This window comes from Halomarina oriensis (genome assembly GCF_009791395.1).
Classification (GTDB): Archaea; Halobacteriota; Halobacteria; order Halobacteriales; family Haloarculaceae; genus Halomarina; species Halomarina oriensis.
This window is the reverse complement of the sequence record NZ_WSZK01000006.1, coordinates 52,249-107,563: the sequence shown is the minus strand read 5'-3', so window position 1 is coordinate 107,563 and position 55,315 is coordinate 52,249. Positions and strand designations below refer to the sequence as shown.

Below are 55,315 nucleotides of genomic sequence, written 5' to 3'. Positions count from 1 at the left end.
ATGGGTGCACAACTGCACACCATCAACCCGCTGCTCCCGGCCGAACACATCCGCTACATCGTCGAGAACGCCGAGGACAAGGTGCTGTTCGTCGACCCGTCGCTGCTTCCGGCGCTCGAACCCGCCGTCCAGTCGCCGGAGTTCGACCAGGTGAAACAGTTCGTCGTGATGGCCTCGGAGGTGCCCGACACGGACCTCGACGCCGTCGCCTACGAGGAGTTCGTCGCGGGCCACGACACCGACTACGACTGGCCGGACGTCAGCGAGGACCAGCCGGCCGGGATGTGTTACACCTCGGGCACGACGGGTCGCCCGAAGGGCGTCGAGTACACCCAGAAGATGCTCTGGGCGCACACGATGGAGTCGATGAGTCCACAGGGCATCCCGATGGCCGACGACGACGTCGTCATGCCCGTCGTGCCGATGTTCCACGTCAACGCGTGGGGGATGCCGTTCACCGCCACTGCGGCGGGCGCGAAACAGGTGTTCCCCGGTCCCTCGCCGGAACCTGCCGACCTCGCGAGCCTCATCGAGGAGGAGGGCGTCACCATCACGGCCGGCGTCCCGACGGTGTGGCTGGGGCTGATGGACTACTGTGAGGACAACGACGTCGACCTCTCGACGCTCGACACCGTCATCGTCGGTGGCTCCGCCGCGCCGAAGTCGATGATCCAGTGGTTCGACGAGCGCGACATCGAACTGCTCCACGCCTGGGGGATGACCGAGATGGCTCCCATCGGGTCGGTCGCTCACCTCAAGAGCGACCTGGAGGACGCCGACTACGAGACGCAGGTGAACCACCGCGTCAAACAGGGTCTCATCGTTCCCGGACTGGAGTTCAAGGTGCTCGACGACGACGGCGAGGAGATCGCGTGGGACGGCGAGGAGTTCGGCGAACTGCTCGTGCGCGGCCCGTCGGTGACGACGGAGTACTTCGAGCGCCCCGAGGCCAACGAGGAGGACTTCGAGGACGGCTGGCTCCGCACCGGCGACGTGGTGACGGTCGACCCCGAGGGCTACCTGAAGATCGTCGACCGGGCGAAGGACGTCATCAAGTCGGGCGGCGAGTGGATCTCCAGCGTCGAACTGGAGAACGCCATCATGGCCCACGAGGACGTCGCCGAGGCGACGGTCATCGGCGTCCCCCACGAGAAGTGGCAAGAGCGCCCCGTGGCGTTCGTCGTCCCCACCGAGGGCGCGGACCGCGACGCCATCCCGGAGGGTGTTCTGGACCTCCTGCGCGAGGAGTACCCCAAGTGGTGGCTCCCCGACGACGTCGTCTTCATCGACGAGGTGCCCAAGACGGCGACGGGCAAGTTCTCGAAGAAGGACCTCCGCGACCAGTACACCGACATGGACGCGTTCGAGGGACAGGCCCCGGACGACGCCGCGCCCGAACAGGACGACTGACTCTCGAACCGACGGGGGTTCCTCCTGCCGTCGCGGGCACCGACGGCGCGTGTCGGACAGCTTAACACGGTATTATCGGTGTATCGAACGTTCTATCTACGAATTACGACGGGTGAAATATTCCCTGTTAGAGAGTATTGAACTAAGCCTGATACTCTCGAATCAGTGAATATGGGACACAGCCCAGCCCGGTCAGTCAGTTCCGAACCGTACCGCGTGAGCGCCGAACGACGGAGGGTGTGCCGATGAGTCGACGGACGACGTCCCTCCGACTCTCGTTCGTGCTCGTACTCGTCGTGAGTCTCGCCGCGACGGGCCTCGGGGCGGGCGTGGCCGCCGCCGACGTCGACGACCGGTACAAGACGAGTCTCGTCGTCGACGACGCCACCGCGAACGCGAGCACCGACGCTGTCACCTACACGTACAACAACTCGACGGACACGGCGACCATCGACGCCAGCGGTGACGACGTCGTCTACCGGACGTCCGTGAAGGTCGACGACCGTGTCTTCGAGACCAGGAACGCGCCGGAGAGCCAGCTCCGTGAGGCGGGCCTGTCGGCCGTCGAGACGCCGCTGCTCGGCGCCGAAGCCGACACCGACGTGCTCGACGTCCAGTACGACGACGGTGTCGTGACCGTCACGAACGCCTCCTCGGCGATGGACGTCGTCGTCTCCGCCGTCGACAGCACGCAGGTCGCCCCCGGCCTCGACGCCACCGTCCTCTGTGCCGACACGGCCGACGACGTCGCCCGGTTCCAGGTCAGCAACGACAACACCGAGAACGTCTCGGTCGAGTACTTCGTCGAAGAGACGGGTGCCTCGGGGACGGTGAACCTCAGCGCCGAGGACTCGACGACGCTCGACCTCGCAACGACCTACCGCGGCGACGCGACCCTCGAACTGTCCGCCGACGGGATGGTCGTCGAGACGGCCGACGCCGCCACGGCGACCGAGACGTGTGACCTCGACGAGGAGTTCAACTACATGAACACCTACCAGTACGACCTGGTGTTCGGCGAACCGATCGAGGACATCGGTGCGAACGACTCGGCGTTCTACAACGCGGACGGTCGCCTCGTGCAGGCGACGTCCATCATGGCGAACGGAGACGTCTTCGCCTCGTACGAGGTGCCGAGCGACGGTAACGCGACGGCGACGTACGACGGCGCGACCATCACCTACGACGCCATCGAGTACGACGCTCGCAACGACACGGCGACGGTCACGGTGACGCTCGACGCGGACGCGACGAACGACACCACCGTCTCGCTCGTGAGCTACCAGCTGCCCGACGACACGACGTCGTTCGAGCGTCCAGTCGCCGACGAACAGATGTACGTCGACGGCCAGACGGTGACTATCTCCCCCGGTGAGACCGTCACCCTCGAACTCACCGTCCCGCAGTAACGCGGGTCGCTCGTTCGACGCTCGCTGCTTTTCTATCGCCGTGCCACGACGCGCCCAGTCGCCACGACGACCGACCAGCGACGACTCGACGGGAGTCCCCGTCGGAACCGTGCGGCGAGAAAACGGCTTTCCTCACGTCTCCAGTTCCGGGAGCTACTTGACGACACCACCCCTACTCGGTGTATGGACCTTTTGGACGAGTCCGTGGTCCCGGAACACGCCCACGATATCAAGGCCGAAGCCCGCGCCTTCGCCGAAGAGCACATCGCCCCCGCCGCACAGGAGTACCACGACTCCGGCGAGTATCCGTGGGAGATTCTGGAGGCAGGGATGGACGCCGGTCTCGTCGCACAGGACATCTCCAAGGAGTACGGCGGCCGCGGTCTGGACCTCTACGAGGTCTTCGCCATCGCCGAGGAGTTCTACCGCGCCGACGCCGGCATCGGCCTGACGATGATGCTCGCGTCGTTCGGGGCCGAAATCGTCGAGGAGTACGGCTCCGAGGAGCAGAAAGCGGAGTTCCTCCGACCGGTCGCCGAGAACGACCAGATAACGGGTCTCGCCGTCTCCGAACCCGACACGGGGAGCGACCTCGCCGGGATGACGACCAGCGCCGAGCGTGACGAAGAGGCCGACGAGTGGGTGCTCAACGGCGAGAAGTACTGGGTCGGTAACGCCGTCGAGGCCGACTGGCTCACCCTCTACGCGAAGACCGGCGACGCCGACGACCGGTACGGCAACTACTCGATGTTCATCGTCCCGACGGACGCGCCCGGCTACGAGGCCGAACACATCCCGGAGAAGATCGGCATGCGCGCCTCGAAGCAGGGCCACATCGTCCTCGACGACTGTCGCATCCCCGAGGAGCACCTCGTGGGCGTCGAGGGTGCGGGCTTCTACATGCTCGCGGAGTTCTTCAACCACGGCCGCATCGTCGTCGGCGGGCACGGCCTCGGTCTCGCCGCCGCCGCCGTCGAGGAGGCGTGGGAGTTCGTCCACGGCCGCGAGGCGTTCGGGCGTGACATCTCGGAGTTCCAGGCCGTCCAGCACATCCTCGCGGACATCCGCATGGAGTTCGAGGCCGCCCGCGCGCTGAACTGGCGGGCCGCCGAGAAGGTGGCCAACCAGGAGAACGCCGGGTTCTGGGCCGCCTGTGCGAAGACGAAGTCCACCGAGGTAGCGAACTTCGCCGCCGAACGCGCGATGCAACTACACGGTGGGCGCTCCATCCTCCAGGAACGGCGTATCTCGCGTGTCTACCGCGACGTCCGCATCCCGGTCGTCTACGAGGGCGCGAACGAGATCCAGCGCAACCTCATCTACCGGCAGGCGAAGTACTGAGCGGTCACGATTCACCGGCCGCCACGACGCAGGTTTCCGCAGCCACAACGCTTTCTCCCCTGGCGCGACTCCAGCCAGCCATGCGAACCTCGACACTCGTCATGGTCGTCGGTCTCGTCCTGCTCGTGTTCCCCGAACCCGCGACGACGCTGCTCGGTCTCGTCGTGTTGCTGGCGGGCGTAGCGATGCGACTGCTCTGAGTTTCCGCGACCACCGCGGCGGGCGGGGAGCGTCGGTCCGGACGGCTCAGAACCCCTCGTGGAGCACCACCTCTTCGGTCGGGAACAGCGCGTCGAGTCGCTCGACGACGTCCTCGGAACCGTCGAGTTTGCCGACCGTCTGGAGCCTCGACGCCGACCGGTAGCCGACGGCCAACTGTGACAGCGGGCCGACGGCGAGACTCGCGTCGGCGGCTCCGGGGTCGCCTCCGGTCTCCACTCGTTCGCACGTCGCCCGACCGTTCGCCACGTCGAGTCGGAACGTCCCGTCGTTCCACTCGGCGAGGCCGTCCGCGACGGCGAGCGTCACCGTCCCGGACGCGTTCTCGGGGTAATCGAGCGCACGCAGTGCTTCTCGGACGTCGACGAGTCGAATCATCGGGCCGGGCTTCAGTTCGACCGTCGGGTCGCGCGGGTCGCCGACGACGTCGAACAGCACCGCGTCGGGGCGGTCGTAGAACCGGACCTCCGAGACCTGCGAGTCGTGGTGCCGGAGGTATCGCAGGAGTTCGACGGAGGCGTCGAAGTCGACTGCACACGTCTCGACGGTGGTGAGCGTCCGGTCGCCACCGTCCTCATCGAACCGGTAGGCGACGTACCCCGCCAGCGTCCGCCCGTCGCCGGCCTCGCGTTCGAGACCCGCGACGTATCGCTCTCCCTGCCATCCCTCGAAGATCCGGTGTCGCCACCACTCCTCGGTGCGGTACATCGAGAGGGTGTGGTCGTTCACCTCCCGGTAGACCGCCTCCAACTCCTCCCACCGGTCGGCGTCGAGTTCGACGAACCGACCGGACGCCTCGATATCGTCGACGAAGTCGAGGTCCGTCGGCGCGGCCGACACCTCGGCGTAGGTCGACGTCGTCGCCCACCCGAACTTCGCGTAGAACGGGTGTTCGAACGGCCAGAGCGCGGAGAACCACTGCTCACGCTCGCGGTACTCGTCGAGCGATTCGACGAGGAGTCGACGGACGAGACCACGGCGTCGGTTCCACGGCGGTGTCGACACCGCCGAGAGACCGGGGACGCCGTGTTTCGAGCCACGGACGTCGAGCGTGAACCAGTGGTGCCGACCGGTACAGAGCAACTCGTCGCCGTCGTAGATGCCCCGTCGAGCACCGAGCTGTGCGGACGCGGGCGGGTCCTCGTCCTCGTCGAGCGGTTCGTGTTCGTCGGTCGGACGGAACGCGTAGGTGAGCAACCGGCTGAACTCGTCGTAGTCCTCGTCGGGGACCGGACGGTACTGAAGGGACATACCGGCGATGGACGGCCGGGAGGCATAAACGCACCTCGACGGTGTCACCGCGTCCCACGAGGCGACCGTCGAGGGCGCTCAGACGGGGACCGGGCCGAACGCCGCCCGGAGGGCGTCGCTCGGGTCGAGGGCGTCGAGTTCCGTGCCGACGTCGACGGCGTCGAGAGGGCCCAGCGACTCGCCGCGTCTCGTCGCCCGTCGCTTCTGGCTGGCGACGTGGTGGAGATAGGAGAGTCGAAGCAGACGGAGTGCGCCGCGCTCGCTCCCCTCGTCGAGGTAGTAGCTCACCCACCCGGAGTCCGGAAACAGGTGGTGAGCGTCCGTCGTTCCCTCCACGACGAGGACGTCACGGACCCGGCGGGTGAGCGGCAGGTCGACGTGACGCTCACCGTGGACGTGACCGAACTCGCGGCCGCCGACCGTGAACTCACGGCCGCCGAACCGGTGTGGCGCGACGCTCACGCCGGGCCACCCACCGACTGTCTTGACGATAGCTGTCATGGTACGGTTCCCGGTGAGACGCGGGGCTCACCGGTCGTCGACTGGAGAGAGGCGCTCCGAGAGCATCAACCGAGCGCCGGTGCCGGTGACCGGTCAGGACTCGCTCTCGCCGGCGACGATTCGGTAGTCCGCGAGCGTATCGCGCATCGTCCCCCCACCCTCGCTCTCCTTTCGCTCCTCGCCGAACGTGACCCAGCGCGTCGCCGTCTCGTAGTGGGTGTAGCTGTACATCTCGAAGGCGTCCTCGGTCTCGAGGACCACGTCGACGACGGCGTCGTCCGGCGGGTCGGGGCCGACCAGTGCCGACAGCGTCGTCTCGTCGTGGTCCATCACCCACACCGCCACGACGTCCTCGCGGTCGAACAGCAGGTCGCGGGCGGCGCGCTCGGAGAGCGGGCCGTCGGGCCAGCCGTCGGCCGGTTCGGGTCGCATCGGCGGGTCGGTCGAGTCGTCGCTCATACCGCCGTGACTCGCGGGGAGAACTTAGGCGTGGTCGCTGCCGGGTGCGGAGTGGCGGCCGACGTCGTCACTCGCCGGGGAGAGAGTCGGAGGAGCGTCGACGCGTTATCGCTGTTCGACGGTCTCGAGGACCTCGCCCTCGATGGCGGCGTTGCCGCCGGTCGGGCGGACGAGGACGTGGCCACAGACGGCGCAGGCGACTTCGGTCGACGCCTTGCCGAAGACGGTCTGTTCGTTCTCGCAGTCCGGGCACTGGACGGAGTAGAAGTTCCCTGCCATGGTCTACTCCTGGAACTCCAGACGGCCTGCGCGCCATCCCTCGCGGATGTGGGCCTTGCCACAGTCGCTACAGCGGTAGATGAGGTTCGTCTTCTTCGTCGGCTTGTCGCCACCGGGAACCTTCGAGAACTTACCGCTGTTACCGATACCGGAGCCGCGGCGGGCAGCCTGGCGGTCGTTGACCTTCTTCATCCCGGAAGAGCGGCCGCGTCGGACCTTCTCTACCTCGTGCTCGTGGTGAGCCTTACAGTACGGGCAGTACGTGTTGAACCGGCGTGGCATCTGCATGGTTGGTTGAGAGGAGGTTCTTCCCCGTGGCTTAAAACCCGTTTGGTCTGTGCTCGTCGCCACCGCCCCGCCACGTCACCGATACCCACTGAACCGGACCGGAGCCGACGGTATCCGAACACGGTCAACTGTAATTAATTTTATAACAATACGGTTGGAGATGTAGTCGCGCGTGGTTCGTGGACGGTCCACGGACGACGCGGAGAGACATCCATGCGAGAGTCATCCATCTCACGACGGAGTTTCGTTCGACGAACCGGTACGGTCGCAGTCGGTGTCGGCCTCCTCGGTGCGACGAACGGGACGGCGAGCGCACAGACGGTACCCCCGTACGTCAGCACGCGCGGGCACTTCGACGACGACGCGACGCTCACGAGCGGCCACGGGACGTTCGACTACGACACCGTCGGGACGGTACCGGGTGTCGACGGGGCGTGTGCGGACGACCTGCTCGTGTTCGTCCACGGCTGGAAGAAGAAAGGCGGCGACTCGGAGGCCGCACAGGCGGCCCGCGACAAGTTCGCTCACGCGAAGGCGACGCTCGAAGCCGACGGGTACGACGGCACCGTCGTCGGCTACTCGTGGGACAACAACAAGGGCGGTGGCTGGGACTACGGCTGGGGAACCTCGAAGGACATCGCCACGCAGAACGGGTCGAAACTCGCGCAGTTCCTCCTCGATTGCAAGTACGACTGCGGCGGGACGGTACGCGTCGCGTGTCACTCGCTCGGTGCCGAGGTGATGTTCAGTGCGCTCCAGGCGCTCGACGGGTCGTCCTACTGGAACGACCGTGGGTGGCAGGTCGAGTCGGCCCACGTCCTCGGCGGTGCGGTGAACAACGAGCGACCGACGCTCGAACACGGCGCGGGCTACGACGCCGTCGCCGACCAGACACGCGCGACGTTCAACTACTACTCCAACGACGACAGCGTCCTCTCGTGGGTGTACAACACCATCGAGTTCGACCAGGCGCTCGGCGAGACGGGCACGGAGTCGGGCAACACCGCCCCCGGCAACTACACCGACTACGACGGCACCGCACAGGTCGGCACCGACCACTCGGGCTACCTCGACAGTCTGACCGACGAGATGGTCTACCACATGGATTACGTCTCGTACTTCGACTGAGCCGACTCGACCACCGACACCGTCCGTGCGGGAACCGATTTCGAGTCCGAGAACTCGAAGCGCTTAACCGGTCCACAGGCAGAGAACACCACATGAAGAACCTCATCATCCACGGCGACCCCGGCATCCGCAAGGACGCCGTCATCGAAGTCGACGGCGAGGAACTCCAGTGTTTCTCCGTCAAGCGGCAGGGCGACTGGCACGGCCCCGACGAGGTCCAGCTCTGGTGTACGGTCGGGACCGACGACGAACGCGAGACCTACGAGACCCGAGAGTACGTCCCGATGCATCTCGACACCGAGGCCGTCGACGCCGACGTCGTCACCGTCATCAAGGCGAAAGGCGACATGGCAGTCTGAGGCGCCAGCAGTGCCGTAACGGTGTCGTGTGGGTAATCCCATGCGGTAGCGGTACGGAGACACCGGCGAGCGTACCGCGAGCCACGCCGGGCACGGCTCGCAGCCTTCTTACTCGGGGGTGTTCGAGGAGCGGTGCGCCGGAGGCGCACCCGACGAAGAAAAAGTCGAAGGATTGAGTTAGCTCCCCTGCCAAGTCCGGCTATGACCGACGAGACGGGCATGAAACGTCGTGACTTCCTCCGCGCGGCGGGTGTCGGCGGTGCCGTCGCCGCGGGCGCGGCGGGGACCGCGGCGGGCCAGGAAGGGAACGGAAGCGGGACCGAGAGTGGTGGCGGTGGTGGCGGTGGCAGCGGCCCCATCGACTACGGCATCGAGGGAGCGAACGGCTACGACGGCCCCGGTAGCGGAACCGACGCCACCGGCCAGTCCGAGGTGTCGATCGCGGTGGGTGTCGGCGGCGGCGGGTACGCGTTCGGCCCCGCGGCGGTCAACGTCGACCCCGGAACGACCATCACCTGGGAGTGGGAGTCGGCGGGCCACAACGTCAACGCGCAGTCCGGTGCGGAGTTCGAGAGCCCCCTCCAGAGCGAGGGCACCTTCGAGTGGACGGTCCCCGACGACGCCTCGGGTATCGTCGAGTACCAGTGTGACCCTCACGTCGGCCAGGGCATGATCGGTGCGCTCGCCATCGGCTCCGACGTGCCGCGGGCGGCACCGGCAGGCCCCGTCGAACCGGTCGTCGCGGACTCGGCGAAGACGCTCGGCATCGCCACGCTCATCGCTATGTTCTCGACGCTGGGGCTGGCGTTCTTCTTCCTGAAGTACGGGGGAGACTACGAGTAGCTCCGCGGACGGAGAGAGATAGCAACGCCTATTCGGGCGGAGTCGAAGTGACACGCGCACTGGTGGCCGTCACGGCTCCAGTGGGGTTGAGACATGGGAGCGAAGCCTGACGGCGCGTCGGTGGGCGCTTCGCCCGCACTTCGTTCTGGGGACCAGTACGCGGGTCACCGTCCGGTACGTGAGTTTCGCGTATACCGTTGATGCCAGGATAGTTTGAGGCGGTGTCACACGTGCGTCAGACGAAACGAGGAGAGCCGTGTGTCGCGGGGACGGGGCCGCAGTGTCACACGCCACCCGTGAGCCCCTTCACTGACTCACAGGTACTCGATATCCCGGTACGCGAACAACGGTTCGCACTACGTGTGTAGCCGTGGCCGGGGCGTTCGACGTCGACGGTGGGTGCAGGCCGTGAGTGCGGTCCCTCGACCCCGGTATCGGCACGCGTCGAGCGAGGCGCGTCGTCACTCCGCAGGCGAGCGGCCCGTGTGAGGTGTCAGACCGAGTCCGGCGTGTCGTGGACGACGAGTTCCACCGGGCGGTCCTCGCCTTCGATGTCCGCGACGATGCGACGGACGACGCGCTCTGCCTCCTGTTTTATCTTCGGTGTCACCTTGTCGACGACCCAGCCGAACGAGACGAACGACGGGAGGTCGAGGGCACTCTTGTCTGCGGAGTCCGGGTTGAACTCGACGTAGATGCTGACGCGGCAGGCGTCGTCTCTCCCTTCGGGAGCTTTCTCGGGGACGTGGTCGACGATCCACGCGCCGCGAGCGTCGATGTCCTTGACGATGGCCCAGTCGATGCGCTCGGGTGGGGTGACGTCGGTCACCCGCGAGCGGGTGGTGTAGTTCAGCTTCCACCACGAGAAGGTGAGTTCGTACTCCGTCCCCGGCGAACCGTCACCGTACGCCCGAACGTCGGTGAGGTACTCCGAGTACTTGGCGTAGCCCGGAAAGTCCACGAGGAAGTCGTACACCTCCTCGGGGGGCAGGTAGACCAGCGTGCTGACCTTGACGGTGTCCACACCGCAGATTCTTCGGGTGTCGGTGTAAGTGTTCTCCCGTGTGCCGGCCACAGACGGCAGTGAACCGGTCGGTTTGTAACCCGTCTCCACCGAGGGTCGGGTATGCACGACTCCGACCACAGCGACGTCCTCGTCGTCGGTGGCGGTATCGCGGGACTGACCGCTGGGCTGTTCACCGCTCGGGCGGGCCTCGATACGCTCCTCGTCCGTGCCGGCGAGTCCATCCTCCGACGGAACGCCCACGTCGAGAACTTCCCGGGGTTCCCCGCGGGCGTCAACCCGCGGACGCTGCTCGACGCGACCGAACGGCAGGCCCGTGAAGCCGGCTGTACCATCCGCGAGGGTCTCGTCACCGACGTGAACGAGACGCCCACGGAGAGCGAGGAGCGGACGGGGACGCCGCGGTTCGAGGTGGCCGTCGACGGCGACCGACTCACCGCCGCGTTCGTCGTCGTCGCCACGAAAAACGACGTGGGGTTCGTCGAGGACCTCGACGTCGGCATCGTTACGCGCGGGTCGAAGACGTACCTCGACTGCGACACGACCGGTCGAACCGACCTCGACGGCCTCTACGCGGCCGGCCGGGTCGCGGAGCGACCACACCAGGCCGTCGTCGCCGCGGGTCACGGCGCGGAGACGGCACTGTCGCTGGTCGACGACTCCGACGTGCCGTTCTACCACGACTGGGTGGTCCCGGAGGGGTACTTCTCCGACCGCGACCGGGAGGTGCCGCCGGGGTGTGAGGAGATCGACGACGCCGAGCGCGAACGGCGCGAACGGGACTCGATGGCGGCGATGCAGGCGTTGTTCGCCGACCCGCACGCCGACGCGCCGACCCCACACCCGAGTCTCGCCGACGAGGAGTAGCCGGGAGCGACGATTCCCGAGCGTTCAAGGCGGATACCGGGAGCAGTCTCGGCCATGCGATAGCGACCGCCCGTGGTCGGGTTCGAGAGGCATCGTGACCTCACCCCGGAAGGGAGTTCGACGCGACCGGTCGCGGGCCAGGCGGGGCGTCGACTGCTCGCCCACGACGAGACGCATCGGTGGTCGTTTTTACCGTTCGCCCGCGAACGTCCGGTATGAGCATGCTGGACGGAGTGAACGTCGCACTCGGCGTCACGGGGTCCATCGCGGCGGTGAAGACCGTCGAACTGGCCCACGAGTTGCGACGGCAGGGAGCGTCGGTGAAGGCAGTCGTGACGAACAGCGCCCGGAGCATCCTCCACCCGTGGTCGCTCCAGTACGCGACGGACAACGACGTCGTGACCGAGATAACCGGCCGCGTCGAGCACGTCGAGTTCTGCGGCCGTGAGGGCTGGGCGGACGTGCTGCTCGTCGCGCCGGCCACCGCGAACACCGTCGGGAAGGTGGCCGCCGCCATCGACGACACGCCCGTGACGACCTGTGTGACGACGGCGATGGGTGCGGGCGTCCCCGTCGTCGTCGCCCCGGCGATGCACGAACCGATGTACGACCACCCCGGCGTGCTGGAGGCCATCGAGCGTGTGAAGGGGTGGGGCGTGACGTTCGTCGACCCGCGTATCGAGGAGGGGAAGGCGAAGATAGCGACGGAGGAGGCCATCGTCCTCGCCGCCGCCCGCGCGGTCGGTGAGCGACCGCTCGACGGCCGCCACGTCGTCGTCACGAGCGGCGCGACCAGCGAGCGCATCGACCCGGTCCGAACGCTGACCAACCGCGCGTCGGGGCGGACCGGACGCGCCGTCGCCAGCGCCTGCTACGTCCGTGGTGCGGACGTGACGCTCGTCCACGACGGGCCGGACGTCCCGTACGCGTCGGTCGTCCACGTCGAGAGCGCCGCGGAGATGACCGCCGCCGTGCTCGACGCCATCGAGACGGGTGCGGACGCCGTCGTCTCGGCCGCGGCCATCTCGGATTACACCGTCGACGCCAGCGACTCGAAACTCCGCTCTGGACGGGACCTCACGCTCGACCTCGAACCGACGCCGAAACTCATCAACAGCGTCCGCGAGGCGCATCCGAGCCTCCCCATCGTCGGCTTCAAACTGGAGACCGGCGGTGACGACGACGACCTGACGCGAATCGCCCGCGAGACACTGGCCCGTGCAGGACTGTCGTTCGTCGTCGCCAACGACGCGAGCGTCCTCGGAAGCGACGAGACACGGGCACTGTTCGTCCGGAACGACTCCGTCTCGGAGTTCGGTGGCGACAAACTCGGACTGGGACTCAGACTCGCCGACGAACTCGCGGCGGACCTGGAGGCGTGAGGAGGGGAGACCGGGAGCGTCAGTCGTCGCTCGGGTCGGCGTCGGCGTCGGCCGGTTCGTCCGGTCGGGACTCGCCACCGGGCCACGTCGCGCCGTCGGCGAACTCGACGCCCATCTTCTGGGCCGACCGCGAGATCATGTGCGCGCCGGTCGGCGCGGTCAGGAAGAGGAAGACGATACCGACCAGCGCCGTCAGGCCCTCGCCGAGGACGCCGAAGTACGCGACGTTGGCGAGGAACATGCTGGCCGCGCCGAGCGTCGTCGCCTTCGAGGTGGCGTGCATCCGGTTGTAGACGTCCGGTAGGCGGAGCAGACCGACGGTCCCGACGAGCAGGAAGAACGCCCCGACGAGAACGAACACCGCGACGAACGCGGTGCGAACGGGACCGATAGCGAGCGGCGTGACCGCCGCCGTCGATGCGAGCGTGTCGAGCGTCTGACTGGTGAGCGTCATTCGATGATGTCCCCCTCGGTGATGTAGCGAGCGACGGCGACGGTGCTGATGAACCCGATGATGGTGAGGACGAGACTCACGTCGACGAACAGCGCCTGTCCGGTGACGAGCGCGAACAGCAACGCGATGGCGACGACGTTCGTGCCGATGACGTCGAGCGCGACGACGCGGTCGGGCGTCGTCGGCCCGCGGACGACGCGGTAGCCCGCGACGAGCGTCACGAGGCTGGCGAGCAGGAGACCGCCGAGGACGACCATCCCGAGCGCTCCCGAGACCGGTTCACTGACCACTGGCGTCACCTCCGGGGTCCGCGGGTGGCGCGTCGTCGGGCGACCGTTGCTCGTCGAAGATGACGAGCGCGAGGTCCTCCCACGCGCGGATGGGGTCGACGACGGACTCGTAGTTGCTCTTGCCGGTGATGGCGTGTACATACAGCGTGTTCGTGGCTTCGTCGTAGTCCATGGTGAGCGTCCCCGGTGTCAGTGTGATGGAGTTGGCGATGGTCGTGATGGCGATGTCGCCCTCGACGCGGAGGGGGACGGCGACCACGTCGGGGTCGATGGGGAGCGACGGCGAGAGGACGCGGTAGGCCACGTCGAAGTTCGCCGTCAGCAGTTCACGGAGGAACAGCACGACGTAGAGCAGTGCCGACGGAACGACGCTGAGCGTCCGTGCGACGTTCGTCTGGTCCGTGTAGATGTCGCGGGTCGCGTACGCGATGGGGAACGCGACGACGACGCCGACGAGCACCGCGCCGACGAACGCGTCGAGTATCTCCCGGGGGGCCCCGGAGAAACTGACGCCCGTGACGAACAGCCACAGGACGGTGAGCACTCCCCCGACGACCGGCCACTTCTTCATTGGCTACCTCCGAGCACGGCGTCGACGTACCCCTGTGTTTCGGTCGCCGCCTGCGCCCCGGCGTACGAGAGGTCGTACAGTGGGCCAAAGCCCACGCCGAGCACGACGATGCTGACCGCGAGGACGGCCGCGACGAGGACGAACGAGCGGTCGACGCTCGCACCGGCCACGGCGTCGCTGGGCGGCCCCCAGAACCCGCGGGACCACGCCAGCGTGAAGTACGCGATGGTGAGGATGGCCCCGGCGAGCGCCACCGCGAGCACCACCGTCGACCCCGCCTGTGCGCCCACGTCGAAGACGAGCAGTTTCCCGAAGAAGCCCGACAGCGGTGGGATGCCGATGAGCGCGAGCGCCCCGACGAAAAAGGAGCCCGCGAGCGTGGGGTTCCGTTCGGAGACGCCACCGAGCGCGTCGAACCGGACCGTCCCGAGCGTCCGGGAGAGCGCCCCGCTGACGAAGAACAGGAGGCTCTTCGCCAGGCCGTGGTTGACCGAGTAGACCAGCGCGGCGGTGATGCCGAGCGTCACGAGTCCCTCGCGGGGAATCTCCGCGCCAGCGCCGGGCACCGCCGACGCCGCGACGGCCAGCGGCAGGACGATGAACCCGACCTGCCCGATGCTGGAGTACGCGAGCAACCCGTCTAAGTCCTCGCGGCCGACGGCCCCGAGGCCGCCGACGACGACGGAGCCGATGGCCATGACGAGCAACACCGGCCCGTAGAACGCGAGGAACGTCGCGTTCTCGCCGAACAGTCCCGGCGGGAGCGCGGCCACCGAGAAGACGGTGAACAGCAGGCGGACGATGGCGTAGACGCCCACCTTCTTGACGACGCCCGCGAGCATCGCGGCGACCGGGGCGGGCGCGGCGCGGTAGGCGTCGGGCACCCAGAACTGGAACGGGACGATACCCGCCTTGAGCGCGAAGACGGCGAACAGCAGTGCCGAGAGACCCAGTACGGGCGTCGTCTGTGAGGCCGGTACCGTGGCGAGGTACTCGGCCATGTCGGCCATGTTCAGCGTCCCCGTCGTGGCGTACAACCCACCGATGGCGAGGAGCATCACCGCGCTGCCCAGCAGGTTGAGGAACGCGTAGTGGAGCGCCGCCCGCGTCTCGTCGGGGCCGCTGTAGAAGACGACGAGGACGTAGCTCGACATCAGCATCACCTCGAACCAGACGAACAGGTTGAACACGTCGGCGGTGAGGAACGACCCGGTGATGCCGACCACCATCAGGTGGTACAGCGGGTGGTAGGAGATGCGCTGGCCGACCTCGGGGATGCCCCTGACCGAGAAGACGAGCGCCGCCAGCGAGACGACGGCCGCGAGGCCGAGCATGAGCACCGACAGGTCGTCGGCGACGAGCGTGATACCGAACGGGGCCTCCCAGTTCGACAGTTCGTAGACGAGGTAGCCGTCCGCGTCCACCCGAACCGCACGGACGAGTGCGGCCACGGCGACGAGGTAGAGCACCCCGCCGAAGACACTCACCGCCTGCTGGACGCGCTGTGCCGACCGCAGCGGCAGGGTGGCGATGGCCGTGAACAGCGCCACGAGCAGCGGCGCGACGACGAGGTCAGTCATCGGCCACCTCCGTGGACCCGGCCGGGCCACCGTGGCGGTCCGTGTCGCCGTCGTCGTCGGTGACCGGTTCGCCGTCGCCGGTCGCTTCCGGCCCGTCTATCGACGAGTCGGTCATCGCCGAGACGCCCGACTCCGGCGGGGCCGCACCGAGTTCCGCGAGGTCGATGGTGCCGTGTTCCTCGTAGACCCGGTAGGTCAACACGAGCGCGAACGCCGTCGTCCCGAAGCCGATGACGATGGCCGTCAGGACGAGCGCCTGTACCAGCGGGTTCGACACCGTCGCGGGGTCGGGCGTCGCGCCGTGGGCGAGGATAGGGACGCTCCCGGCGATACCACCCATCGTCACGAGGTACATGTTCGTCGCCTGCGAGATGATGGCGATACCCCAGACGACCCGGACGACGTCACGCCGGAGGACGAGGAACGTCCCGATGGCGAACAGTAGACCGAGGACGACGGCGATGACGAACTGGGTGTTCGGTGACTGTGCGGACGCCTGGAGCGGGATTGCTGTGAACACGGTCGAGAGTGCGGTGGGCGTCATTCGCGTCCCACCACCGCGAGGATGGTCAGCAGTGCGCCGACCACCACGAAGTAGACCCCGAGGTCGAAGAAGAGCGCCGTCGGAATCTCTATCTCGTGGTAGACGGGAACGTGGTAGACGAACCAGACACCCTGTGTGATGAACTCGTACCGGCCGCCGGCGAACAGTTCGCCGACGACGATGGCGGCGAGTCCCGACGAGGCGGCGAGCGCCAGTCCGAAGGTGAACGTCCGGCCGTACTCGCCGATGGAGCCACCGAGGAAGCCGTCGTCGTCGACGTGGAGCAGTTCGCGCTGGAGGAACTCCCGACCGAAGACGATGTAGACCAGCGCGAACGCCGTCACCGTCAGCACTCCCGCGATGAACCCGCCGCCGGGGAGGTTGTGGCCCTGCAACAGCAGCGCCACCGCCGTCAACAGGATGACGGGGACGACGACGCGCACGACGGTGCGTGCGATGACCGTCGTGTCCGTGTCGGTGCTCATACGTCCTCACCCCGGTTTCGCATCCCGACGAGCGTCAACACGGCCAGCGCGGCCATGGCGACGACGGTGATCTCGCCGAGCGTGTCGAACGCCCGGAAGTCGACGAGGATGACGTTGACGATGTTGCCACCGCCACCCGAGTCGACGAGCACCGGCCCGTGTTCCTCGGGGACCGGCGCACGCTCGACGAAGAACGACGCGATGTTCTGGGACGGCTGGGCGCTCGTCGTCACGAGGACGGTCAGCGTCACCGTGACGCCGACGACGCCCGCGACGACGGCGTCGGGCACGGCTTCGCGCACGTCGAGACTGCCGTACCACGCGGGCAGTTTGTCGAGGACGAGCAGGAAGATGAGCAAGACGAGCGTCTCGATGACCAGCTGCGTGAGCGCGAGGTCGGGTGCGGAGGCCAGCACGTAGAAGATGGCGACCATGAACCCGAGAATCGAGAGGGTCAACACCCCCGCGACGTGGGAGTCGGCGATGCCGACGGCCGCCGCGCCGAACAGCGCGACGAGCAGGACGACGGCGAGCGGCACGCCACCGACGAGGCCGAGCACCGTCAGACTGCTCAGCCCCTCGGGCACCGGAACGGTGACGCCCGCGACGAGGTAGCCACCGAGCGCGAGCGCACAGACCGCGAGCATCGTCGACGCGGCGTAGGTGCGGAACATCCGCGTCTGGACGTAGCCGGGGACGAGCGCGCTGGTGCGTTCGAGCGCGGCCAGTCCGCCGTCGTAGTAGGCGTTCGGACTGGTGTAGGGGACCGTCCGGGCGCGGGCGATAGCGCCGTGGAGGCGGTCGTAGAACGGGTAGGCCGCCGCGCCGAACAGGATGGTCGCCAGCGACATCAGCGCGTACGGCGACGGTTCGAGCGGGATGGGCCACGGGACGGTGAAGGAGTGCGCCTCACCCGGCGCGACGGCGGCGTAGGCGTCACCAGCGACCAGTTCGATGGCGAGGTTCGGCCGGAGGCTGATGGCGACGACGGCCAGTCCCAGCACCGCGGCGGGTGCGAGCATCGCCAGCGGCGGCGAGTGGACCTCGCCCAGTCCCTCGGGCCGGTCGCCGTAGAACAGCGAGAGGAACCTGATGGAGTAGAGGAACGTGAAGATACTCCCGAAGACGGCGATGGCGGGCACGAGGAACCAGAGGCCCCCGAAGTGCGCCCCCGTCTCCCAGGCCGCCTCGAACAGCAGTTCCTTCGAGAAGAAGCCGTTGAACGGCGGGATGCCCGCCATCGAGAGACACGCGACGGTGGCGATGATGGTCGTAATCGGCAGGTCGTCCCTGAGTCCGGAGAGTTCCGCGATGTTCCGCGTGCCGGCCTCGTGGGCGACGATACCGGCGACGAGGAACAGCGCCGCCTTGAACGACGCGTGGTTGAGGATGTGGAACGCGCCCGCCTCCCCGCCGTAGCTGACCGCGAAGCCGAACCCGGCGACGATGAGACCGAGGTGGGAGGCGGTGGAGTACGCGAGCAGTTCCTTGATGTCCGTCGCGCTCACCGCGAGCATGGCGGCGACGGTCATCGTCAGCAGGCCGAGGACGACGAAGACCGGCAGCCACGCCTCGGCGAAGTAGACGTCCTCGCCGCCGGGGACGAACAGCGGACGGAACCGACCGACGAGGTAGACGCCGGCCTTCACCATCGTCGCACTGTGGAGGAACGCGCTGACGGGCGTCGGCGCTTCCATCGCGTTGGGAAGCCAGATGTGGAACGGGACCTGCGCGGACTTCGTGGCCGCGCCGAGACCGACGAGGGCGACGACGGGGAGCAGGAGTCCCTGCTCGGTCAGCGTCGAACGGACGGCGTCGGCGTTCTCGACGAGGCCGGGGACGTCGCCGTAGCCGAACAGTGCGAACGTGCTCGTCCCGAGCGCGTCCGTACTGGCCGAGGCGAGCACGAGGAACCCGACGAGCATGAACAGCCCACCGGAGACGGTGATGAGCATCGACTTCCGCGAGGCGTAGAGCGAGGACGTCTCGCGCTGGTAGTGACCGATGAGGACGAACGAGGAGACGCTCGTCAGTTCCCAGAAGACGAACAGCGCGACGAGGTCGGCGGCGAGTGCGACCCCGAGCATCGCACCCATGAACACCAGCAGCGTGGTGTAGTACTTGGCCTGTCCCGGTTCGCCGTGCATGTACCCCCCGGAGTAGGTGAACACGAGGATACCGACACCCGAGGCGAGCAGCGCGACGAGGAAGGCCAGACCGTCCAGGTACAGCACGAGGTTGACGCCGAGTTGCGGTATCCACTCGACGCTCACCGTGCCGTGGGTGCCGTGCTGGCTGAGCACGAGGGCGAGACACGCCGTCGCGACCGCGGCCGCGAAGTAGGCGGTGCGCTCACCGAGCACCCGGTAGACGAGTGGTGTCACCGCCGCGCCGACGAACGGGAGCGCCAGCACGGCGAGGAGAACCGCCGGTTCCGGTTGCACACAGAGAGAGCGGAGCGACGGCCGCTTAATAGTTTTCAAATCTCCGCGGATACGGCTTCGATTTTCCAAACGGTTATCGGATTACGAACCGTAACTGGTCATTCACCCAGAAGTCTGACGAATTGTCGCTGGAAGTACCGATAGAACACCCGGCCGTGAGGGGTGCCAGCAGAACGAGGCCGTCGTGTGGCCGGCCGCGACCACCGGCGACTCCGACTGCGGCCACGGTAGTGGCCGTCCGTCCACACCGTTATTCGCCGTGTATCCTCCACCAACGAGACGTTTCGTTCGAGTAACGCCCCGTTCCGGTCCGTCTCGCTCGCCCCGCCGGTCGGCAAGGCAGCGGGTAACGAAGTCGCTCGTCGTGGCCCTCCGAGCCATGGGACTGGATACGGCCGGCGACGTCGCGGTGTTCGCACAACTGCTGTTGCTCGGACTGACGACCGTCCTGCTCGTGGTCGGTGTCGTGGCGATGAGTCTCACCTGAACGGGGCCGAGGGGGTGTGAGCGACCGACCGGCCGAACGGGCCGTCGCACACTCGTGTGAGGTCACCTCACGGTCGGTTCGGACCACCGCTGTTATACCACCGCGCGAAATACGGGCGACATGGACTTGCTCGCTCGGTCGCTGCGGGAGGCCCCCATCATCCAGAAGGGAGACTACCACTACTTCGTCCACCCCATCAGCGACGGCGTCCCGATGCTCGACCCCAAACTCCTCCGGGAGATCACCATCGGCATCATCCGGAAGGCCGAACTGGAGGGCGTCGACAAGATCGTCACCCCGGCCGCGATGGGCATCCACATCTCGACGGCCGTCTCGCTGATGACGGACATCCCGCTGGTCGTCATCCGCAAGCGCCAGTACGGACTGGACGGCGAGGTGAGTATCGCGCAGGTCACCGGCTACTCCGAGAACGAGATGTACATGAACGACGTCTTCGAGGGTGATCGGGTCCTCCTGCTCGACGACGTGCTCTCGACCGGCGGGACGCTCCGGGCCATCCGCGAGGCGCTGGGCGAGACCGGTGCGGACGTGGCCGACATCGTCGCGGTCATCAAGAAGGTCGGCGGTGAGAACAAGATGGAGGGCTACGACGTCAAGACGCTCATCAACGTCGACGTCGTCGACGGCGAAGTCGTCATCGTCGACGAGCAGGGCGACGGGTAACCGTCCACCCACCGGCGACCGGTCGAAAGCTCGACCGGTCGCCACGCCGGGATGAAGCAACGCCGAGGGGTACGACCGGGCTTTTCCGTCCCGCGGCCGAACACCGGCCTGCAATGACCAGCGCGCTGTTCGTCGTGAGCGAAGAGGGGTACTGGGCCGAGGAGTGTATCGAACCGCTGACGACGCTCACCGACGCGGGCGTCGACGTGACGGTGGCGACACCGTCGGGGAGTCCGCCGGTCGTCGACGAACGGTCGCTCGACCCGGAGAGCGCGGGCGGCGAGGAGCGGGTCGAAGAGCTACGCGAGATTCACGAGAGCGACGAGCGACTGAACGACCCCGAACCGCTCGCGGTCGTGAGCGCCGACGACTACGACACCGTCGTCTTCCCCGGCGGCCACGGCACCGAGTGGGACATCAACCAGGACACACACGCCCGACAACTGCTCGCCGACGCCGTCACGGGCGACGACGGCAACGCACTCGTCGTCTGTCACGCCGTCGGCATCCTCGGGTTCACCTGGGGCGACGACGAGGGCCGCCTCGTCGAGGGACGGGACGTGACCGGCTTCCCCAACGCGTGGGAGGAGGACATCGTCGACGAGAACGACGTGATGCCCGACGGCCGGAAACTCCCCTACTGGGTCGAAGACGAGGTGAAGGCCGCCGGCGGGAACTGGGACGCGGAACTCGACGCCGAGGAGAGCGTCACCGTCGACGGTGACCTCGTCACGGCCCGCGGTCCAGGCTCCTCGGCGGCCGCCGCCGACACGCTGTTGGAGGAACTGGGTATCGAGGCCCCGGCACGAACCTGAGCGAGTCGGACGGGCGCGACGGTCCGGCGACTCAGTAGAACGGTATCTCGCGGTCGGCGTCACACGTTCCCGACCCGTTCCGTGCGAGAATCGCGGTGTACTGGTTCGGTTCGAGTTCCTGTTCGTCCGCGTACTGGTCGGTGTGTGGCACGACTCCGTACGGAATCAGGTCGACGACCGACCCCGGCGAGGCCCGCTGTGGGACGAAGTTCGGCGGCCGCGGGCCGAACTCGGCGACGACTTCGTAGCCGTACTCGCCGTCCAGCATGCCGCGAACGTACTCCTTCTCCGCCTCGCCGTTCCGGTAGTACGTCCCGTCCGCGAGGTAGAGCAGGTCTCGATACGTTATCTCGACGTACTCCGGACAGGCGACGTGCTCGCTTCGCGGTTCGTAGGGGTGGTTGACGTCCAGCCAGTGCGGGACGGCGGCGTCCTGCATGTGGACGCGATACAGTTCGACGGTGTCGTTCTCGTCGGCGTTGGCGGCGTACCAGTCGACGGCCTCGTCGCGGGGCATCGAGGCGTAGCCGCCGACGCCGACGACTGCGTACGTGCCGCTCGTGAGGAGCAAGAAGACGGTGAACGCGGTGCCCAGTCGGGGCGTCTCCCGGAGCAGTCGGTTCAGCATGAGCGCGACGAGCACCATCAACAGCGGAAACGTCGGCAGCAGGTGGTGGACCCGGAAGTCGTGCCACTGCGAGAACATCACCACGTACGTCGCCAGTGCGACGAGGACGAGCAGGACGGCACTGGACTCCTCGCGGTCGTCGACCACCTGATAGAGGCCGGCGAGGACGCCAGCGACCGCCCCGGCGAACAGCGGGAGGCTGAGACCGCTGAAGTAGCCACGGAGGAACCACCACCAGATGGGGGCGTCCGGACCGGTCGCCCACCCGGCCCGCGCCTCGGAGCCCTCGAAGATACGAGCGACGATGGGGTCGAACCCGGCGACGACGAACGTCGGGAAGCCGAGCATGATGACGCCGAACCCGAACAGACCCCCGGCGACGACGAGTCTCGGCTGGAACAGCGCCGCCGTCGGGTCGTCGGCCTCCCGCGCACGCAGGAGGTACGCCGCGACGATGGTGACGATGACGGGGAAGGCGGTGAGTTTGAAGGCGATGGCGACGCCCCCGGCGATGCTCGCGCCGTAGAACCGCCAGTCGGTCCCCTCCCGCACGTAGCCGAGCAGGAGGTAGAGCGCGAGCAGGACGAAAAAGAGTGCGGGCACGTCCTCGCCGCCCTCGTGAGCGAGGGTGAGAAAGCCCCACGAGAACGTCAGCAGGACCGCCGCGAGGCGGCCCGCCGCCCGGTCGCGGATGGTCGTGGCGATGCGGTAGGTGAGGTAGACCGACCCGACGGCGAACGCGACGTTGAACAGCCGAACCATCGAGACGGCGACCCACCACACCCACTCGGGGGTCGCGTGCCAGACCTCGTAGGTCCCGAAGGCGCTGGCTGCCCGGCCGGGGGTGGCGAACGCCTCGAACAGGTCGAGGTTCCCGGTGAGGGCCGCGCCGAGGACGACGGGAATCAGGAGCAGCGCGTAGAGGTAGAGCGTCGCGCCGAACGGGACCCGACCCCAGGTGATGCCCTCGCGCAACGAGTCGAGACTCGGGTCGGCGTAGACCGTCCCGAACGCGACCAGCGGATCGAGGATGCGGTCCATCTCGTCGCGCGTGGCGAAGTTCGGCGCGAGGTGCCAGAACCAGAACGCGCCGAGCAGGAGCGTCAGCAGGAGGATGTAGCCGAGGTACGGGTCGGCGTCGAGGTCCGCCCGGACGCGCCGACGAACCCGGGCCACCGGGGAGGGAACGCGCATTGTCAGACCCTCAGCGAAGCGCCTGATAAGGGCCGTGGTTCGGCGCGACGCGACGTGGGACCGCCGACGGGTGCACGCGCGGTCACTCCATGTACCCCAACTGCTTCAGGCGGTCGGCCACCTCGTCGCCGTCGCCGACGCGCTCGCGCGCCCGGAACGGGATCGGTTCGCGTTCGCCGACGTCGGGGGACTCCTCGAAGACGTCCAGCACCTCCCCGCGCATGTCCGTCGGCACGTCGCTGCCCATCCCCGCGAGGATGGTCGGTGCGAGGTCGAGGATGGAGATGTCGTCGAGTTCGCCGACGGGGGCGACGTTCGGCCCGTTCGCCACGAAGATGCCGTGGGGCGTGTTCTCGGCGGCCCAGCGGTCCGGGGCCGTCGTGACGTTCCCACCGCCGACGCCGTCGTTGACGTGGACGCCGGGACGCATGTCGACGACCACCTCCGGGCCCTCCTCGACGAACGGACCGTGATAGACGTCCTCGCCGCGGTGGACGGCGGTGAACAGCGGCCCCTCGGCGTCGCTGACCTCGCGCAAGTCCGCGAGGAGTTCCTCGCGGACCGCCTCCACGTCGAAACGTGGGTTGACGTAGATAGGCCCTTGCCCGCTGGCGACGGCCTTCGTTCGCTCCAGATCGATGGCTTCGAGCTTTCGACCGCGTTTGAGGCCCGCGCTCTGCGGGACGAGTTCCTGGAGACGCTGGGGGACCACCTCGGCGAGCGTATCGACGATACCGGCACGCTTGGCGAGCGAGAGCGCGTTCTCGCGGGTCAGTCCGAGCGGCGTGAGGTAGTCCTCGACGGTGCGTTCACGAGCCTGATAGCCGTTCTCGGCCAGCCACTCGTTGACGTAGAACTCCGTCGTCGTGGGGGCCGCGCCGTGATCGGACATCAACACGAGCGTCGTGTCCTCCAGTTCGCGCAGTTCGCCCAGCCACTCGTCGACGAGTTGCCACGCTCGGTACACCGGTTCGTCGTCCCAGAAGAAGTGGTGCAGGACGTTGAGGTAGAACAGCGTGACGTGCACGAAGTCGAGTTCGTCGCGCTCGAACAGGTCGAGCGCCACCTCGAAGCGGGAGTCCAGCACGTCGAGGATAGCGTCGACCTCCGCACCGCGTTCGGTGTTCGAGGAGAGCAGCGGGTTCGGGTGGACCTCGTAGTCGAACTCCCGTTCGAGGTAGTCCGCGAGGTCAGCCGGCGAGGTGTACCCCGAGTCGATGGAGCGGTACTCCCCGGAGACGGCGTCTGGACCGCCACAGACGACCGGTCCGTCGATGTCGCGTGGCGGGTACATCGTCGGCATGTTGACGACGCCCGTCGACTTGCCGTCGTCGTTGAGGTAGTCCCACAGTTCGACGGTCCGGAAGTCGCCGCCGTTGGCGACCGTTATCTCCCCCGCCTCCAGGTCGACGTGTTCGAACCAGAAGACGCCGAAGCCGCCGGGGTCCTTCCCGGCGGAGTAGCACTTCCAGTTCGGGAAGGTCACCGGCGGGAGACAGCTTCGGTGGGCGGCCCACGCACCGGACTCCCGGAGGGCGGCGAGGTTCGGCAGGTCGCCGGCGTCGAGCCACTGGTCGAGCAGTCGCCAGGAGGCCCCGTCGAGGCCGACGACGAACGTCCGCGTCATGGTCTACCCGAACCGAGGCCCGTGGAAATACTTTCTCCTCTCCGGGTGCACCCGTCGAGGACCGTCGTCTCCGTCTCCCGTCACTCACCCTGGTCCGCCGCGAGCGCCGACAGGTCGAGTCGGAGCGACGGGTACCACCCGACCAGTGCGGGGAGGTAGACGCTCAGAAACCGGTCGAGGAAGACGACCGGGACGACGATTTCGGCGGGCACCCCGAGCGCGACGAACACCGCGGTCGCCGTCGCCTCGGTGACGCCGATACCGCCCGGCGTGAGCGGGAGGAGCGTCACGCTGTACGCCGCGAGCAGGTAGAGCGGCAGGAGGAGCGCAGGCTCGAACCCCGCACCGAGCGCGTCGAGCAACAGCCAGACGCGCAGGCCCGGCGTCAGCACCATCGCCACGACCCACCCGAGCGCGTACAGCCCCACCGCACGCGGACTGGTCGAGAGCGTCCGGAACGCCGCGGCCGAACTGTCGGTGAAGTCGGGCAGCGACCGAACCGTCCCGGCGAGTCGGGGGCCGACTCGCGGCACACGCTCGAACAGTCCCGCGAGCGACGCGACGAACCGGTCGACGGCCGTCAGGTTCGACCCGACGAGCAGGACGAACGCCCCCGCGACGAAGTAGAGCAGCGTCGAGAGGCCGAGCAACAGGAGGACGCCCGCCGGGAACCGGCCGACACCGGCGAGGACGCCGACCGCCGAGACGACACCGTAGAGCACCGCGTACAGTCCCGTGTGGACGCCGGCGACCGCGACCGAATCACCCCCGCTCATCCCCGTCTCGGTGCTGACGACCACGGGCGCGGCCGCCCGGCCCGACAGCCGGGAGGGGAGCACCTGGTTGATGAAGTTGACCACGAGGTCGGTGCTGGCCGCCTGCCGGAAGGTAGCCGTGTCGAGGCGGTTCATCAGGACGTGCCACGTCGAGAACCGGCCAGCCAACCCGACGGCGGTGACGACGAGCAGCAGCCCGACCGTCTCGGGCGGGACGTCGGTCAGCACGCCGAGGAGTCGGTCGTAGTCGAGTTGCCCCAGCAGCCACGCGACGGCGAGGAGGCCGATGCCGTAGCGGAGGGCGAAGCCGGCGACGCGCTTGAGACGAGCGTCGACCACGCTACCGCGCTCCGGCGTCCGACACGCTGGTCAGCGGCGGTGCGCCGGCCGCCTCGGCCACGACGGACCGGGCGGTGACGAACTCGAACGGTTCGGCGAGGACGCGTTCGACGGCCCGTCGCATCCACGCCCCAGTTCGGACGTACACCCGCGACGGGACGCCGTCGACGTCCGGCAGGTCCGCGAGTTCCCACGGGTGGACGTAGAGGACGGGCGTGATACCGCGGCGAGCGAGCAGGTGCATCCCGGCGATGGTGTAGCGAACGCCGAAGAATCGGAGCCACGTCCCCGTCAGCGGCAGGCGAAGGCCCGGCATCACGGCGACGGGCAGTTCGGCGAGCGTCTCGGGCGCGTCGGACTGAATCTCGGCGGCCGAACACGGTCGGACCGCGTCGTCCTCGCCGCCGTACCAGCCCGGAATCTTCCGGGAGGCCGCGACGCTGGAGTCGTAGGCGTAGCCGGCGTCCGCCAGCGCGGCGAGCGTCCCGTCGGGGAGGTCGAACGCCGGGGCGCGGAACCCGTCGACGGACGCTCTGGTGACCGATTCGAGCACCGCACGCGAGTGGACGAGTTCCTCCGAACGCTCCGCCGGGTCGAGGTCGGAGAGCAGTCGATGCGAGTGGGTGTGCGAGGCGATTTCGTGGCCGGCGTCGGCGATGGCGCGGACCTCGTCGGGGTGTTCGTCGGCGACCGACGAGACGGTGAAGAACGTCGCGTCGGCGTCGTGGGCCGCCAGCCGCTCCGTGAGGAACCGTCCCTGTTCGAGCCCGGCCGTCTCCCGGTCGGTGGTCCCCTCGGCGTTCCGGTAGGCCGGCGTCTGACCGAACACCTCGAAGTCCACCGAGAGGACCGCTTCGGGAGGCCGGTCGTCGACACCCATCGGCTATCGGTCGTTCCGGTGTTCTTCGAGGTCGTTCTTCAGCAGGCTCAGCTCCTCGTTCAGCCTCGACTGCTGGTCGTAGAGCTTTCCGATACGGTTGAACAGGTAGGTGACGACGACGAACAGCACGAGGTTCGAGACGACGAGGATGGCACGAGCCTGGAGTTCGAGACCCAGGACGTTCGCCACGCTCTGGAAGGCGTTCGGGAGGAGGGCGACGAACACCAGTCCGAGGCCGACGATGGCCGAGAGGACGAACAGCGCGATGTCCTCGCGGCCCCGCCGGACGATGTAGTAGCCGTTGAACAGGAGGCCGAGGCCCACCAGGAACGTGGCGAAGTTGACGAGTGTGTAGTCTGCCATTGTCGGAGGTTATCTGAAGATGAGGACCCGGAGGATGACGTCGGCCATCCGGGCGGGGTAGAGCACGAACGTGTCGAAGGTGAACTGCGAGTCGCCCTCGTCGCGGACGGGCATCTTCACCGACACCTCCGTGATACGGTGGTTCGAGCGCGCGGCGTCGAGCGTCTGTTCGACCGCCCAGTGGCGGTCGGAGTGGTGCAGGATGGTCTCCAGTTTCGACACGCGGTACACCCGAAAGCCGCTGGTCACGTCGGTGATGTCGATGCCGCCCAGCGCGTTGACGACCGCGGTGAAGAAGCGAATCCCGGTGTTGCGGACCTGCGAGTACTCCTCGTGGCTGTCGTTGAGGTAGCGACTGGCGATGACCATGTCGTTGTCCTCGGCCTCGGCGAGGAGTTTCGGGATGTACGTCGGGTCGTGTTGCCCGTCGGCGTCGATCTGGACGACGAAGTCGTAGTCGTTGCGAATCGCGTAGCGATAGCCGGTCCTGACCGCGCCGCCGACCCCCGTGTTGATGACGTGCTGGACGACGCTCGCTCCGTGGCGACGAGCGACGGCCGCGGTGTCGTCGGCGGAGCCGTCGTCGACGACGACCACGTGGTCGACGTGTTCCAGCGCACCCTCGATGACGGGCCCGACGGTCGTCGACTCGTTGTACGCGGGGATGACGGCGACGGTACGCACGAGTTGTCGAACGGCCCCCGCGTCACTTAGACGTGTCGTTGTCCCGACGGCGAACGGCGCTTCTCGACGGCTGAGCCTGGCGTTCCCACCTCGACGCCGGGTGCGGGGGTCGCCACTGCCAGCGTCCACCAGCGGACGAACTGCGTCCGCTCGTAGAGCGAGACGGCCCGCGCACTCCACTCCCCTTTCGAGAGGCTCAACGGCATCAACGGCGACCCGAGTCGGCGGAGTTCGAGGGTCTCGAACCCGCCGGCGTCGAGCAGACCACTGACGTCGTCGACCGAGAGGTGACCGTACTCGTCGGTGTCCTCCCCGAGCGCACCGAGTCGGAACGCGAGCGCCTTCGTGAACCGCCGGTAGAGGCCGGGCGTCCCTTCGAGCAGTATCAGTCGCCCGCCCGGTGCGAGAACCCGCCGTGCCTCGGCGAGCATCGCACGACGGTCGGCCGGCGGAACGTGGTGGAGGAACCGCCGCCCGACGACGGTGTCGAACGCGTCGTCCGCGAACGGTAGCGAACGGGCGTCGGCGGTAGTCGCCTCGATGTCGCGTGCGTCGAGCGAGTTCTCGTGGAACGCCTCGACACCGACGTCGGCGTCGGGGTGGGCGTGGCGACCGAACGCGAGTTCGAGCGTCCGCCCGTCGGAGCGAACGTGTCGACGGATGAGCGCGTCGTGACGGTCGTAGATGGCCGCGAGCAGCGGATGCTCGGCGACCTCTCGTGGCCGTTCGGCGATGGCTCCGTCGAGAATCTCGCTCTCTCCCATGACTGCTCGGCTACTTCACCACTCAACGAATAGTTTGTGGCCACTGAAACGGGAGTGAAACTATCACGGACGACGAGGCGTCACGCTCCGAGACTCACGGACGCTCGCTTCGTCGCCTGCTTCGAGTCTACTCGTCGTCCGTCCCTGCTCGCGTCGCTCGCAGCCTCGTTCGTAGTTCGGCTGGTTTTACTCACTCAGGGACTCGTCGCTTCGCTCCTCGTCGTTGCTCGCAGTAGAAGTAGCGGGAGGTAGATTTGAACCCCGGTCACTCACTCGCGTTCGCTCCCTGCTTCAAACTACTCCGGACGAGTTCGACGACACACGGCTCACGACTCGCTTCGCTCGTCGTTCGTGTCGTGTGTCGTCAGAACATAGCGGGAGGTAGATTTGAACTACCGATCTCCGGGTTATGAGCCCGGCGGAATCTCCTGGCTATCCCATCCCGCTACTATCTCGTACCCCAGCCTGCTAGTAAAGGGTTGTGATTCCACGACCGCTACGTCACGCGATACCGCGGGAGCGGCCGACCCGATTCAGGCCTCGGCGGCGACCCGCCACGTCACCAGGCTCTCCAGGACGTAGTTGAGCAGCATCGACACCCCGATGGCGATGGGGAGTGGGACGAGGTCCCAGAGGTCGACACCGAACAGCGGGAACGAGAGCGCGAGCGACCCGAACGCACCGACGACGAGGAACTGGACGGCGACGCCACCGCTCCGGACGAGGTTCGACTTCACCAACCGGCGGAGCGTCGGAACCACTCCGCTCGCTCCCTCGTCCGCGAACGTCCAGTGTTCGTTGATGAAGAACATGACGACGATGGCTACCTCGGCACCGCCGACCTTCGCCACCGGAGGGGCGACGTCGAAGACGACGATGAGCACCGTCGAGACGGTGAGGTCGAAGACGGCCCCGACCGCACCGACGGAGACGAACTTCCCGAACCGGACGCTCGAGAGGAGCGCCGAGAACTGCCGATTCATCTGCGCTGGCGGTCGACGAGAGCGGTCGTGGTCTCCGGGAACGCGCCGTGGAAGCGGTGGTCCTGGAGGCGGAGCGACCGATGGCGTGCGACGAACAGCGCTCGGCCCATCTCGGAGGCGGCCCCGAGCGGTTCGACCGTCGAGTTCGGCTGGTCCTCCCAGGTGACGGGAACCTCCACGAGCGAGTAGCCGAGCGCCTGGCTCATCGCGACGAACTCCACGTCCCACGCGAAGCCGGGTTCGTAGAGGTGCTGTCGGACGTTCGCCCAGGCGTCGGCGGAGATGGCCTTCGCGCCACACTGGAAGTCATAGAGGTCGACGTCGAGGAGGCGACGGGCCAGCCACGCGAACGCGTCGCCCATCCGTCGGCGGGCACGGGTCTGGTGGCTCAGGACCGTCGCGTCGGGGTGTCGCCGGGACCCGACCGCGATGGCGGCGTCACCGTCGAGAAGCGGGGCGAGCACCGCCTCAACGCTCCGGGGCGGGGTCGCGCCGTCGGCGTCGACGAACGCGAGGACGTCGGTGTCGAGGCTGTCGAACCCGCTGGTGATGGCCGCACCCTTGCCACGGCGGTAGGGGACGGCGTTGACCGTCACGGGCAGGTCGTCGAGGCCACGGAGTGCGTCGCGGGTCTCCCTGTCGGGGTCGTCGAGTTCGAGACGGATGTCCGCCGGTGCCACCCGCTCGTCGAGCGCACGAACGTAGGATGCGAGTCGCTCGGCGTTCGGTCGGAAGGCGGGGACGACGAGACCGACGGACGACATAGGGGAGGGGAGTCGCCCACGAGACAAAAACAGTTCGGGATGCCACTCGGCCGCGTCGGCCAGTGCAAAAGAGGTTTAGCCCCACCTCCCCGTCGCAGGAACATGGAAATCGGGCTCGTGTTGCTCTGGCTGGTGGCGTACCTCGCGCTGTTCGCCGCCGGCCTCCCCGTCGTCGCCGCCCTCTGTCCACCGCTCGCCGACCGCGGTGCCGGCGTCGCTCTCACGCTCTCCCTGTTCGTCCTCGGCTTCGTCACGTGGGTCGTCGGTCAGGTCGCCTTCGGCTGGCCGACCATCCTCCTCGCGCTGGCGGTCCTCCTCGGAGCGAGCGTGCTGGCGCTCCGGTCGGGCGCACGCCCCGACCCACGTGTCGCCGTCGAGACGGCGCTCGTCTTCGCGCTCGCCTTCCTCTTTCTCGTCGCCGTCCGTGCCGTCGACCCCGCCGTCCACGCCACGATGGGCGAGAAGTTCCTCGACTTCTCGATGCTGAAGGCGCTGCTTCGGGCCGACCGCCTCCCACCGCTCGACCCGTGGTTCGCGGGCGAACGCGTCCAGTACTACTACGGCGGCCACCTCGTCGCCGCAATCGTGACGAAACTGACGTTCACCGCGCCGCGCTACGCCTACAACCTCGCGCTCGCGGGGTTCTACGCGATGCTCGTCACCGCGGCCTACGGACTGGCGGGGGCGCTCGGCGACCGACTCGGCGGGTCCCGGACGACGGCCGCCGCGTTCGGCGCGTTCTTCGTCGGCGTCGCCAGCAACCTCGAAGTGCCGGTGAAGATACTCCTGGGACTGCTCCCCCAGTCGGTGCTGGCGGCCGGCGCTGGTGTCGCCGGCGTCTCCCTCGAAGAGTGGGAAGGGACGCTGACCGCCCCGTTCTCGGAGTTCACCTACTGGTCCGCGAGTCGCGTCATCCCCGGCACCATCAACGAGTTCCCGCTGTTCGCCTTCCTCAACGGTGACCTCCACGCCCACATGATGAGCACGCCGTTCATGCTGCTGGGCGTGACGCTGGCGTACTCGTACTTCCGGACGTTCGAGCGCCACGTCTGGCGACGTCGGGGCCTGCTCGTCCTCGTCGCGCTCGTCACCGCCTTCCTCGCCGTCGTCAACACCTGGTCGTTCCCGACACTCCTCGGCGTGGCGTGGCTCGCCGTCGCCTTCGCGCCCGCGGACCCGCTGACGCTGTTCTCGACCCGGTTCGGCGGGAACGAGCCGTCGCCGCTCTCCAGGGGGACGCTCGACCGAACCCGTCGAGCGTTCCCGTCGTGGAGTCGAACCGAGTCGCGCTGGACGGGCGGAGCACTGCTCGTCACGGCCGTCCTCGCGCTGGTCGCCGTCGCCGCCTCGCTCACGTTCTGGGGTGGTGCGACGAGCGGTCGGTCCATCGAACTCGTCCAAGAGCGCAGTGCGCTGTGGGGGCTACTCGTCGTCCACGGCGCGTACCTCCTGATATTCGTCCCGTTCCTGTTCTCGCGGGCCCGTGAGACGGTCGCGCTGTCGTCGGGCACCGTCGCGGCGATACTCGGCGGCTGGCTGGTGACGAGTCTCGTCGCGTGGGCGCTCGGATTCGCCGCGTTCGGCCTGTTCGTCCCCCTCCTCCTCGGGGCGTGGCTGGTCCTCCGTGGCCGCCGCGCGGACGCCCACGACCCGAGTTTTGCGACGGTGTTGCTGGTCGCCGCCACCGGCGTCGTCCTCCTCGTCGAACTCGTCTTCGTGAGCGAGGAGGCCGGGCCGAACCGCTACAACACCGTCTTCAAGACGTACATGCAGGTCTGGGTGCTGTGGGCACCCGCGGCGGGGGCCGCCCTGTCGGCGCTCGTCGCCCGAGCGACACCCGCCCCGTCGCTCGCGGAGTTCGCCAGCGCCGACCGCGCGATGTTCGAGCGCGTCCGCCCCGCGACGGTGCTGGCCGTCCTCGTCCTCGCCAGCACTGCGCTGTACGGTGGGTTCGCCATGAGCGACCACTTCGGGGCCGAACCGGGTCGCTACGACTACGGTGCCGCGGAGTGGTACGTCCCCGAGGACCCGACGCTGGACGCGACCCAGTTCGTCGAGACCTACCACGCCGACGAGGCGGCCGCCATCGGGTGGCTCGACGACGAGCCGGGACAGGTCACCATCGCCGCGGCACCCGGCTGGCAGGCCTACCAGTGGACGAACCCCGAGTCGAGTCTCACCGGCCACATGTCCGTCGCGGGGTGGCGTCACGAGATCGGCTATCGTGGCGCGGAGACCTACACGGCCCGTGCGAGCGACGCCGACGCGATGTTCGAGGCGAGTCCCCAGGAGCGCGCCCGACTGCTCGCCGAGTACGAGGTGGACTACGTCTACGTCGGCCCGCGAGAACGTGAGGCGTACGGCGAGGACGTCTCCTTCGAGCGCGTCCCCGGCGTGACCGTCGAACGGCGGTTCGACGCCGTCACTCTCTACTCGGTCGACCGGTCGCAGTTGTCGGCGGCGAGCGAGAACGCGAGCGGGTCGTAGAGCGAGTCGCTTCGGCCGCGATTACAGGGTGTAGTCTTCCTCGCCCGTCTCCGTCTCCAGCACGGCGACCAGCAGGTCGATGGCGTTCTCGATGTCGTCGACGTGGGCGCTCTCGGTGACGGTGTGGAGGTAGCGCGTCGGAATCGAGATGGCTCCGACCGGTTTCGCGCCGAACGTGTTCTGGAACCCCGCGGTGTCGGTGCCGCCCGCGGGCAGCACCTCCAGTTGGTACTCGATTCCCGCCTCGTCGGCCACCGAGCGCATCCGACGGTTGACCTTCGGGTTCGTCACCACCGAGGCGTCCTTGAGTTTGATGGCCGCACCCTTCCCGAGTTCGGTGACCTCCTCGCCGTCCTCGTAGTCGGGCACGTCGTTGGCGACGGTGACGTCCAGCGCGATGGCGAGGTCCGGGTCGACGTCGACACCCAGCGCCTGCGCCCCGCGGAGACCGACCTCCTCCTGGACGGTCGCACAGAAGTGGATGGTGACCGCCGGGTCCTCGATACGCCGCGCGGCTTCGAGCAACTGGAAGACACAGACCCGGTCGTCCAGGGACTTGCCGGTGACGAGGTCACCGACGCGTTCGGTCGTCTGATCCATCGTCACCAGGTCGCCGACGCTGACACGTTCGTTCACGCGGTCCTCGTCCATCCCCATGTCGACGTGGACGTCCTCGACGTTCGGTTCCTCGTCGTCGGTGCCGCCGTGTGGTGGGGCCGACCCGATGATGCCCGTCAGGTCGCCGCCCTCGGTGTGGACGGTGACGCGCTGGGCACGCAGGACGCGAGGGTCCCAGCCACCGAGCGCGTCGAGCGTGAGAAAGCCGTCCTCGTCGACGTGCCGGACCATGAACCCGATCTCGTCCATGTGAGCGGCGACGGCGACCGAGTAGTCGCTGTCGCCCTCCAGGGTCCCGACGACGTTGCCCATCGCGTCGGTGCTGACGTGGTCGGTCGTCTCCGCGAGTTCGCGTTTGACGACCTCGCGGACACGGTCTTCGTAGCCGGGGACGCCACGCTCTTCGGTCAGTTCCGTCAACAGTTCGACGTCGAACGCCGTCGTGCTCATACCCGAGCGTCGGCGGTTGTCTACATGAGTCATGGGAATTGGACTCGTGGCGACGTGTCGGGCCGGCGAGAGAACCGTCCGACGACGGCCCGACGGTGACCCTCCGACCGGACGCCGTCGCACTCAGACCTCGCGTTCGACGACGAACCGCGCGAAGTCCGCCAACTGCTCGGCCGGTTCGGGGTCGAGGTCGACCGACGCGAGGTGGTCGAGCGCTCGGTCCGAGAGCGCTCGGGCCTGGTCACGGGCGTACGTCACGCTCCCGGCCTCGGTGAGGATGTCGACGACCGCCTGGACCTCCGCGTCGGTGTTCTCCTCGGCCCACAGCAGTTCCTCCATCCGGGCGACGTCCTCCGCGGGAGCGTGCTCGGCGGCGTGGATGGACATGAGCGTCTTCTTGCCCTCGCGGATGTCGTTGCCGGCGGCCTTCCCGAAGTCGCCGCCGGACTCCATGCTCGTCTCCACGTCCAGCACGTCGTCGGCGATCTGGAACGCGACGCTCATCCGTTCCGCGTAGTCGGCGACGGCCTGTTCGGTCGGCTCGTCCTGGCCGGTGACGATGGCCGCGAGACGGGCGACGATACGTCCGAGACAGCCCGTCTTGCAGGCACACATCTCCAGATACTGCGCCTCGCTGACGGTGATACGCTCGTGGTTGTGCCAGCAGATGTCCATCCCCTGTCCGAGATGCGTCCGGTTGAGTTCGTCCATCAGCATCTCGTAGGCCTTGAGTCGGATCTCCGGGGACAGGTCGCCGGGGTTCCGGGTGATGATCTTCAGCGGCAGGAAGTACATCGCGTTGCCGGCGTTGAGCGCGACGTCGGTGCCGTGTTCGAGGTGGAGCGCCCGGTCACCGCGACGCATCTCCGCGCCGTCCTCGACGTCGTCGACGATGATGGTGCCGTTGTGGAGTATCTCCGGGATGCACGCGTAGGGGAGGAACGCCTCGGGGTCCTCGCCGAACCCGTCGACGAACAGCAAGAACAGCACTGCCCGCCAGCGTTTGCCGCCGCGTTCGAGGAGTTCCCAGATGGGGTCGGCGAGCGCCTCCTGGATGGCCGCCGGGTCGTACTCGTAGGTGGGCTCGCCGAAGAAGTCGGCGAGGTACGCCTCGTCGACCTCGGGCGGGAGGAGCCGCGCTATCTCCTCGTCGACCACAGGTCGCCACTCGTCGAGTACGTCCCGCATACTCCAGACACTGTCGGGCGCGACGCAAAAAGTCTCGCTATTCGAGGGTCTCGGAACGTGGAGCCGTCGTGTGACTCCTGCGAACACGCTTCACAACGGTTAGGTGCGACCCACCCGGACACCGGCTATGAGTGACCATAGCTGGATCGGCGTGACGTTCACGAGTCGGCGCGGCTGGAACCACCTGGAGACGCTCGTCGACGTCGGCGACCGGATGGCCGGGAGCGACGGCGAGCGCCAGGCGGCCGAGGCCACTCGGGATGCACTCGACGACGCCGGCACCCGCGACGCCCACCTCGACGAGTTCGAGGTACAGGGGTGGGAACGGGGGAGTAGCACGATTACCGCCGACGAGGAGACCGTCGCCACCGAACGGACCTGGGACTGTCTCGCGCTCCCACGCTCGCCCGCCGGTGCGGTGACCGGCGAACTCGTCGACGTCGGCTACGGCCTCCCAGAGGACTTCGACGCCGACCTCGACGGCAAGGTCGTCGTCTGCTCGTCGACCGTTCCGGACTACTACGAGCGGTTCATCCACCGGCGCGAGAAGTACTACCGCGCGGTTCAGGCGGGAGCGGCCGCGTTCGTCTTCGAGAACCACGTCGAGGGCTGTCTCGCCCCGACGGGCAGTGTCGGCACCGCCGACGCCCCCATCGGCGAGAGTCCCGCCGTCGGCGTCTCCAGCGAACTCGGCGCACGACTCCGGCGACGGTTCGAGGGCGAGCAGGTGACCGTCGACGTCGACTGCGAGTACGACACCGCAACGAGCCAGAACGTCCACGCCGTCCTCGGTCCCGACACCGACGAGGAGGTGCTCGTGACGAGTCACGTCGACGCCCACGACATCGCCGAGGGGGCGATGGACAACGGCGCGGGAACGGCGATGGTCGTCGAACTCGCCAACGCGCTGGCGATGCGCGAGGACGACCTCGACACGAGGGTTCGGTTCGTCGCGTTCGGCGCGGAGGAGGTCGGTCTGGTCGGGTCGGAGTACGACGCCGAGCGGTCGGACCTCGACAGCGTCAAGGCCATCGTCAACTGCGACGGCGTCCTCCGGGGCCGGTCGCTGACCGCGTTCACACACGGGTTCGACGACCTGGACGCCGTCCTCCGGGAGACGGCCGAGCGGTTCGACCACCCCATCAAGACCAACCCACGGCAGGGTCCCCACAGCGACCACTGGCCGTACGTCCTCGAAGGCGGCGTCCCCGCCTACCACGTCGCCAGTGAGAGCGGCGAGCGAGGCCGTGGCTGGGGCCACACCCGCGCCGACACGCTCGACAAACTCGACGTGCGTGACCTCCGAGAGCAGGCCATCCTCCTGACCGACCTGACCGTCCGACTCGCCGACGACGGAACGACCGTCGCCCGTCAGTCACGGTCGGAGATCGTCGACGCGCTCGAACGGGAGGACCAGGCCGAAGGGCTGCGTATCACCGGCGATTTACCGTAGGCTTTTGCCGACCCCACCCGACCACACGGCCATGAACGACGAGGGGACGGGAGTGCCGCCCGCCGGGACGACGCGGGTCGCCGTCGTGGGCGCGGGGGACCCCGACCCGACCCTGGAGACGAGGGGGACGGTCCCCGACACCGAGTCACTCGCCGCCGCCGTCACCGACACCGGGACGCTCGTCGACGTCGCCGACGCGGACGTAGTGGTCGCCGTCGGGGACGCCGCGCTCTCCGCCGTCGCCGCACGGACCGACGCGCCCGTCCTCGTCGTCGGGGGCGACACGCCGCTCTCGGTTCCGAGAGCGACGGCGACCGAAGCGATTCGGGCGCTCCACACCGGGACCGTCGAGACGACGGCACACCCGCTTCTCGGCGTCGAGTGTGGGGCCGCCCGGTCGACCGCGGTGTTCGACGTGACGCTCGTCACCGCCGAACCGGCCCGCATCTCCGAGTACTCGGTCCACAGCACCGGGAGGGAGGTCGACCGGTTCCGCGCCGACGGGGTCGTCGTGGCGACGCCGCTCGGGAGTCACGGCTACGCCCACGCCGCTGGCGGCCCCGTCCTCGCGCCCGACGCCGACTCGCTCGTGACGGTCCCCATCGCCCCGTTCGCCATCGGTGCCGACGACTGGGTGGTGCCGATGGCCGAGACGACGCTTCGCGTCGAACGGGAGGAAGCGCCGGTGGAGTGTTTCGCCGACACGAGGCGCGTCGGAACGGTCTCCCCCGACGAACCGGTCCGCGTCCGGCCGGAGGGCACCGTCCGGTTCGTACGACCGACGAGGGAGTGACTTTGGAAAGGCACTAATGGGTGTGCCTCCGGAGATAGGGTATGGACGCGTTCGCTTCGCTGTTCGGTGTGGTCGACGCGGTGTTGCGGCCCTACATCGGACTCGTCATCCTCGCGCTGGTGCTCGTCAACATGGGTGCCCGCGCGTTCGAGTACCGCTCTATCGTCAAGCAGGCGCGTGACGGCGGCGTCGACGCCGTCTCGCGCAACGCGATTCGCGTGGCGACGAACTTCCTGCTGGTCGTCCTCTCTTTCTACTTCGCCACCGTCGAGTACCACGCCGGGACGGTCCTCTCGATACTCGTCGTCGGGATGGTGCTGACCGACCTGTTCGAGTTCGAGTCCCGCCTCGTCGAGATTCGCCAGGAGTTCACCGTCGACCGACCGAAAGCGGCTATCGCCGCCTCGGTCCTGGTCCTGATGTACATCGCCTACATCACCCTGTTCCAGTACGTCAAGCCGCTCTGGGAAACGGTCGTCTGAAGGCCCGCGAACCGTCCGAACGGACGCCCGCTCCGTTCACTTCTCCGCCCCCACGACTCGCTCGCCGATACCGCTCGCTTCGTCTCTCGCCCACGACCGGAGACGGTCGTTTCCTGCCTCGCTCGACGTCACCTCTGGTCGCTCGACGTCACGACGACGCCGTCCGCCTCGGGTCGTCTCTCGACGGTCGAGTCCCCCGTCTCGCCACCACCGGGGGCGTCGGACGTCCGCCTCGAACGGGCCGAGACGGGCGCGGGATGGCCCGTGGGTCACGGTCGACGGACCGGACCGGCGTGGTCGCCCGGTGCGACGTGAACCGACACGTCCCGTTACGAACCGCCGCTGACGGCGACGTCACACGGCGAGGCGACGACGGGAGAGGAGAGAGGGCACCGTCGCCCGGAGCGGCGAGTCGGTTCCGCCGCTCACGACGGTGAGAATCGAAGGGAGAGGGGTCGTTCAGTTCTCGACGTCGCCACCGAGCGCACGACTCAGCGGGATGAGCAGCCAGAACACGACCGGCCCGAGAATCGTGGCGACGAGGAGGCCGTCACGGAGGACGTAGGCGATCTGGTCGTAGATGGTCCCCGCGCCGGTCGTCTCCGCGATGAGTTGAGTCGACTCGAAGCCGGCGGTGTTGTACCAGCCAGCCAGCACCATCCACAGCATCCCGCAGACGATGAACAGCGCGAACCCCTTCATGAACTCGTCAGCCATTACTGGGACTTAGTCAGCGTCGTCTTTAGGGTTTCCCATTCCCTCGGTTCGGAACCGCGTCCCGAGGATGTAGACGCCCGCGCCGACGCCGATGAGTACGAGGCCAGCGACGCCGAACACCACCTGGAACTGCCCGTCGGTGAGCGCCGCCGCCGCCAGCAGCGACCGCACCGCGCCGGGGACGAGCGCCACCGAGAGCGCGAACAGGACGAACAGCACGACCAGACGCTCGGCCGTCCCCGCGTCCGCCCGGACGCTCAGGTAGCCCAGATAGGCGGCGATGGGGACGCCGAGGCCGATAGCCCACCCGAGCAGTGCGACCCGCCGCACCGCACCGGTTGCGGCGTCCAGAAACAGGAACCCGAGGACGACGAACGCGACGGCGAGGAGCGTCGAGAACACCGTGACGACCCTGTAGAGTTCGACGGGGACGACGACGTCTCCATCACCAGAACGCCACGCGTTCTGGTCGGCTGCCGAGGCTCCCTCGGCAACGTCGGTGCCGCGGCGTGGCTCGTCGGGTTCGGAGGCCATTAGGGGAAAGAAGCGCCGCGGTTACTTCACTTCGGCGGACGGAGCCGGTAGTACCGCCGATTCAGCTCGAACATGTAGCCTTCGCGCATCGTCCGGAGGACGGCGTAGGCGATGAAGCCGGCGACGGGCGGGACGAGGAACGTCAGGTCGAACAGGAGGTTCGGGTCCATCGGGATGAGGTTCTTCACCGACAGCGCCGCGATGGTGAACGAGAACACGACCCCGAAGACGCCGACGGCCGCCCAGAACGGCTGTTCGACGGGTCGCCGGGCGCTCCCCTTGTTCAGGAACGGCACGATAGCGATGAACCCGACGATGACGACGTTGGCGAGGACGCCGTACGTCCGGTCGGCCATCAGCTTCGACCCGCCGAGGATGGCGAGGTCGGGGTTGAGCGGGCCGAGCTTGAGCAGGCCGAACGACCAGTAGAGATACCAGTCGGGCAGGATGACCGCGGGCGTCTGACTCGGGTTCGCCGGTGGCCCGATGTGGGGCGGCAGCGTCGCCGAGAGGAAGATCATCATCCCGACGAAGAAGGAGGTGATCGCCAGGTTCCGAATCATCTCGTGAGGCCACGTCGGGAAGCCGAGCACGTCACGCTCAACGTAACTCGACTCCATGCGCATGTCCTGGTCCTCCCGACGGGAGCGTTCGAAGTACTCGTAGGTCAGACGAGACAACCCCTGGGAGCGAGTCTTCCGCTCGCCCCACGTCGGGGTCTCGTCGTCCGGCGGGACGATACCGGTCCCGTCCGCCCGGACTTCCTCGTCCGTCTCGTCACTCGGCGCCATTACTGTCCGTACTAGCGACCGGCCGGGTATCAAGGTTGTGTTAGCCGGGCCGGCGGCAGGTCGCCCTCGTCGGGTTCCGACCCTCCTCCTGGGTCAGGGTCGACGGCCGGTGTCGCCACTCGTCAGGCCCGTGGCGGAACACGAAGAACGGACGACCGCGAGTCAGAACGGAGTCGCCGACTCAGTGCGGTTCGGCGATGCCCTGCATCCAGACGATACCGATGTGGATGGCGATGAGCGCCGTCGTGATGAACGGCAGGAAGAACACGTGCAGGATGTACATCCGCTGCAGCGTCGACTGACTCAGCGAGAACCCGCCGAAGATGAGTTGGGCGACCCACTCACCCGCCAGCGGGATGGAGAGGCTCATCTCCACGCCGATCTGTCCGGCCCAGAACGCCAACTGGTCCCACGGCAGCAGGTAGCCGGTGTACCCGAACACCATCGTCAGGCTGATGAGGACGATGCCGAGGATCCAGTTGAGTTCGCGTGGCTCCTTGTACGCGCCGGTGAAGTAGACCCGCAGCATGTGCAGGAAGACGGCCGCGACCATCACCTGTGCGGACCATCTGTGGAGCGAACGGAGCAGGTACCCGAAGTTCAACTCCGTCATGATGAACGTGATGGAGGCGTACGCGACGGTCAACTCGCCTTCCGCGCCCGCGGCGGCCGTCGACGGCGAGTAGTAGAAGCCCAGTAAGGCCCCCGATATCGCCGCGACGACGTACGCGAGGGTACTGAACGACCCGAGGGCGTACAGCGGGTACCAGTACCAGAACTTGTTGTCCAGGTTGTACTGTTCGGTGTGGCTCTTCGGCATCTGGAGGTTGGCCTTGTAGTAGAGGTCCTCCATCAGTTCGAGGTAGTCGACGATTCGCAGACGGCGGTCCAGCCAGATGAGCACCGTCAGGTACCCTTTCTCGACCGGCGAGAGGTCGCGGCTCTTCATCCAGCCGCCGTGGTCGTGGTCGTCTTTCCGTTCTAAGCTCATTGTGTGTGACTAGTGGTGGAGTGGTTTGGTTATTCCGGACGTGGGAGCGAGACGAACGAGGACTCGACGATGCTGAACGGGTTGTACACCGACTGGTGGCACTGACAGTACACCCGGTCTTCCGCGTCGAACCCGGCGGAGCCCTCGTAGCCCTTGAACGCGGGGACACAGCAGAAGTGCGTACACTTATCGAGCCACGCCATCACGCCCTGGTCGGTCGCCGCGGCGACGAACTCGTCGTTCTGTGCCATCTCCTCGACTCGTGGCGAGCGCAACACCTGCACCGGGATGGTGCTCTCGGTGTCCTGTGAGCGCCACGTCGCCATCGCCGGCTTGCCGAGACCGCTCGACCCGATGCCGTTGCCGTACGTCCGGTAGTCCTCGAAGTCGGCGATGTTCAGCGGGTCGCCGCCCGAGTAGGCTTCCGTCTGCCAGGTGTAGGCGGGTGGGGGCGACGGGGCCGACCGGAGGATGTTGTCGGACTCGTAGCCCGGTTCGATCCCCTCGTAGGTCTGGACGCCACAGTACTGGAACCACTCGGTGGAGTAGGTGACGCCACCGATGTCCATCTCGGCGACCTGGATGGTCTGCCCACCCTCGTCGACCTCCTGGACCTCCGGCCAGACGCCCGAGATGACGCCATCGTCGCCGACTTCGACGGGGACGATGGGCATCCCACGCGGCGCGGGACCGTCCGTGTTCTCGATGCCTCTGAAGCTGGTGATACCACCACCGGACCCGGAGCGGTTCGTCGCCGTCCCGACGGCCGCAGCGCCGCCCGTCCCGACCGCAGCGAGCGCACCTGCGCCCACCACACCCTTGACGAAGCGCCGACGTCCGGTCTCGTTTGGATACTTGTCGTCGTCTGCCATTGTTATTTCTTGTAGTAGGGGTAGACCGCGCGTTTCACGTTCTCCCACGCGTTACCGCCGAACTGGGTGCCCTCCATGTCCTCCTCTCTGATGTAGAGGTCCTCCCACTTCCGGCGGCGTTTCTTGACGATCATCACGTCCGGGAGGAACTCCTTGCGGTAGAGCAGGAGCACGAACGCGAGGTCGACGAAGATGACCGCCAGCAGGCCACCGAGGAACATGTTCCCGAACTCGTCGAACCCCCACCCGGTCGCCAGTCCGTAGCTGAACATCCCGACGAAGACGACTTCGACGAGCGTCAGCAGGACGATGGCGATGGCCGCGGCCGTCGATTCGCGTGGCGGTTCGTACCGATGGATGTCGCCGTAGCTGTTGTTGCCTGAACTCATTAGGTACCACCCTTCGTGTGGGCGCTCTCACCGTACTTCAGCAGGAAGAAGGTGAACATCAGCGAGGAGACGATCATGAGGATGGTCGCGATACCGACCCAGTGGGCCTGAATCGGCACACCCATGTGCTCGGGGTCGACCTCCTCGGCCGCTCCGCCGCCGGTCGCCGCGGTCGGCACGTCGGAACCGATGGCGAGCGCGGCGATCATACCCTGACCGACGTGAGGGTCACACTGGTACTCGACGATACCCGAGGCGTCCTCCGGGGCCGTCCACTCGAAGGTGCCCTCGCTCTGGAGGGGGCTCTCGAACTCCGCACCGGACTGCGCGTTGACGTTGTGGCCCGCCGACGCCCACTCCCAGATGACCGTGGTGCCAGGGTCGATGTGGACCGCCGCAGGGCCGAACGCGTACCCGCCGCTCCCGACACCGACCTCGATGGTCACCTCGGACTGGCCGGTGGCGTCGGTTCCGCTGCCGGGGCCGTCGTAGCCGTTCGCTCCCTCGATGCCGTAGTCGATGGGACCGCTGACGCTGCCACCCCCGCCACCGCCGCCGCTCGCGTTGCCGCTTTCGTTTCCGCCTCCACCGCTGGCGTTTCCGCCACTGGTGTTCCCACCAGAACCGTTGCCCTCCTGGGCGACGGCGGAGCCGGTGGCGGCGACGGTGCCGGCGACACCGCCAGCCACCAGGAGAAATTCCCGTCTATTCATGCACACGGGATTTCGGGTCCGTGTTCGTATAAACCCACCGAACACGTGTAGACGGGCGCTACGGCCCTCACGCGGGGTCTTCGGAGGAATCGTCTTCACCGCCGGCGAGTCGCCCATCGGACTCGAGGTCGTCGAGGAACGCCGGCCGCTCGTCGGAGTCGAGTCCGACCGCCCGCAGGCGGTCACGGTACTCCTCGGACCGGAACCGGTCGGAGAGTCGCGCGTTGGCGACCAGTGTGAACAGGAACACGCCGATGACGAGGAAGCCGAGACCGGCCGCGATGGCCAGAATCGGGGCGTTCGGGTTGCCGAACTGACCGGTCGCGGTCGCGGTCACCGCCGCGAAGAGACCCCAGCCGACCAGCCCCACGGCCATCAGCAACTGGACGCCGGCGACGACCTGTAGCACCTGGTGGCCGAGGTCACCGCCACCGTCGGGAACGTCGTGTGGTCGTGGCAGCACCTCGCCCTCGGGCAGCTCCGGGACGTCGTACTCCTCCATCGACGCCAGCGCGACGGAGGGTTCGACGTCTCGGAGCACCCGGCCCGTCCCTTCGACGGTGCCGTCGCCGTAGACCATCGCGTACCCCTCCTCGTCGTAGGCGACGAGGCGGTCGGGGTTCTCGAACCGCTCGACGCGTGCGAAGACGTCCCGGTCGAGGACGCGCTGTTTCAGGTCGGCTTCGAGGCGGTCGAGCAGTTCCGTCCCCGTGATCCACGAGTCGGGGTCGAAGACGGCGTCCCACTCCTCGGCGCTCATCCGGGCCATATCTCGGGGGCCGAAGTTCTCGAAGTCGTACTTCTCTTCGACCTGTGCCCGGAGTTCGTCAAGCGAGAGGTCCTCGTCCGTCTGCCGGTCGGGGTCGTCCACCTCGGCGTCGAACGGGACTCGCTCGTCGCCATCGCGTTCGACCGGTGCCGACCCGTCGGCCGCGTCGCTGTCGGCGTCGTCGGAACGGGTGGCAGACGGCCCATCAGCCATACTCCGAACTACGGCCGGACGGCCTAAAGACGTTGCGACGCCGCCCGCAGCCGGTTTCGACGCTCACCGGGGCGGCGCCCGCGAGGGGCCGCGGTGACGGCCCTCGCGGGCGCCCGTGCCCGACGCCAGCCGAGACGGACGCCGTGCACGGCCGGCGAATCCGGCACGCTGAAACCGTCGCCGGTCGAAACGCGTCCATGTTCGGTCTCAGCGAGACCCAGACTGCGACCGTCGTCGCGTTCTCCGTCTCGCTCACCCTCCCCCTCCTGCTCTACGGCGCGTGGATCATGATCGACGCCGAGGACGTGACGTGGAACGTCCTCACCTACCACCTCTCGTTTATCCTCCCCGGACTCGCGCTGACGACGATACCGCTGGTGTTCTGGATGCTCCCCCGCCTGTTCGAGCAGTTCGGCGACGGCCTGGCCGCCGTCCACGCCTTCTTCGGGTTCCAGGCGTACGCGATGCTCGCGTTCGGCGCGACGGGCATCGTCCGCATCTTCCGGGCGAAGTGGGAACACGACCTCTACCACGACTACGACGAGGACGTCCTGCTCGACGAGATCGGCGACGAGAACATGCGGTTCTGGCGACGTCGCCTCCGTATCGGCGTCTTCGGCTACACGTTCTTCTGGATTCTGGCGTACGTCATCGGTATCGTCCGGTATCTCCTCCGGTACTCCATCCTCGGGTGACCGGGCGGCGGTGACCACCGCGTGACCGACGACGGTGGCTCACCACTCCTCGCCGCTGGCGAGGTCCACCTCGGCGTCGAGTTTCGAGGACGGACAGACGTCTTCGAGGACACACGCCGAACACTCCGGATTTCGCGCGTCACAGACCGCTCGTCCGTGGTCGATGAGCAGGTGGGTGAACTCCTGCCAGTGGGCCTCCGGCACCACCGGGAGCAGGTCCTGCTCGATGGCTTCGGGCCGTTCCTCCTCGGTCAGTCCGAGTCGCCGTGAGAGACGCTGGACGTGCGTGTCGACGACGATACCCTCGACGACGTCGTGACCGTGCTGGAGCACGACGTTCGCCGTCTTCCGACCGACACCCGGGAGGTCGGTCAGCGCGCTCATCGTGTCCGGAACCTCGCCGTCGTGGTCCGCGACGATTCGCTCGCCGATGCCCTGGAGGTAGCCGCCCTTGTTGTTGTGGAAGGTGATGCCGTAGATGGCGTCGGCGAGTTCCTCCTGCGTCGCGTTCGCGTAGTCTTCTGGTGTCTGGTAGGTCTCGAACAGGTCCGCCGTGACCTGGTTCACTCGCTCGTCGGTACACTGCGCGGAGAGCACGACTGCGATCAGGAGTTCGAGGCGGTTCGAGTAGCGCAGCGAGATGGTCGAGTCCGGATACTCCGTCTGGAGACGCTCGACGACGGCCTCGGCCTGTGCCTCGCGTGAATCGAGGGGGTCGCCCATGGGTGGTCCGGGGCGGGCACCGACTTCGGTGTTGTCGTTCGCGTAGACGAGTCGACGGCGGCGGGAACCGGTTACGCCGTCACCCGGTCGACGGTCCGACGGAGCGTCGTCCCGGCGAGCAGCGAGCAGACGAAGTACCACGCCATCCACGCCTGGACCGGCCCGACGAGGCGTGCGGTCCAGACGATTCGGCCGACGACGGGGTAGACCGGTGCGACGGGGGTGACGGCCGCGGCGGGGGCGGCGACCAGCCACGAGAGCCAGAGGAACACCGGAATCGTCACCAGCATCGTCCAGACGAGCGGGCGGCACTGCGTCTTCAACGCCGATAGCTGCTCGCGGACGAGCGCCCGCCGCCGTGCTTCGAGTCGCTCGACGACGGCGTCGTCACCGCGTTCGCGGGCCGTGTCGAGACGTTCGGCGAGGTCCTGCATCCGGTCGCCGTCGGGCGGTGAGACGTCACCGACGAGGCGACGACGCACGACGAGCGACACCGTCGCGGTCAGCGCCGCGAGTCCGAGGACGACGACGGAGAACGGGAGTGCGGCCTGCACCGGGCCGAGCGCGAGGTCCACCGTCGACCCCACGAACGACCCCACCGGGCCGACCTGGTAGCCCGCCAGGAGACAGAGCGCGGCGACGCCCGCCGCCTTGTCCGCCCGTGACCACGACTCGACACCGTCGTCCCCCGCGAGCGCGAACCCGTCGCCGTCGGGGACGAGCACACCGTCGGCGAGCAGTCGTCCCCACGTCTCGGCGTCGACGCCGTCCCGTACGTCGCCGTAGGTGAACGGCGACCCGTGTTCGGCCGCGTACTCACGAATCGCCTGCGGAACCGTACCGTCGGCTGGTACGTCGTCGGCTGGAGGGCCTGACATGCGTACGCATGGTCGCCGTGGGTTCATCAATCTGTCTGACGAACGAGTCGAGCCGAATCGGTCGGCAGCCGGACCCGACAGCCCCACCTGTCGGATAGAGGGAACTACCTCCCCGGCATCCCTCGTCTCGCCCATGGCAGGCGCGACCTTCCTCGTCGGCGATAGCGTCGAACTCCGAACCGTCGAGGAGGACGATCTCGACTTCCTCCGAGAGACGACGAACCACCCCGACGTGCGGCGGAGCGTCGGTAACTCCGCTCCGACCAACGCCCACGCCGAGCGCGAGTGGTTCGAGTCGATGAGCACCGACGACGACGCCCAGTTCCTCGTCCGGGCCGACGGCGAGCGCGTCGGCACGGTCGGCCTCCACGAGTTCCGCGACGGCTGGGGCCGCGCGGAAGCGGGGTACTTCTTCCACCCCGACCACTGGGGGAACGGCTACGCGACGGAGGCGGTCGAACTGGTCTGTGGCTACGGCTTCCGGGAGCGGCGTCTCAACAAAGTCGCGGCCCGGACCTTCGCGTTCAACGAGGCGTCGGGTCGGGTGCTGGAGAAGGTCGGCTTCCAGCACGAGGGGACGCTCCGAGAGGAGGCGTTCGAGCAGGGCGAGTACGTCGACCTGGAGTACTGGGGACTGCTCGCCGAGGAGTACGAGAGATAAAGACGAGTCGAGAAGGGAGTCGGTCGTGCTTACAGGCCGAGCTGTCGGCCGATGACCATCCGCTGGATCTCCGAAGTCCCCTCGCCGATCTCCATCAGTTTCGCGTCGCGGTAGAACCGCTGTGGGGCGAAGTCGGTCGTGTAGCCGTAGCCGCCGAGCACCTGCACGGCGTCCTCGGCGACCTCTCGGGCCGTCTCGCTGGCGTCGTACTTCGCCAGTGCGGAGCTGTGGGTGACGTCCTCGCCGTCGTCGTACTGGGTCGCGGACTTGTGGGTGAGCAGGCGCGAGCGCTCTATCTTCCGGTCCATCTCGACGACCATGTCCCGGACGGCGTCGAACTTCGAGATGGCCTGGCCGAACTGCTCGCGTTCGGTCGCGTACGACTTCGCCGCCTCGAACGCGCCCTGTCCCAGCCCCACCGAGAGCGCGGCGATGGAGATGCGCCCGCCGTTGAGCGTCTTCATCGTCTGTTTCCAGCCCTCGCCCTCCTCGCCGAGCAGGCGGTCCTCGGGGATGCGGCAGTTCGTGAACTTGATCTCGCAGGTCGGCGAGGCGTTGAGGCCCATCTTCTCCCACTCGGTGACGACCTCGAACCCGTCGTCCTCATCGGGGTCGACGATGAACGTCGAGATGCCGTCGTAGCCCGCGTCGGGGTCGGTGACGGCCTTCACGAGGATGGACCCGGCGACGGAGGCGTTCGTGATGAACTGCTTGGTGCCGTCGATGACGTACTCGTCGCCTGCGGGTCCGCTGACCCGTTCGGCCATCGTGTCCATGTCGCTGGCGTCGGAGCCGGAACTGGGTTCGGTGAGCGCCCACGCGCCGACGTACTCGCCGGTCGCGAGCGGTTCGAGCCACCGCTCTTTCTGGGCGTCGGTGCCGAACATCTCGATGGGCTTGGTCGCCAGACTCGTGTGGGCGGCGTAAGAGAGGCCGATAGAGCCGGAGACGCGACCGAGTTCCTCGGTGACCAGCGCGTACATCAACTGGTCGCCGCCGAGACCGCCGTACTCCTCTGAGACGGGGACGCCCATCATGTCGAGGTCGGCCAGCGCGTCGAAGACCTCCTCGGGGAAGCGCCGTTCCTCCTCGATGTCCCACGCGATCGGCTCGATTTCCTCGTCGCAGAACTCCCGGACGGTGTCACGAATCATCCGGTGTTCGGCCGGTAGCTCGAAGTCCATGGCAAATCTCGCCGGGCGACGCTCATAAACACTCCGACACCCGGTACAGCGACAGCGTCGGGCGACGGCGAGGGTCGCGTGGGCCGCGCGGGTCGTCGACTCTCAGATTCGGTCGACGGCCCAGTTCGGAGCGGTGGCGTTCGTCGACCCCACGTTCCGGAATGTCGTCCGTTCGATCACCGTCACCGTCCGGTCGCCGCTTCGGGCCGCCCAGGTCACGACCAGATGGCGGACGAGTCCGTCGGTCGTCACGGTGAGTCGGTAGCGAACCGGTCCCGTCGCCGGGTAGCCGTCGCCCCAGACGAGTCGCTCGTCGAGCGAGAACGCGACCTCGAGACAGCGGTCGTCGCCGCAGTCGACGGGGGTGACCGACGCCCCTCGCTGCGTCGTCAGCGCGGCCGACAGGTGGTCGCCCAGCGGGTCGACACCCGCGAACGGCGTCGACGACGCCTCCAGCGTGTAGTACTGTCGCCGGTCGGCGCTCTCGACCCAGCCGACGACGTGCGAACCGTTCTGCCACCGTGCGTAGCCGCCGGGGCCGCCGGGGTGGCGAGTCCGGACGACGACGAGGCGACCCTCCTCGCCGGCCCACGTCGTCCGGTTCTCGACGACGAGCGTCCCGTTCGGGTAGCCGACGGTCCGGTTGGTGCTGCGCGTCGCCGTCGTGTTCGTCAACAGTGCGACGTGTCCGGCGACGAGTCGACTCGCGTTCACCACTCCCGTCTCCGAGAGCCCCGGTGGCGGAGAGACGGGCACCGCCGCCGGCGTCACCGTCGGGCCGCTCGTCTCCGGGAGATTCCCGGCGCTACAGCCCGCCAGCACGACCAGCAGGGCGAGCAGGACACGGGAGACGACCGGTCTCATCGGTAGATATTCTCGTACCGCAATATAAACCCTCGCCGATTGCTTGCCGTCGGCAGCGACAGGGAGCCGACACGTCGGTGGAGCGATACCGGTCGAGTCGCGGTCGGCCGACCGCTCGACCGCTCGATGGCCGGCGGGTTTCCCGACGGGTCAGTCGTCGAGGTAGCGCTGTATCCACGCTTCGAGCGTCGTCACGGGTGCGAGGACGAAGATGTGGTTGCCCTCACCGGCGAGGTGTTCGTCCCTGAGCGCCCGGAGGTGGTCGGCGTCGAACAGGTCACGCTCGCAGGCGTCGTCGACGAGGCCGTCGACGTACGCCCGGAGTTGGGGGTTGGTCCGGTACCACTCGTCGGCAAGCGACAGTCCGCCGTACGTCATCCCACCGACGACCCGGTTGTAGCCGGTCGCCGCGACGAACCCGGCGATGTGGGCGGGGTAGGGGTAGGTCGGCGGGAGTCGGGTCTGTTCGTAGGGGATGGACGCGAGATCCTGGTCCAGCAGTCGGGTGAGCTTGAGTTTCGGCTTGCTGGCACCGTACGGGATGGCCCCGTCGGTGAACGGGAACGACCCGGTCCGGTAGTCGGTCGGCAGGCGAGCGACGTGTTCGAGGAACGCGCCGTTGGCGAACGGGGTCCGGGTGCCGACCTTCCGCCGCGCGAGCGGGTTGCTGGAGAAGACGAACCGCGTGTAGTGGTTCCGGAAGTGGATGTCCATCGCCCGTTCGAGCATCGTCGCCTCCTCGCTGGCCCGTTCGGACTCGCGGAACGACGCCATCGGGTCGACGTCGATGGTCAGCAGCGAGGCGACGGTTTCGGGGTCGACCGCCTCCTGGCGCTCGTAGTGCCCACGTGCGGCCGACTCCGCGTCCGCGACGTGGTAGCGGAGCAGGTGTTCGCCGAGGAGTTCGCCCTGTGCGGCCGCCTCCAGCACGACACCGGGGTGGTCGTCGGGCAGCGAGAACGTCGTCGACATGTTGACGAACGAGTTCCAGCGCAACATCCCGTCGGTCACGTCGATACACTCCTCGACCACCTCCGCGAACGTCTCGCCGCCGAGTTCGACGGGTTCGTTGTCGAGGCCGAGCGTCGCGGCCACCCGCTCGGCGAGCGCCGGGTTCCCGCCTGTCGGGGGGTTGGCGTCGTAGCTGTACGTCCGGACGCCGTCGACGCCGGCCTCGGTTCCCGCCGTCCGGGTCAACTCGGCGGCCATCGGTCTGCTGTCGAGACCCCCCGAGAGCCAGAGTCCCACGTCGCCGTCGATGCTGTCGGCCATGTCCGTCACCGCCTCCCGGTAGCGGTTCGCCAGGTCGAACATGTACGCGTCGCCCGACTCCGCCGGTTCGAACGAGGGGTTCCAGTAGCGCTCGGTCGTGGCCTCGCCGTTCTCGTAGACCAGCGCCGTCGCCGGCGGGAGCGCTCGGACCTCCTCGACGAGCGTCTTCTGGCCCCAGACGTGGCCGACGCTCATCACGTCACAGACCGCCTGCTCGTCGAGCGTCGGGTCGTCGACGGACGACAGGACGGTCTTGACCTCGGAGCCGAACGCCAGACCGTCGCCCGTCGTGTAGTACAGCGGTCGGGCACCGATCTTGTCGGTCGCCACGACCAGTCGGTCGGTCTCGCGGTCCGCACACGCCAGCGCGAACGGGCCGTCGACGGCTTCGAGCGTAGCCACCGGGTCGTCCAGCACCCGCTCGAACAGGTCGGCGACGGCCCACCCCTCGGGGTGGTTGGAGACGACGCCGTAGACGAACCCCACGACACCGCCGTCGTCCACGACGGTGTGGCCCGCCGGGTCACGCTCCCCGTGGTGGACGAGTTCGAGCGCGTGGGCCCCCGTCTCCGCTCGCTCCTCGCCGTACCACGACTCGCGTTTCAACGGGGCCGCCATCGTCGCCGCACCCTCGCTACCGACCGTTCCGCCGACAATTCCGGTCACAGTACGGGATCATCACGCATCGGGGGCATAGTTAGTCGGCGAACTGTACGTTCGTCGATACTACCGGGGTCGCCACGCTCGCCGGCCGTTCACGCTCTCTCGGAGCGTAGCGACTCGGTAACTAACAGTCGACTGTTCGTGAGCGGGCACATGAGCCGAGTCGCGCGGAGCGAGCAGTACCGTGTCGGCGTCGTCGGCGCGGGCGAGATGGCGGAACTCGCCCACATTCCGGCGGTGTCGACACTCGACGAACTCACGCTGGCGTACGTCGCCGACGTGGACGGTGACCGGGCCAGGACGGTGGGCCGGGCACACGGCGTCGACGCCGTCACCGTCACCGACGCGGCGTCCCTCCCGCAGTGTGACGTCGCCGTCCTCGCCACCCCCGTGGGCGTCAGAGGGGAGTACGTCGAGGTGTTCGGCACCCGCGAGACGCCGTTGCTCGCGGAGAAGCCGTTCGCACCGTCGCTCGACACCCACCGACGGTTCCTCGACCGTGGGCCGTCGATGTGCTGTAACTACACCCGCCTCTTCTTCTCCAGTACGCGGCAGGCGAGCGCGCTCGTCGCCGGCGACGCGTTCGGTGAACTCCAGCGGGCCTCGTTCGCCGAGAGCTTCGTCGGCGCACAGGGCGTCAGTCCGGGCAGCTACCGTCTCGACGCCGACCTGAGCGGCGGCGGCGTCCTCGCGGAGTCGGGCTGTCACCTGCTCAGTCAGGTGACGCGACTCCTGGCGGGCTACGACCTGTCCATCACCGAAGCGGACGTCCGAACGCACGAAGGACTGGACGTCGAGGTGGAGGCGTCGCTGACGGCGACGGCCGGCGACCGGAGCGTCCCCGTCGACCTGCTCGTGACGATGGTGACGCCGACGGACGACCGTGTACGACTGGAGTTCGAGCACGCGACGGTGACGTTCGACCCGGCCGCGCCCGACGCGACGCTCCGGGTCACGCCGGAAGAGCCGACTCCCGCGGGAGTCGGCCCGCTCGAACTCGCCCCCGCCGACGAGTGGGCGACGGCGTTCAGACAGGGCGTCTACCTGCGATGGGAGGCGTTCCTGGAGAGCCTGCGGTCGTCGGACACCGACTGGGAGCGAGAGAGCGGGCTGGCGGTCTCACGCCTCCTGACGGCGCTCTACGGGTTCAATGGGGCTGACGGGACCGACGGGGCCGACGGGGGTGACGAGCCGTGAAGGTCGGCGTCGTCGGCGCGAACGGGAGCGTCGGCATGGAACTCTCGGTGCTGCTGGAGGCGGCCGGCGTGACCGTCGTCCCCGTCGTTCGGACCTCGTTCGCCGGCGCGTTCCTCGACGAGCAGGGGTTCGACGTTCGCGTCGGCGACGTGACCGATTCCGACGACGCCGACCGGCTGCTCGGTGACGTGGACGTCGTCGTCGTCTCCGCGCGAACCTCCATCGAGAGCAACAGTCCGAGCGAGGTCGAGCGCATCAACGAGGCCATCGTTACCGGGGCGGTGTCGGGGAGTCCCGCCGACGCGACGGCCGTGCTGTTCAGCTCCGTCGCCGTCTTCCAGTTGAGCGAGGGGTTCAACTTCTACGGCGAGATGAAACGCCACGAGGAGACGGTGTTCGAGGAGCACTGCGAGGAGACGGGGCGGGACGGCTACGTCCTCCGTCTCGGGCACGTCCTCGGCCCACAGCAGAACTGGACCGACCAACTCGTCGCGGGGGTCGAGGGACGGGACCACCTCTCGGTCGCTGCCGACGCCGAGCGACCGTCGAACGTCCTCCACACCGTCACGCTCCGCGAGACGGTCCTCGCGTGTGCTCGGGCGAGTAGCGAGGATGGGACGAGCGACACCGCCCGACCCGGTCCCGAACCGGGCACGTACACCTGTGTCAATCGGCCGCAGTGGACGTGGCGCGACGTCTTCGAGTTCTACGCCGATTCGGAGTGTGACCTGCGGTTCCTCGGTTCGTCGTCGGGGGACGCCTCGCTCGTCGAGCAGGCGCTCGCCGCGGGCTACGGACTCGTCAACCCACGACCGGGTCGGCTCTACAGCGCCCTCAAGTACGCACCCGACAGCGTCTACTACCGACTCAGGAGCGAGTACTACGAGCGGACGATGCGAGGAGCGGTCGGCGACCTGACCGGTCGTTCGGCGTTCGAGCTTCCCGTGTTCGCGTTCGAGTCGGCACCGGGACCGACGGTCACCGCGGTGCCGACCACCCGGACGAGCATCCGCGAGACGGACGCGCTGGCGGAGGCGTTCGCCGGTCGTCGCACTCTCAGGGAGTGAGTCCCGACCCGAGCGTCCTCGGCGGTCGGTTCAGAGGTCGAAGCGGTTGCCGTGGGTGAGCGTCGTCCACCCGAGCAGGCGCTCGTCACGCACCGGACGGCCCGACGAGTCGATGGCGTCCTGGTGCTGTGGGACGTACGTCGGTTCGTTCGTAATCTCGCTCCCGCCGGACTCGACGACGTCCAGATAGCGCTCGTCGCCCCAGTAGGAGTAGGCGAGTTCGTACGCCGACGTTCCCTCCTCCCGTTCGCGGGCGGCGAACCCGCCGACCTCGCCGTACCGGTCGTCGAACGACTCGGGGTCGAAGAAGAAGTCGGCGTGGGCGTCGAACATGAGTTTGAGCGCGCTCTGACCGTACTGCTCGTACTCGTAGAACGACTCACCATAGTGGCGACCGAGTTCCGCGGCCGTGACGAACGCCTTCAGCGCGTACAGCGAGTACGAGAGCCCCTCGCTCCGGACGAGTTCCTCTTCGAGGAGGCCGTCGCGTCGGAGTTGACCGAACGCGTGGTCACGGAGGCGGTCGAACGACGCGCTCAACAGGTCGTCGTCGCCGAGGTACGCCGCGCCGGAGGCGCGAGCCACCTCCCGCCAGACGAAGATGTTCTGGACCCGCTCGGGGATGCCCGTCCCGACGGAGTCGACGAACGACCGCACCCAGTCGGCCATCGCCGCGGGCGACCCGCCGACGTCGTCCCAGGCGTCGTGGTCACCGACGAGTTCCGCACCGTACCACAGCTTCGGGAGCGTGACGTACTGTTCGATGCTGTCGGTCAACTCCGGTTCCATGCGGGTGTCCGGGTCGAGACACCAGTGGTCGAGGACGGCGACGGCCTGCTCGGCGTAGGCGTCGTCGCCGGTCAACTCGTAGGCGAGTCCCAGATCCCGGACCCGGTCGCCCGTCTCGATGGCCGCCGCGTAGTCACCACGCGAGTCGTCGTCGGGGTCGCTCGACTCGAACGTGCGACCGCCACCGTCGTCGGTGACGCTCAGCGGGTCGGCGTCGAGCGACTCGTCGGCGTCGGCGACGAACGCCTCGTACGCACTGGCCCACGGCTCCTCGCCCGCGTCGACGCGCTCTCTGACCGCCGCCAGTTCCGACCGGTCGACGAATATCGCCGGGTCGTCGCCCGCACGCTGGTGTGGCGGTTCGCGGCTGTCGGCCCTCGCGGAGAGACAGCCAGCGACGCTCCCAGCACCCAGCGCACCGACCGTCGTCAGGAGTCGTCGACGCGATACACGGCGGCTACCGCCATCGTTCTCGCCAGTCATTCAGTGTCGGTCGAAATAGGTCAGGAGTCATATCCCTTGTGGTCGAGTGCTCCCGGAGTGCGGGCAACACACTCATGCCGCCGGATGGAGTGAGGAGCAGTAATGGCGTTCCGGCAGTTTCTGAAGGGGCAGGTCGAGTGGGACCGCCTCGAAGGCGTCCTCGTCGAGTTCACTCGACGCTACGACCGGCCGTCGGTCCGCGTCGAGTTTCTCGACGCCGACAACTGGCTCTCGGTGCCGTGTGTCGTCGACGACCGCTGGTTCGTGAAGGTCATCACGCCACAGCACTCGCTGCTCCACGCCGTGCTCACCACGGGTCGGAACCTCGGCGCGTTCTCCAGCGGCCAGGAGGGGTTCTTCGAGCACGTCGCCGACCCCATCGAGATGGCCGAACGGGAACTGGAGGCGACCCGTCGGATGCGGGACCTCGGGTTGGACGTCCCCGAACCGGTCGAGGCGTTCGAGCACGACGGTCTCGGCGTGCTCGTCGTCGAGTACCTGCCGTCGTTCCGGACGCTCACCGAGTTGACGCCGGACGAGGTGCTGACCTACGCGCCCGACCTGTTCGGGGCGCTCGCCCGGATGCACGCCGCGGGACTCTCTCACGGCGACCTCAGAGCCGAGAACGTCCTCGTCGCCCGCGACCGCCTCTACCTCATCGACGCCACGAGCGTCCGTGAGGGAGCCATCGAGCAGGCTCGCGCCTACGACCTCGCCTGTGCGCTCGCCGCGCTCGAACCGCTCGTCGGCCCCCGCGCCACCCTCGACGCGGCGCTCGCACACTACCCGACGCGGGACCTGCTGGCGGCCGAGGACTTCCTCGACTTCGTCAACATCCGACCGGACCACGACTTCGACGCGGCGACGGTCAAAGGCGAGATAGAGAAACAGGCGAGCGCGGAGGGTGTCGAGGGCTGACGACAGGCGAGCAGTACTCGGCCGCCCCGTCGGGGCCGACCGTCACTCCGTCACGTCGATGCGAATCGGGCCGTCGTCCTCGTCTTCGTCGCCGGTCGACTCCTCGACCGTCTCGGCGTGACGGGGGTCCGGGGCGAACGCTCGCCGCTCCCGGTCACGGGCACGCTCGCTCTCCAAGAACTCCTCGACGAGGTCGACGTTCCAGGCGTTGGTCTTCCAGAACGTGTCGAAGATGGGACCGACCACCGGGATGGACCCCGTCGCCACGTCGACGGTGACGTTCGCCAGCATCCGGACGACGGTGGTGAACGGCACGCCGAGGTTGGCCGCCTCCAGCACGATGTA

The 55,315-nt window shown here is 67.9% G+C and carries 57 protein-coding genes, 1 tRNA gene and 1 pseudogene (2 of these 59 running past the window's edge); 19 read left to right on the top strand and 40 right to left on the bottom strand.

Annotated elements, in window-relative coordinates; genetic code table 11:
• From GQS65_RS02385 to GQS65_RS02375, 3 genes are all read left to right on the top strand, one after another.
• Window positions 1–1,410 carry the 3' portion of a long-chain fatty acid--CoA ligase gene (locus GQS65_RS02385; protein ID WP_158203069.1) on the top strand. Its footprint begins 246 nt before the window's first position, so only the last 1,410 of its 1,656 coding nucleotides appear in the window; the start codon falls outside the window, past its left edge; its stop codon occupies window positions 1,408–1,410.
• A 245-nt stretch (window positions 1,411–1,655) separates the two neighbouring features.
• Window positions 1,656–2,819 (top strand): hypothetical protein, encoded by a 1,164-nt coding sequence (locus GQS65_RS02380; RefSeq protein WP_158203068.1) that lies wholly within the window; start codon window positions 1,656–1,658, stop codon window positions 2,817–2,819.
• 183 nt (window positions 2,820–3,002) lie between these two features.
• Window positions 3,003–4,160 (top strand): acyl-CoA dehydrogenase family protein, encoded by a 1,158-nt coding sequence (locus GQS65_RS02375; RefSeq protein WP_158203067.1) that lies wholly within the window; start codon window positions 3,003–3,005, stop codon window positions 4,158–4,160.
• Window positions 4,161–4,406: 246 nt separating this feature from the next.
• Here the strand turns inward: GQS65_RS02375 and GQS65_RS02370 are convergent, their stop codons facing one another.
• The 5 genes from GQS65_RS02370 to GQS65_RS02350 form a co-directional block, all read right to left on the bottom strand.
• Window positions 4,407–5,630: a GNAT family N-acetyltransferase gene (locus GQS65_RS02370; protein WP_158203066.1), complete on the bottom strand. Its 1,224-nt coding sequence runs from the start codon at window positions 5,628–5,630 to the stop codon at window positions 4,407–4,409.
• Between the two features lie 78 nt (window positions 5,631–5,708).
• Window positions 5,709–6,131, bottom strand: a complete 423-nt coding sequence (locus tag GQS65_RS02365) for a luciferase domain-containing protein (RefSeq protein WP_158203065.1) — start codon at window positions 6,129–6,131, stop codon at window positions 5,709–5,711.
• A 93-nt stretch (window positions 6,132–6,224) separates the two neighbouring features.
• Entirely contained in the window at window positions 6,225–6,590 is a 366-nt protein-coding gene (locus GQS65_RS02360) for a hypothetical protein (protein ID WP_233264983.1), read from the bottom strand.
• Between the two features lie 105 nt (window positions 6,591–6,695).
• A complete protein-coding gene (locus tag GQS65_RS02355) occupies window positions 6,696–6,869 on the bottom strand; it encodes a 30S ribosomal protein S27e (protein WP_158203064.1) in 174 nt (57 codons plus the stop codon).
• A 3-nt stretch (window positions 6,870–6,872) separates the two neighbouring features.
• Entirely contained in the window at window positions 6,873–7,157 is a 285-nt protein-coding gene (locus tag GQS65_RS02350; protein ID WP_158203063.1) for a 50S ribosomal protein L44e, read from the bottom strand.
• 213 nt (window positions 7,158–7,370) lie between these two features.
• Between GQS65_RS02350 and GQS65_RS02345 the strand changes: the two genes are divergently transcribed.
• From GQS65_RS02345 to GQS65_RS02335, 3 genes are all read left to right on the top strand, one after another.
• The gene (locus GQS65_RS02345; RefSeq protein WP_158203062.1) at window positions 7,371–8,285 is read left to right on the top strand and encodes an alpha/beta hydrolase; all 915 of its coding nucleotides are present in this window, start codon (window positions 7,371–7,373) and stop codon (window positions 8,283–8,285) included.
• A 92-nt stretch (window positions 8,286–8,377) separates the two neighbouring features.
• Window positions 8,378–8,644, top strand: a complete 267-nt coding sequence (locus GQS65_RS02340; protein ID WP_158203061.1) for an HAH_0734 family protein — start codon at window positions 8,378–8,380, stop codon at window positions 8,642–8,644.
• A 201-nt stretch (window positions 8,645–8,845) separates the two neighbouring features.
• Window positions 8,846–9,487 (top strand): plastocyanin/azurin family copper-binding protein, encoded by a 642-nt coding sequence (locus tag GQS65_RS02335; RefSeq protein WP_158203060.1) that lies wholly within the window; start codon window positions 8,846–8,848, stop codon window positions 9,485–9,487.
• Between the two features lie 493 nt (window positions 9,488–9,980).
• On the opposite strand, the gene GQS65_RS02330 is transcribed toward GQS65_RS02335, so the two are convergent.
• Window positions 9,981–10,511 (bottom strand): SRPBCC family protein, encoded by a 531-nt coding sequence (locus GQS65_RS02330; protein WP_368279769.1) that lies wholly within the window; start codon window positions 10,509–10,511, stop codon window positions 9,981–9,983.
• Between the two features lie 102 nt (window positions 10,512–10,613).
• Here GQS65_RS02330 and GQS65_RS02325 point away from each other — a divergent pair, with 102 nt between their 5' ends.
• Both GQS65_RS02325 and coaBC read left to right on the top strand, forming a co-directional pair.
• The gene (locus GQS65_RS02325) at window positions 10,614–11,378 is read left to right on the top strand and encodes an NAD(P)/FAD-dependent oxidoreductase (RefSeq protein WP_158203059.1); all 765 of its coding nucleotides are present in this window, start codon (window positions 10,614–10,616) and stop codon (window positions 11,376–11,378) included.
• 221 nt (window positions 11,379–11,599) lie between these two features.
• Complete coding sequence (gene coaBC, locus GQS65_RS02320) at window positions 11,600–12,760, top strand: bifunctional phosphopantothenoylcysteine decarboxylase/phosphopantothenate--cysteine ligase CoaBC (protein WP_158203122.1); 1,161 nt, start codon at window positions 11,600–11,602, stop codon at window positions 12,758–12,760.
• 19 nt (window positions 12,761–12,779) lie between these two features.
• Here the strand turns inward: coaBC and mnhG are convergent, their stop codons facing one another.
• The 7 genes and pseudogenes from mnhG to mbhE all read right to left on the bottom strand — a co-directional run bounded on the left by mnhG (window position 12,780) and on the right by mbhE (window position 19,128).
• A complete protein-coding gene (gene mnhG, locus GQS65_RS02315) occupies window positions 12,780–13,214 on the bottom strand; it encodes a monovalent cation/H(+) antiporter subunit G (RefSeq protein ID WP_158203058.1) in 435 nt (144 codons plus the stop codon).
• Window positions 13,211–13,471 (bottom strand): monovalent cation/H+ antiporter complex subunit F, encoded by a 261-nt coding sequence (locus tag GQS65_RS02310; protein WP_158203121.1) that lies wholly within the window; start codon window positions 13,469–13,471, stop codon window positions 13,211–13,213. The genes mnhG and GQS65_RS02310 overlap by 4 nt, the downstream gene beginning before the upstream one ends.
• 22 nt (window positions 13,472–13,493) lie before the next feature.
• Window positions 13,494–14,075, bottom strand: coding sequence for a Na+/H+ antiporter subunit E (locus tag GQS65_RS02305; RefSeq protein ID WP_158203057.1), 582 nt, complete (start codon window positions 14,073–14,075; stop codon window positions 13,494–13,496).
• On the bottom strand, window positions 14,072–15,655 hold the full coding sequence (locus GQS65_RS02300; RefSeq protein ID WP_158203056.1) for a complex I subunit 5 family protein: 1,584 nt from the start codon (window positions 15,653–15,655) through the stop codon (window positions 14,072–14,074). Before GQS65_RS02300 ends, GQS65_RS02305 begins: the two co-directional genes overlap by 4 nt.
• 145 nt (window positions 15,656–15,800) lie before the next feature.
• Window positions 15,801–16,199, bottom strand: a pseudogene (locus tag GQS65_RS02295) (sodium:proton antiporter); the annotation flags it as partial.
• Window positions 16,196–16,684, bottom strand: a complete 489-nt coding sequence (locus tag GQS65_RS02290; protein WP_158203054.1) for an MnhB domain-containing protein — start codon at window positions 16,682–16,684, stop codon at window positions 16,196–16,198. The gene GQS65_RS02290 and the pseudogene GQS65_RS02295, both read right to left, overlap by 4 nt.
• Entirely contained in the window at window positions 16,681–19,128 is a 2,448-nt protein-coding gene (gene mbhE / locus GQS65_RS02285) for a hydrogen gas-evolving membrane-bound hydrogenase subunit E (RefSeq protein WP_368279767.1), read from the bottom strand. Before mbhE ends, GQS65_RS02290 begins: the two co-directional genes overlap by 4 nt.
• 607 nt (window positions 19,129–19,735) lie before the next feature.
• On the opposite strand from mbhE, the gene hpt reads away from it, so the two are divergent.
• The gene (gene hpt, locus GQS65_RS02280; protein ID WP_158203052.1) at window positions 19,736–20,299 is read left to right on the top strand and encodes a hypoxanthine/guanine phosphoribosyltransferase; all 564 of its coding nucleotides are present in this window, start codon (window positions 19,736–19,738) and stop codon (window positions 20,297–20,299) included.
• Between the two features lie 113 nt (window positions 20,300–20,412).
• The gene (locus tag GQS65_RS02275; RefSeq protein ID WP_158203051.1) at window positions 20,413–21,114 is read left to right on the top strand and encodes a DJ-1/PfpI family protein; all 702 of its coding nucleotides are present in this window, start codon (window positions 20,413–20,415) and stop codon (window positions 21,112–21,114) included.
• A 31-nt stretch (window positions 21,115–21,145) separates the two neighbouring features.
• Here GQS65_RS02275 and GQS65_RS02270 read toward each other — a convergent pair whose 3' ends face one another.
• From GQS65_RS02270 to GQS65_RS02225, 10 genes are all read right to left on the bottom strand, one after another.
• The gene (locus GQS65_RS02270; protein WP_158203050.1) at window positions 21,146–22,936 is read right to left on the bottom strand and encodes an ArnT family glycosyltransferase; all 1,791 of its coding nucleotides are present in this window, start codon (window positions 22,934–22,936) and stop codon (window positions 21,146–21,148) included.
• Between the two features lie 82 nt (window positions 22,937–23,018).
• Window positions 23,019–24,563: an alkaline phosphatase family protein gene (locus tag GQS65_RS02265; RefSeq protein WP_158203049.1), complete on the bottom strand. Its 1,545-nt coding sequence runs from the start codon at window positions 24,561–24,563 to the stop codon at window positions 23,019–23,021.
• An 80-nt stretch (window positions 24,564–24,643) separates the two neighbouring features.
• Window positions 24,644–25,678 (bottom strand): flippase-like domain-containing protein, encoded by a 1,035-nt coding sequence (locus tag GQS65_RS02260; protein WP_368279766.1) that lies wholly within the window; start codon window positions 25,676–25,678, stop codon window positions 24,644–24,646.
• Window position 25,679: 1 nt separating this feature from the next.
• On the bottom strand, window positions 25,680–26,558 hold the full coding sequence (locus tag GQS65_RS02255) for a polysaccharide deacetylase family protein (RefSeq protein WP_158203048.1): 879 nt from the start codon (window positions 26,556–26,558) through the stop codon (window positions 25,680–25,682).
• Between the two features lie 3 nt (window positions 26,559–26,561).
• On the bottom strand, window positions 26,562–26,921 hold the full coding sequence (locus GQS65_RS02250; RefSeq protein ID WP_158203047.1) for a DUF2304 domain-containing protein: 360 nt from the start codon (window positions 26,919–26,921) through the stop codon (window positions 26,562–26,564).
• A 9-nt stretch (window positions 26,922–26,930) separates the two neighbouring features.
• Window positions 26,931–27,605: a glycosyltransferase gene (locus GQS65_RS02245; protein WP_368279765.1), complete on the bottom strand. Its 675-nt coding sequence runs from the start codon at window positions 27,603–27,605 to the stop codon at window positions 26,931–26,933.
• A 26-nt stretch (window positions 27,606–27,631) separates the two neighbouring features.
• On the bottom strand, window positions 27,632–28,369 hold the full coding sequence (locus tag GQS65_RS02240) for a class I SAM-dependent methyltransferase (protein ID WP_158203046.1): 738 nt from the start codon (window positions 28,367–28,369) through the stop codon (window positions 27,632–27,634).
• Between the two features lie 372 nt (window positions 28,370–28,741).
• Window positions 28,742–28,816, bottom strand: a tRNA-Met gene (locus GQS65_RS02235).
• 86 nt (window positions 28,817–28,902) lie between these two features.
• Window positions 28,903–29,352, bottom strand: coding sequence for a GtrA family protein (locus GQS65_RS02230; RefSeq protein WP_158203045.1), 450 nt, complete (start codon window positions 29,350–29,352; stop codon window positions 28,903–28,905).
• Window positions 29,349–30,116 carry a glycosyltransferase family 2 protein gene (locus GQS65_RS02225; RefSeq protein WP_158203044.1) on the bottom strand — a complete coding sequence of 256 codons (768 nt, stop codon included), beginning with the start codon at window positions 30,114–30,116 and terminating at the stop codon, window positions 29,349–29,351. The genes GQS65_RS02230 and GQS65_RS02225 overlap by 4 nt, the downstream gene beginning before the upstream one ends.
• A 102-nt stretch (window positions 30,117–30,218) precedes the next feature.
• Here GQS65_RS02225 and GQS65_RS02220 point away from each other — a divergent pair, with 102 nt between their 5' ends.
• Window positions 30,219–32,603 carry a DUF2298 domain-containing protein gene (locus GQS65_RS02220; protein ID WP_158203043.1) on the top strand — a complete coding sequence of 795 codons (2,385 nt, stop codon included), beginning with the start codon at window positions 30,219–30,221 and terminating at the stop codon, window positions 32,601–32,603.
• A 21-nt stretch (window positions 32,604–32,624) separates the two neighbouring features.
• Here the strand turns inward: GQS65_RS02220 and GQS65_RS02215 are convergent, their stop codons facing one another.
• Together GQS65_RS02215 and GQS65_RS02210 are read right to left on the bottom strand one after the other, a co-directional pair.
• On the bottom strand, window positions 32,625–33,671 hold the full coding sequence (locus tag GQS65_RS02215) for a M42 family metallopeptidase (RefSeq protein ID WP_158203042.1): 1,047 nt from the start codon (window positions 33,669–33,671) through the stop codon (window positions 32,625–32,627).
• 123 nt (window positions 33,672–33,794) lie between these two features.
• A complete protein-coding gene (locus GQS65_RS02210) occupies window positions 33,795–34,859 on the bottom strand; it encodes a polyprenyl synthetase family protein (RefSeq protein ID WP_158203041.1) in 1,065 nt (354 codons plus the stop codon).
• Between the two features lie 127 nt (window positions 34,860–34,986).
• On the opposite strand from GQS65_RS02210, the gene GQS65_RS02205 reads away from it, so the two are divergent.
• The 3 genes from GQS65_RS02205 to GQS65_RS02195 are packed head-to-tail and all read left to right on the top strand — an operon-like array spanning window position 34,987 to window position 37,587.
• Window positions 34,987–36,312: a M28 family peptidase gene (locus GQS65_RS02205; RefSeq protein WP_158203040.1), complete on the top strand. Its 1,326-nt coding sequence runs from the start codon at window positions 34,987–34,989 to the stop codon at window positions 36,310–36,312.
• A gap of 31 nt (window positions 36,313–36,343) precedes the next feature.
• Window positions 36,344–37,105: an NAD(+)/NADH kinase gene (locus GQS65_RS02200; RefSeq protein ID WP_158203039.1), complete on the top strand. Its 762-nt coding sequence runs from the start codon at window positions 36,344–36,346 to the stop codon at window positions 37,103–37,105.
• Window positions 37,106–37,146: 41 nt separating this feature from the next.
• Window positions 37,147–37,587 carry a DUF7313 family protein gene (locus tag GQS65_RS02195; protein WP_158203038.1) on the top strand — a complete coding sequence of 147 codons (441 nt, stop codon included), beginning with the start codon at window positions 37,147–37,149 and terminating at the stop codon, window positions 37,585–37,587.
• 459 nt (window positions 37,588–38,046) lie between these two features.
• Here the strand turns inward: GQS65_RS02195 and GQS65_RS02190 are convergent, their stop codons facing one another.
• From GQS65_RS02190 to GQS65_RS02155, 8 genes are all read right to left on the bottom strand, one after another.
• Window positions 38,047–38,304 (bottom strand): DUF7314 family protein, encoded by a 258-nt coding sequence (locus GQS65_RS02190; protein ID WP_158203037.1) that lies wholly within the window; start codon window positions 38,302–38,304, stop codon window positions 38,047–38,049.
• Window positions 38,305–38,313: 9 nt separating this feature from the next.
• A complete protein-coding gene (locus GQS65_RS02185) occupies window positions 38,314–38,838 on the bottom strand; it encodes a DUF7315 family membrane protein (protein WP_158203036.1) in 525 nt (174 codons plus the stop codon).
• A gap of 26 nt (window positions 38,839–38,864) precedes the next feature.
• A complete protein-coding gene (locus tag GQS65_RS02180; RefSeq protein ID WP_158203035.1) occupies window positions 38,865–39,629 on the bottom strand; it encodes a cytochrome bc complex cytochrome b subunit in 765 nt (254 codons plus the stop codon).
• A gap of 181 nt (window positions 39,630–39,810) precedes the next feature.
• Window positions 39,811–40,620, bottom strand: coding sequence for a cytochrome b (locus GQS65_RS02175; RefSeq protein WP_158203034.1), 810 nt, complete (start codon window positions 40,618–40,620; stop codon window positions 39,811–39,813).
• 29 nt (window positions 40,621–40,649) lie between these two features.
• Window positions 40,650–41,492, bottom strand: coding sequence for a Rieske 2Fe-2S domain-containing protein (locus tag GQS65_RS02170; RefSeq protein ID WP_158203033.1), 843 nt, complete (start codon window positions 41,490–41,492; stop codon window positions 40,650–40,652).
• Between the two features lie 2 nt (window positions 41,493–41,494).
• Window positions 41,495–41,881, bottom strand: a complete 387-nt coding sequence (locus GQS65_RS02165; protein ID WP_158203032.1) for a DUF7318 family protein — start codon at window positions 41,879–41,881, stop codon at window positions 41,495–41,497.
• Entirely contained in the window at window positions 41,881–42,594 is a 714-nt protein-coding gene (locus GQS65_RS02160) for a plastocyanin/azurin family copper-binding protein (protein WP_158203031.1), read from the bottom strand. The genes GQS65_RS02165 and GQS65_RS02160 overlap by 1 nt, the downstream gene beginning before the upstream one ends.
• A gap of 67 nt (window positions 42,595–42,661) precedes the next feature.
• Entirely contained in the window at window positions 42,662–43,576 is a 915-nt protein-coding gene (locus GQS65_RS02155) for a DUF7319 domain-containing protein (RefSeq protein ID WP_158203030.1), read from the bottom strand.
• A gap of 197 nt (window positions 43,577–43,773) precedes the next feature.
• Between GQS65_RS02155 and GQS65_RS02150 the strand changes: the two genes are divergently transcribed.
• Window positions 43,774–44,271, top strand: a complete 498-nt coding sequence (locus GQS65_RS02150; protein ID WP_158203029.1) for a DUF7321 family protein — start codon at window positions 43,774–43,776, stop codon at window positions 44,269–44,271.
• 39 nt (window positions 44,272–44,310) lie between these two features.
• Here GQS65_RS02150 and nth read toward each other — a convergent pair whose 3' ends face one another.
• Together nth and GQS65_RS02140 are read right to left on the bottom strand one after the other, a co-directional pair.
• Entirely contained in the window at window positions 44,311–44,994 is a 684-nt protein-coding gene (gene nth / locus GQS65_RS02145; RefSeq protein ID WP_158203028.1) for an endonuclease III, read from the bottom strand.
• 71 nt (window positions 44,995–45,065) lie between these two features.
• Window positions 45,066–45,872, bottom strand: coding sequence for a DUF106 domain-containing protein (locus GQS65_RS02140; RefSeq protein WP_158203027.1), 807 nt, complete (start codon window positions 45,870–45,872; stop codon window positions 45,066–45,068).
• Window positions 45,873–46,005: 133 nt separating this feature from the next.
• On the opposite strand from GQS65_RS02140, the gene GQS65_RS02135 reads away from it, so the two are divergent.
• Window positions 46,006–46,533, top strand: a complete 528-nt coding sequence (locus GQS65_RS02135) for a GNAT family N-acetyltransferase (protein ID WP_158203026.1) — start codon at window positions 46,006–46,008, stop codon at window positions 46,531–46,533.
• 29 nt (window positions 46,534–46,562) lie between these two features.
• On the opposite strand, the gene GQS65_RS02130 is transcribed toward GQS65_RS02135, so the two are convergent.
• The 3 genes from GQS65_RS02130 to GQS65_RS02120 all read right to left on the bottom strand — a co-directional run bounded on the left by GQS65_RS02130 (window position 46,563) and on the right by GQS65_RS02120 (window position 50,519).
• On the bottom strand, window positions 46,563–47,717 hold the full coding sequence (locus tag GQS65_RS02130) for an acyl-CoA dehydrogenase family protein (protein ID WP_158203025.1): 1,155 nt from the start codon (window positions 47,715–47,717) through the stop codon (window positions 46,563–46,565).
• 102 nt (window positions 47,718–47,819) lie between these two features.
• Complete coding sequence (locus GQS65_RS02125; protein WP_158203024.1) at window positions 47,820–48,581, bottom strand: hypothetical protein; 762 nt, start codon at window positions 48,579–48,581, stop codon at window positions 47,820–47,822.
• Between the two features lie 150 nt (window positions 48,582–48,731).
• Window positions 48,732–50,519: an asparagine synthase-related protein gene (locus tag GQS65_RS02120; RefSeq protein WP_158203023.1), complete on the bottom strand. Its 1,788-nt coding sequence runs from the start codon at window positions 50,517–50,519 to the stop codon at window positions 48,732–48,734.
• Window positions 50,520–50,669: 150 nt separating this feature from the next.
• Between GQS65_RS02120 and GQS65_RS02115 the strand changes: the two genes are divergently transcribed.
• The gene (locus GQS65_RS02115; protein ID WP_158203022.1) at window positions 50,670–51,713 is read left to right on the top strand and encodes a Gfo/Idh/MocA family protein; all 1,044 of its coding nucleotides are present in this window, start codon (window positions 50,670–50,672) and stop codon (window positions 51,711–51,713) included.
• A complete protein-coding gene (locus GQS65_RS02110) occupies window positions 51,710–52,780 on the top strand; it encodes an NAD-dependent epimerase/dehydratase family protein (protein ID WP_158203021.1) in 1,071 nt (356 codons plus the stop codon). The genes GQS65_RS02115 and GQS65_RS02110 overlap by 4 nt, the downstream gene beginning before the upstream one ends.
• Window positions 52,781–52,810: 30 nt before the next feature.
• Here GQS65_RS02110 and GQS65_RS02105 read toward each other — a convergent pair whose 3' ends face one another.
• A complete protein-coding gene (locus tag GQS65_RS02105) occupies window positions 52,811–54,052 on the bottom strand; it encodes an alginate lyase family protein (RefSeq protein ID WP_158203020.1) in 1,242 nt (413 codons plus the stop codon).
• 102 nt (window positions 54,053–54,154) lie between these two features.
• Here GQS65_RS02105 and GQS65_RS02100 point away from each other — a divergent pair, with 102 nt between their 5' ends.
• A complete protein-coding gene (locus GQS65_RS02100; protein ID WP_158203019.1) occupies window positions 54,155–54,970 on the top strand; it encodes an RIO1 family regulatory kinase/ATPase domain-containing protein in 816 nt (271 codons plus the stop codon).
• 42 nt (window positions 54,971–55,012) lie between these two features.
• On the opposite strand, the gene GQS65_RS02095 is transcribed toward GQS65_RS02100, so the two are convergent.
• On the bottom strand, window positions 55,013–55,315 hold the 3' portion of the coding sequence (locus GQS65_RS02095; RefSeq protein ID WP_158203018.1) for a DUF4112 domain-containing protein. 264 nt of this gene lie beyond the right edge of the window; the window shows 303 of its 567 coding nt (coding positions 265–567); its start codon lies off the right edge, out of view; the stop codon is at window positions 55,013–55,015.

Bases quoted from the DNA above. Each gene is read 5' to 3' on its own strand.
- GQS65_RS02240 (WP_158203046.1), bottom strand. From the start codon at position 28,369: ATGGGAGAGAGCGAGATTCTCGACGGAGCCATCGCCGAACGGCCACGA.
- GQS65_RS02170 (WP_158203033.1), bottom strand. From the start codon at position 41,492: ATGGCAGACGACGACAAGTATCCAAACGAGACCGGACGTCGGCGCTTC.
- GQS65_RS02265 (WP_158203049.1), bottom strand. From the start codon at position 24,563: ATGACGCGGACGTTCGTCGTCGGCCTCGACGGGGCCTCCTGGCGACTG.
- GQS65_RS02205 (WP_158203040.1), top strand. From the start codon at position 34,987: ATGAGTGACCATAGCTGGATCGGCGTGACGTTCACGAGTCGGCGCGGC.
- coaBC (WP_158203122.1), top strand. From the start codon at position 11,600: ATGCTGGACGGAGTGAACGTCGCACTCGGCGTCACGGGGTCCATCGCG.
- GQS65_RS02105 (WP_158203020.1), bottom strand. From the start codon at position 54,052: ATGACTGGCGAGAACGATGGCGGTAGCCGCCGTGTATCGCGTCGACGA.
- GQS65_RS02180 (WP_158203035.1), bottom strand. From the start codon at position 39,629: ATGGCGCCGAGTGACGAGACGGACGAGGAAGTCCGGGCGGACGGGACC.
- GQS65_RS02135 (WP_158203026.1), top strand. From the start codon at position 46,006: ATGGCAGGCGCGACCTTCCTCGTCGGCGATAGCGTCGAACTCCGAACC.
- GQS65_RS02305 (WP_158203057.1), bottom strand. From the start codon at position 14,075: ATGAAGAAGTGGCCGGTCGTCGGGGGAGTGCTCACCGTCCTGTGGCTG.
- GQS65_RS02270 (WP_158203050.1), bottom strand. From the start codon at position 22,936: ATGCGCGTTCCCTCCCCGGTGGCCCGGGTTCGTCGGCGCGTCCGGGCG.
- GQS65_RS02290 (WP_158203054.1), bottom strand. From the start codon at position 16,684: ATGAGCACCGACACGGACACGACGGTCATCGCACGCACCGTCGTGCGC.
- GQS65_RS02195 (WP_158203038.1), top strand. From the start codon at position 37,147: ATGGACGCGTTCGCTTCGCTGTTCGGTGTGGTCGACGCGGTGTTGCGG.
- GQS65_RS02365 (WP_158203065.1), bottom strand. From the start codon at position 6,131: ATGACAGCTATCGTCAAGACAGTCGGTGGGTGGCCCGGCGTGAGCGTC.
- GQS65_RS02250 (WP_158203047.1), bottom strand. From the start codon at position 26,921: ATGGCAGACTACACACTCGTCAACTTCGCCACGTTCCTGGTGGGCCTC.
- GQS65_RS02355 (WP_158203064.1), bottom strand. From the start codon at position 6,869: ATGGCAGGGAACTTCTACTCCGTCCAGTGCCCGGACTGCGAGAACGAA.
- GQS65_RS02210 (WP_158203041.1), bottom strand. From the start codon at position 34,859: ATGCGGGACGTACTCGACGAGTGGCGACCTGTGGTCGACGAGGAGATA.
- GQS65_RS02155 (WP_158203030.1), bottom strand. From the start codon at position 43,576: ATGGCTGATGGGCCGTCTGCCACCCGTTCCGACGACGCCGACAGCGAC.
- GQS65_RS02300 (WP_158203056.1), bottom strand. From the start codon at position 15,655: ATGACTGACCTCGTCGTCGCGCCGCTGCTCGTGGCGCTGTTCACGGCC.
- GQS65_RS02185 (WP_158203036.1), bottom strand. From the start codon at position 38,838: ATGGCCTCCGAACCCGACGAGCCACGCCGCGGCACCGACGTTGCCGAG.
- GQS65_RS02215 (WP_158203042.1), bottom strand. From the start codon at position 33,671: ATGAGCACGACGGCGTTCGACGTCGAACTGTTGACGGAACTGACCGAA.
- GQS65_RS02375 (WP_158203067.1), top strand. From the start codon at position 3,003: ATGGACCTTTTGGACGAGTCCGTGGTCCCGGAACACGCCCACGATATC.
- GQS65_RS02350 (WP_158203063.1), bottom strand. From the start codon at position 7,157: ATGCAGATGCCACGCCGGTTCAACACGTACTGCCCGTACTGTAAGGCT.
- GQS65_RS02200 (WP_158203039.1), top strand. From the start codon at position 36,344: ATGAACGACGAGGGGACGGGAGTGCCGCCCGCCGGGACGACGCGGGTC.
- GQS65_RS02230 (WP_158203045.1), bottom strand. From the start codon at position 29,352: ATGAATCGGCAGTTCTCGGCGCTCCTCTCGAGCGTCCGGTTCGGGAAG.
- GQS65_RS02115 (WP_158203022.1), top strand. From the start codon at position 50,670: ATGAGCCGAGTCGCGCGGAGCGAGCAGTACCGTGTCGGCGTCGTCGGC.
- GQS65_RS02255 (WP_158203048.1), bottom strand. From the start codon at position 26,558: ATGGGTGTCGACGACCGGCCTCCCGAAGCGGTCCTCTCGGTGGACTTC.
- GQS65_RS02340 (WP_158203061.1), top strand. From the start codon at position 8,378: ATGAAGAACCTCATCATCCACGGCGACCCCGGCATCCGCAAGGACGCC.
- GQS65_RS02130 (WP_158203025.1), bottom strand. From the start codon at position 47,717: ATGGACTTCGAGCTACCGGCCGAACACCGGATGATTCGTGACACCGTC.
- GQS65_RS02335 (WP_158203060.1), top strand. From the start codon at position 8,846: ATGACCGACGAGACGGGCATGAAACGTCGTGACTTCCTCCGCGCGGCG.
- GQS65_RS02160 (WP_158203031.1), bottom strand. From the start codon at position 42,594: ATGAATAGACGGGAATTTCTCCTGGTGGCTGGCGGTGTCGCCGGCACC.
- GQS65_RS02140 (WP_158203027.1), bottom strand. From the start codon at position 45,872: ATGTCAGGCCCTCCAGCCGACGACGTACCAGCCGACGGTACGGTTCCG.
- hpt (WP_158203052.1), top strand. From the start codon at position 19,736: ATGGACTTGCTCGCTCGGTCGCTGCGGGAGGCCCCCATCATCCAGAAG.
- GQS65_RS02380 (WP_158203068.1), top strand. From the start codon at position 1,656: ATGAGTCGACGGACGACGTCCCTCCGACTCTCGTTCGTGCTCGTACTC.
- GQS65_RS02360 (WP_233264983.1), bottom strand. From the start codon at position 6,590: ATGAGCGACGACTCGACCGACCCGCCGATGCGACCCGAACCGGCCGAC.
- GQS65_RS02165 (WP_158203032.1), bottom strand. From the start codon at position 41,881: ATGAGTTCAGGCAACAACAGCTACGGCGACATCCATCGGTACGAACCG.
- nth (WP_158203028.1), bottom strand. From the start codon at position 44,994: ATGGGCGACCCCCTCGATTCACGCGAGGCACAGGCCGAGGCCGTCGTC.
- GQS65_RS02345 (WP_158203062.1), top strand. From the start codon at position 7,371: ATGCGAGAGTCATCCATCTCACGACGGAGTTTCGTTCGACGAACCGGT.
- GQS65_RS02225 (WP_158203044.1), bottom strand. From the start codon at position 30,116: ATGTCGTCCGTCGGTCTCGTCGTCCCCGCCTTCCGACCGAACGCCGAG.
- GQS65_RS02310 (WP_158203121.1), bottom strand. From the start codon at position 13,471: ATGGTCGTCCTCGGCGGTCTCCTGCTCGCCAGCCTCGTGACGCTCGTC.
- GQS65_RS02370 (WP_158203066.1), bottom strand. From the start codon at position 5,630: ATGTCCCTTCAGTACCGTCCGGTCCCCGACGAGGACTACGACGAGTTC.
- GQS65_RS02220 (WP_158203043.1), top strand. From the start codon at position 30,219: ATGGAAATCGGGCTCGTGTTGCTCTGGCTGGTGGCGTACCTCGCGCTG.
- mnhG (WP_158203058.1), bottom strand. From the start codon at position 13,214: ATGACGCTCACCAGTCAGACGCTCGACACGCTCGCATCGACGGCGGCG.
- GQS65_RS02150 (WP_158203029.1), top strand. From the start codon at position 43,774: ATGTTCGGTCTCAGCGAGACCCAGACTGCGACCGTCGTCGCGTTCTCC.
- GQS65_RS02125 (WP_158203024.1), bottom strand. From the start codon at position 48,581: ATGAGACCGGTCGTCTCCCGTGTCCTGCTCGCCCTGCTGGTCGTGCTG.
- GQS65_RS02100 (WP_158203019.1), top strand. From the start codon at position 54,155: ATGGCGTTCCGGCAGTTTCTGAAGGGGCAGGTCGAGTGGGACCGCCTC.
- GQS65_RS02175 (WP_158203034.1), bottom strand. From the start codon at position 40,620: ATGAGCTTAGAACGGAAAGACGACCACGACCACGGCGGCTGGATGAAG.
- GQS65_RS02190 (WP_158203037.1), bottom strand. From the start codon at position 38,304: ATGGCTGACGAGTTCATGAAGGGGTTCGCGCTGTTCATCGTCTGCGGG.
- GQS65_RS02275 (WP_158203051.1), top strand. From the start codon at position 20,413: ATGACCAGCGCGCTGTTCGTCGTGAGCGAAGAGGGGTACTGGGCCGAG.
- GQS65_RS02325 (WP_158203059.1), top strand. From the start codon at position 10,614: ATGCACGACTCCGACCACAGCGACGTCCTCGTCGTCGGTGGCGGTATC.